Consider the following 57,671-nt stretch of genomic DNA (forward strand, 5'->3'; position numbering starts at 1 on the left):
TGCCCGCTTTTTTAAACGTCTCTTTAAAAGCTTTTGCTCGTTCTCTGAACAGTGCAATGTCGTACACAAGTAACGGGGTACCATATATATTTGCCAAATCGACAGTATCTACCCCACCAATCGTCAAATGCCCTAAATTATTTACAGATTGAGTACCGTAAAGATGCATATTCCATTCCTCCAAGTCATATAGATAAAACTTTATCATACCTGAAAGGTTGGAAGCAATCTTATGAAAGCCTATCCCGGTTCGGCGACTTCGTGATGTATGGTCGAGGTGCGTCGTTCGTCATTGGGTAACGTATTAATACCCGCTTCATTGCCTCCGGGAAAAATGGTACAGCTGGCCATAAATAAGGTGTACCTAACGGCTTTAATGACGCTAAATAGTAAAACAGGACAACTATACTTAAGAAGAAGCCAGCCGCTCCAAAAAGGGCTGTACAAATTAAGATAAACAACCTAAAAATCTTTGTTGTAATACTTAATTCAAACGACGGGATTGCGAATGTGAAAATCGCGCTGACTGCCACGTACAAAATTACTTCAGCCGTAAACAATCCGACATCGATCGCAACTTGTCCAATTACGATCGCTGCAACAAGTCCCATTGCTGTTGACATGGGGGTTGGCGTATGAATAGCCGCCATTCTCAACACTTCAATCCCGACATCCGCTATGAACAATTGAAGAAATAGAGGCACCGATCCCGGATCATTTGGTCCGATGAAACTAATGGAGACCGGTAAATACTGTTGATAAGTAGATAATAAATACCATAAAGGTAGTAGAAATAAACTCAACGAAGCACCAAGTAGCCGAATCCACCTTACAAACGTTCCGATAAAAGGTGCTTGTCGGTATTCTTCAGCGTGTTGCAGGTGGTGAAAGACTGTGGTAGGGACAAGAATGACCGACGGGGACGTATCGACGATGACTGCGATATGGCCCTCCAATAAATGCGCAGCACAAATATCGGGTCGCTCTGTATAACGGACGAAGGGCATTGGATGAAACCTTTGTTTGAATAGGAATTCTTCTAACGATTTATCTGCCATCGTCAAACCATCCGTTTTAATTTCATCCAATCTTTCACGTATATAAGAAAGATGCTCTTCGTTAGCAGCACCTTTCATAAATGTGATCGCTACATCTGTCTTCCCGTTTAGCGAAGTCTGATGCATCTCAAATCGTAAATCCTCTGTCCTTAACCTTCTTCTAACAAGGGCAGTGTTTTGAATGATATTTTCTGTAAATCCGTCTCGCGCACCGCGAATCACTTTTTCAGTATCCGGCTCTTCAGGGGATCTGCCCGGATAGCTTCGAACATCTGCTAAGAACGTATAGCCATCCGGTAAAATGAAACAAACTTGGCCGCTTAACAGATTGTTTAATAACTTTTCCTTGTCATCTACATCCGCTAATGCATGATAAGGGAAATAAGTGAGGAACGCCTCTGGATCATCACGATATTTCGTCTTATCGTTGTACGACTCTTGCATTTCTGTCAAAAGCGTCGTCAGTGTCAAACCGTCAATAAGACCATTGATATACAGTACGACGACCGGCATTCCCCATAAATGTACACTTTTCGCAGTAGCATCAAATGTTTCATTCGTACCGAACTTACTTTGAAACCATTCTTCGCCGTCTTTCATAGATGTAAATAACTTTGACATGTTTTAATCCGTCCTCACTTTACAGTCACTTTCTTCTGGTTGTGCACTCATCCATGTCTTTAACTGGGCTAAAATCTTCTTTTCTAATCGCGACACTTGCACTTGTGATATGCCAATCCGTTCCGCAATATCACTTTGTGTGTAATCTAAGTAATAACGCATATAAATAATCGTTTGATCCCTCTTACTCAGCTTAGATACAACATCGCGCAAAGGGATATGGTCAAAAAACCGCTCCGATCGATCATCTTTTAATTGATCCATCAATGTTAAGCTGTCCCCTTCACTTTCATACAATTGTTCATGAAGAGAAGCAGGATCTCGCAAAGCATCTGAAGCTAGAATGATTTCGTCGACTGTCACATCCAACACTTCTGCAATTTCTGTTACTGAAGGAGAACGGCCATGCTGTTTAATGTAATGATCTGTCGCATGACGGATTTTAAAACTCAACTCTCGAATCGAGCGACTCACTTTCACCATACCATCGTCTCTAAGGAAACGTTGGATTTCTCCGACAATCATCGGCACTGCGTAAGTTGAAAACTTGACATCGTAAGATAAATCAAACTTATCAATGGATTTCATGAGACCGATGCATCCGATTTGGAATAAATCTTCCAAGTCAGCGCCTCTAGATGCGAAACGTTGGACAATTGACCATACTAATCTTGTATTGCCTTCGACCATCATTCGTCTTGCTTCTTTGTCACCTTCCTGGGATTCTTTGATGAGTTCCCTCATCTTGTCTTGAGACAACAACGCATCTTGTCTTTCAACAGATGTATCCATCGGTCACCTCATTCTGCTTGCTTCCGTAACCGGAGAAAACGTTTTCTCAAATCGCACAATTGTCCCACTGCCAACAGTAGATTCAACAGAAAGGTTTTCAGAGAAGCTTTCCATAATTGTAAAGCCCATTCCTGAACGTTCCATTAAAGGCTTTGTTGTAAACATTGGTTCCATTGCTTGTTCTACATCAAATATCCCTTCGCCTTTATCTTCAACTGTCATACGCACTTTTGAACCGTCTATTGTTGCGTGAATTGTGACAATACTTTCGCCGTCACAGTTATAGCCATGGATAATTGCATTTGTGACAGCTTCCGAAACAATCGTTTTGAATTCAGAAATCTCTTCAATTGTCGGATCGAGCGGTGTAATAAAACATGTCATCGCCATCCTAGCCAACGCTTCATTCTCTTCAATTGCGACAAATGATAATGTCATCTCATTTCTCATGTAAAACCCCTCCGATTTCACCAAGTACACTGTCCACCGAGCCATGTCGAATGCTTGAGCCTAAGCCGGAAAAATTAAAGATTTTCTCCATTGTGGAAGATGGATTCAAAATGATCGTCTCACCTTTGTAGGGCGCTAAATCACGCATCCTTCCAAGAATGAGCCCGATTCCCGCGCTATCCATAAAACTGAGATTGCTCAAATCCCATACAATTCCTTTTATTGCTCCGGTAAAAATGGATGATGATATGGTCGATCGAATCCTATTTGCCTCTAAATTGTCCAGTTCTCCCATCAATGTTACGATTACAAACCCATCAATTTGAATAATATCAGCCATGCTGAATCCCTCCTTCTTGCGGAACATTCAACATGTAATCAGCAAAATCCTTCTAGTCGACATAACTAGTCATCCAATTCTTAAAACTACGCATTTTCGACATGATTTTTGTATCGCTATCAGCTTATCCATTTTAAGGACCGTTTACACATGAAAGGATAAAACATTCTCATTAGTTGGCAAAACTACTAAGTGCATTTAGATTGTTACTTAAGTGCTTGCACTCAAAAAACGCCTAGCTCCTATAAGTTTAGGAACTAGGCGTTTGCACGATGAATACTGGATAATTATCCGATTGCTTTTATGATTAATGCAGGTTTAGTTTGAACTTCCTCAGTAATATGAATATGATTTTGTAACATGCTAATCGTTTTCTCTACATTTTCATTGTTTGAATGGATGATTGCTAACGGTTCACCTTCGACAACAGCATCACCTATTTTCTTAGTCAGCACAATACCTACTGCCAAGTCAATTGTATCCTCTTTCGTCGCTCTTCCAGCACCAAGCATCATCGCAGCTACACCAATATCATCCGCATCCATTTGGGAAATCGTGCCTGACTTCAGTGCAGGTACTTCAATTTGAAAGTCCGCTTGAGCTAATAGCGAAGGATCATGGATGATTTTGCTGTCACCGCCTTGCTCCTCAATCATACGACCGAATAATTCGAGTGCAGACCCATCTTGTATGACCGCTTCAAGCATCTGACGTGCTTCTTCCTCAGACTCGGCTTTGCCACCAGCAACAATCATCTTACTCCCTAGCACATAGCAAAGTTCTGTTAAATCTTCAGGCCCTTCACCTTTTAATGTATCAATTGCCTCTTTTACTTCTAAGGCGTTACCGATCGCATAACCTAGGGGTTGACTCATATCCGAAATGACTGCCATTGTATGGCGGCCTACTTGTTCACCAATTGCTACCATGGAGTTTGCTAATGCTTCTGCGTCTTCAATCGTCTTCATGAATGCTCCATCCCCTGTCTTCACATCGAGGACAATTGCATTCGCGCCTGCAGCAATTTTCTTACTCATGATGGAGCTGGCAATTAACGGGATACTATTCACTGTCGCTGTTACATCGCGTAATGCGTACAATTTCTTATCCGCTGGTGTCAGATTGCCACTTTGTCCGATAACCGCAAGCTTTAACTCGTTTACTTGTTTAACGAACTGATCTTCTGTCAACTCAATGTGGAAACCTTCAATTGCTTCTAGTTTGTCGAGCGTACCTCCAGTATGCCCTAGGCCCCTTCCGCTCATCTTTGCGACAGGTACACCACACGCAGCAACGAGTGGCGCTAAAATGAGTGTTGTTGTATCTCCTACACCACCCGTAGAGTGTTTGTCCACTTTAATCCCATTAATTGCTGAGAGATCTATTTGGTCACCGGATTGCACCATCGCTAATGTTAAATGACCTTGTTCTTCTGCTGTCATGCCATTGAAATAGATGGCCATTAGTAACGCACTTACTTGATAATCAGGGATTGTCTCGTTCGTGTATCCATCGATAAAGAATGCAATTTCTTCTTTGGACAGCTCTTCGCCATCCCGCTTTTTCTCGATAATATCTACCATTCTAAACAAAGCAATCACACCTTCTCTTGTAATAAATGTAAGAAGCTTTCGCCATATGCAGGTTTTTTCACATCAAAATTGTCAGCAATCGTTGCTCCAATATCAGCAAACGTTTTGCGCAATGGTAATTCCCCACCTTCTTTGAACAAAGGAGAATAAATGAGTAGCGGAACGAATTCTCTTGTATGATCCGTACCTTCGTGCGTCGGGTCATTTCCATGATCTGCAGTAATAATGAGTAAGTCGTCCTCTTGCAACGCTTCCATTATTTCCGGTAATCTAGCGTCAAATTCTTGTAAGGCAACTCCATATCCGATTGGGTCTCGACGGTGTCCAAATAATGCATCGAAGTCCACGAGATTTGTAAAACTCACCCCGTTAAATTGTTGCTTCATCACATCAAGTAGTTTGTCGACCCCGTCCATATTACTCACTGTTCTCACTGCCGATGTCACACCTTCACCATTAAAAATATCTGCAATTTTACCAACGGCAATGACATCTTTACCGTCATCCTTCAATTCATTCATGACGGTTCTTTCAAAAGGTTTAAGGGCATAATCATGTCGATTCGTCGTTCTTGTAAAGTTGCCAGGTTCACCAACGAATGGTCGAGCTATGATTCGACCGACTAAGTATTCAGGTTGTAATGTGATTTCGCGAGCAATCTCACAAATCCGGTATTGTTCTTCGATGGGAATAATGTCTTCGTGTGCTGCAATTTGAAGAACAGGGTCAGCGGACGTATAGACAATAATTGCTCCCGTTTTCATATGCTCTTCACCGAGTTCGTCAATAATAGCAGTCCCACTCGCCGGTTTATTGCCAATAACTTTTCGTCCCGTTCGGTTTTCTAACTCCTCCACTAACGACTGAGGAAATCCATCTGGGTAAACTTTAAACGGTTTGTCAATGTTAAGACCCATCATCTCCCAGTGGCCAGTCATCGTGTCTTTGCCAACAGAAGCTTCTTGCATTTTGCCATATAAGCCTATCGGATTCGTTTCAATGTTAATCCCTTTTACTTCTTTTATGTTTGATAGCCCTAAACGACCTGCGTTCGGCATATGTAACCCATCCATTTTTTCAGCAATGTGGCCGAGCGTATCTGCACCTTTATCCCCAAACAAATGGGCATCAGGAGCTTCGCCGATACCTACAGAATCTAGTACAATTAAATGAACACGGTTGAATTGTTTTTTTTCCATTTTAAATACCTCCTGATTTTTTCAATGACCTCTACACAATCATGCGCGAGGATGAAATTTCACATACACATCTTTTAGTCTCGTCTTGCTTACGTGTGTATAAATTTGCGTTGTTGAGATATCTGCATGCCCAAGCATCTCTTGTACAGCTCGTATGTCTGCCCCATTTTCAATGAGGTGTGTCGCAAATGAATGACGCAATATATGCGGCGTCAGTCCTTGTTGTATACCCGCTTTTGCAGCATGTCCTTTAAGGATTTTCCAGCATCCTTGTCTTGTCAATCTCGTTCCTCGCATATTTACGAAATAAGCATCCGAATTTTTAGCTTTAGCGATCAATTGGGGTCGAACTTCATTTACATATATTGTACACGCTTTGATCGCACTCCCGCCAAGTGGGACAATCCGCTCTTTCCGTCCTTTACCGAACACACGTACAAACCCCATTGATAGATGAATATCTTCAAGGTTCAAATCAATTAATTCACTAACACGCATTCCTGTACCATATAACATCTCCAACAAAGCAAGGTCTCTTTTCCCTTGTGGTTTACTTGTGTCCGGCATGGAAATCAGCTTGTCTATTTCAGAGACAGACAGCATATTTGGTAGCTTTTGATCGAGTTTTGGCATCTCTAAATGTACTGTCGGATCTTCTGTTGCCACTTTTTCTCTCAATAGAAATTGATGAAAAGAACGGATGGAAGAAATATGACGAGCAATAGTTCTTGAAGATTTCCCTGCATCTTTTAAATGTTGTAAAAAGAGTATGATACTTGGGCGGTCAATACTATCGATTGAAGTGACACCGTTTCTTTCCAATGAATCCATATAGTCTGTTAAATCTCTCTTGTAAGAAGTGATTGTATTTTCAGTTAGTTGACGTTCTACTTTAAGAAAATGAATATAATCCTCTAAAGCGTATCTCCCATCCTTCATAGCAAGCAGGTATTGGTCAGCATACCTTTCCACCCTTTCATGTACAAATGACAAAAGGGACAGCAACAGGCCATCCCTCACTTCACTTTTTGTTGTCATTCCCACTGGTTTTGCAACTTTGACAAATCCCATGAAAAGTTAACCAGTGATCTTTAATATTGAAGCCATAGCGACTTTCGACAATTTTTTCGACATCACCAAGAAGGTCTTCTTGTATTTCCGCAACCTTCCCACACTCTATACAAATGAGGTGATGATGAAAACGCGATGCACCTTCCTGACGAAGATCGTAACGTGAAACGCCATCGCCAAAATTGATTTTATCTACAATTTTCAGCTCTGTTAATAATTCTAACGTACGATACACTGTCGCAAGTCCGATTTCAGGCGCTTTCTCTTTAACGAGTAAAAACACATCTTCAGCACTTAAATGATCTTCTTCGTTTTCAAGTAGAACCATGACCGTAGCTTCACGCTGAGGCGTCAACTTATAGCTGGCCCCGTGCAGTTGCTTCTTAATCCGTTCAATCCGGCTCTCCATATGACGCCCCCCCTCAACACACTACAGACATTATAGCAAAAGGGTCATCAATGTGACAACAGAAAGGAAACATTTGACGTGTATGTCACTTAGCGTACAAAGAAATGATAGATTGTCATCTCTATAAGTATAATGACTAAATAGACACCGACAATGACCGGAATTGCTTGTACATTTCGCTGTTTCTTAGCAATCCGTTGAAAATAAGGCGGGCTTAATACAATACAATAGAGCAAAAACAGCATACAAATAAGCATCTGGAATGGAAACCACCAAATTGTATAAGTGACCAGTTTCATACCAGAGGCAAGTAAATAAGAGGAAGACAAACCGAACAACACACATTTCATCGCCCCGATCAATAAAACAACGTAGCCCGACTTTGCATTCATGGACAAAAGAAAGACGACTAGTAGAAATCCTACTAACGTAAATAGAGGTCTTGCCAAAGCTCCATCTGCTAACGCTACAACTCGAGGATCAAAAAATCCAATTAGTTTCTCTGATGCTGTTACCGGTACTTCACGAAACAATAATGCTCCACCGATATATCCAACTGCTAGTATGATAAATAGATGAATAAAAGATAAAGAACGGACCATAGGCTTCACCTCCGCATCGTTTATACAACGTATGCTTGTCCGTTCTAAAATAGTTCACTGTTTTAAAAGATTTTTTGCGAAAAGTACAGCAAATGCCGTTTTGGCGTCGTAAATACGCTCATCAACTAGCATTTGTTCTGCTTCTTCTATTGTACATTCGATCAAATGAATAAATTCATCCTCATCTCCCTCGGCAGGTTTTTCAACCTTCTCCAACCCTCGCGCAATATATAGATGAATGATTTCATTTGCAAAACCGGGAGATGTGGCAAATGACTGTAAATAGGTGAACTGGTCAGATCGATACCCTGTCTCTTCTTCCAACTCACGTATTGCCGTAATCTCCTTCGATTCCCCAGGCTCTATTTTGCCAGCAGGTATTTCAACGAGTGAACGATTTAGTGCTTTCCGATACTGCTCTACAAACACAATTTTACCGTCATTCGTTATCGGAAGAATGGCAACTGCCCCTGGATGATCGACAAGCTCTCTCTTCGCCCATTTCCCATCCGGCAACTCCACTTCTTCAACACGAAGAGAAATCACCTTCCCTTCATATAAAGTAGTTGACGTTAACGTCTTCTCCTCAAATCTATCCATTACAACCCCTCCAAAACAAGCAAGAATCTTTTACTTCTAACAAACACATTGTACCATGTAACAAAAGCGAAGGGCGCTTGTTCAGCCCCGACAGGCATAAGACGGATTCGCGAAACGGCGTTCTTTGCCGTGCAGCGAAGCTGACTTATGACCCGAGGGGCTAGCGCCCGCAGCTGGATGTAACAAAAGCGGAGGGCGCTTGATCAGGCCTCACTGCATATTAATCAAAAGCGGAGGTGTTCATATGAAGAAAAGAGAATTAGGAAAAAGCGGAATCTATGTGTCCGAGTTAAGCTTAGGGTGCATGTCGCTTCCTCATGATGAGCAAGAAGGAAAAAATATCATTGATGCTGCAATTCATGCCGGTATTAATTTTTTCGACACTGCCGATTTATATAGTAATGGTAGAAACGAGTCGGTTGTCGGCACAGCATTAAAAGGTCGAAGGGACGAGATTATTCTTTCGACAAAAGTAGGAAATCGAAGAATCCCCGGTGAGGAAGGTTGGCGGTGGGATCCTTCAAAGTCTTACATTATGGAAGCAGTAAAAGACAGCCTCTTGCGTTTAGGAACGGATTACATTGATTTGTATCAATTGCATGGTGGGACAATGGAAGATGAGGTCGATGAAACAATTGACGCTTTTGAAACGTTGAAAAAGGAAGGGATCATCAGACAATACGGGATTTCTTCCATTCGTCCAACGGTCATTCAGCGTTTCTTATCCGATAGCTCTGCAGTCGCTGTCATGATGCAATACAGTATGCTTGATCGGCGTCCAGAAGAATACTTTTCACTTATAGCAAACTACGGTGCTTCCCTTCTTACACGTGGCACACTTGCAAAAGGATTATTGACTACCGAAGGACTTCAGCGCCTAAACGAAACAAAAGGTTTTGGAGCGTACGAGCTAGAAGCTTTAAAAGAAACGGTTACCGCTATCCATTCCTTAACCGATGATATACACACAGCAGCCATCAAGTTTAACTTAGCACAACCGATTGTTGCTTCTACAGTAATTGGTGCAAGTACAACTGAACAATTGCTTGATTCCATAAACGCCAATGACAAGGAAATTGACCCGTACACTTACAAATCCATTGAATCTTTACTAAAAGTTCATCAGTATGATCAGCATCGTTTGAACTGACATGCAATCTCTTCGTAACAAAATTGTAATGATTAGAGTATCGCTTAAAGGGTATCTAACTACTAAGCAAGAATAAAAATTACAAATTTTGGAGGAGATTTTAATGAAATTACTTACAGAGGATAAAAAATGGTTGAAACTTGGAGCAGCAGCATTTCTATCTGTCGGATTACTTGCAGCTTGTGGAGATGGCGAAGATGATACGGATGTAGATGTAAATACACCACCAGCAGATGGCGAAGTAGATGATGGTTCAGACACTGATGTTAATTTAGATATGGAAGATGGTACTGACTCAGAAACGGACACTGACACTGGAACGGATACTGAAACAGATACTGATTCAGAGACTGATGATAGTAAATAATGTACAAGCAGTTCATAAAAGAGAACTAATTAAGAAACCGAGTGATGCCTTGGTACATGGCATCACTCGGTTTTATACGTTCTATAAAAAGTTGAACGAATGACTTACACTTCTTGCTCTGTTAATTGTACCGCTTCTTTCCGTTTCTTAGAAGGCAGCATATTAAAAATAATATTCAATGCAATTGCCGTTAAGCTTCCTGCAACAATTCCATTACTCGTTAGAATTTGAAAGTTTACAGGTAAATTTGCAAAAATATCTGGTACAACGGAAACACCTAATCCTAAACCGACAGAACAAGCAATAATCATTGCGTTTTCTTGAGATTCCACGACTACTTTACTCAACATTTTAATCCCTTGCGCTACAACCATTCCAAACATCGCTACCATCGCTCCACCGAGAACTGAAGTAGGAATGACTGTCGCTAATGCCGCAACTTTCGGCATGAATCCAAGTGCGATTAACATAATTGCAGTTACTAAAATAACTTTACGTGATTTCACACCAGACATTTGAGTAAGTCCAACGTTTTGAGAAAATGTCGTATAGGGAAATGCATTAAATAGCCCACCGATGAAAGATGCAAGCCCTTCAGAGCGGTAGCCTCTCTCCAAGTCCTTCTTTTTAATGTCTTTATCACAAATATCTCCTAAGGCAAAATACACACCTGTCGATTCGACGAGCGATACCATTGCCACCAGTGTCATCGTCAATATTGGATAAAAATGAAATGTCGGTGTACCTAGATAGAATGGTGTAACCATATGAAGCGTAGAAGCTTCATGCACAGCACTAAAATCGACGACACCTAACACGATTGCAGTGATTGTTCCTGCTGCCATGCCTAGCAAGATTGAAATCGAGCGAATAAACCCTTCTGAAAACCTGTACAACAAGATAATACAGAACAGCGTGCCGAATCCTAGCAAAATATTTGTGTTAGACCCAAAATCTGCTGCGCCTTGACCGCCACCCATATTTGTCAATGCGACCGGTATTAATGTAATCCCAATGATTGTCACGACAGAACCTGTAACGACAGGTGGAAAGAACTTAATGAGCTTTCCAAAAAATGTACTGATTATAACGATGATTACCCCTGATGCAATAACTGCACCATAAATGGCAGATATCCCAAACTTATCACCAATGGAAATCATTGGCCCTACCGCTGTAAACGTACAACCGAGAACTACCGGTAAACCAATACCGAAAAATCGATTACGCATGATTTGTAAAATTGTTGCAACCCCACACATTAAAATGTCAATTGATACGAGATATGTTAACTGCGTTGGAGTTAAACCAATTGCCTGCCCGACGATTAAAGGGACTAAAACAGCTCCAGCATACATTGCAAGTAAGTGTTGGAAACCTAAGACGACGGTTTTCATTCGTTAGACTCTCCGTTAGCAAATGTCACTTTCCCATCTTCTAGTGATTGGATAATTGCTAGAGACTCAACACGAATTCCTTTTTCACGAATCATTGCGCCACCTGGCTGGAACCCTTTTTCTATGACAATCCCTACACCGACTAACTCTGCTTCAGCTTGTTCTATTATATCTAGAAGACCTAACACTGCTTGTCCGTTCGCAAGAAAGTCATCCATTAACAATACTTTGTCACCTTTTTGAAGGAAATCCTTTGAAACTGATATTTCATTTGTCTCCTTTTTTGTAAAGGAATGAACACTGGATGTAAACAGATGATCACTCATTGTAAGGGACTTCTTTTTTCTAGCAAAAACAACCGGAGTTCCTATTATCAAACCCGTCATCATTGCAGGAGCAATTCCTGAAGATTCAATTGTAAGGATTTTTGTAATACCATCTTCTTTAAACCGTGCAGCAAATTCCTCTCCGATTGCCTGCATTAACGGGGGATCTATTTGATGATTTAAGAAAGCATCCACTTTTAACACATCATTTGATAAAACTTTTCCATCTTGTATAATTTTTTCATGTAATTCCTTCACTGTTACTCCTCCTCTGTTTTCATACATTAAAAACAAAAATAAAAAATCCTCAACAACTTGCATCCAGTCAATTATGAGCGGAGCAATGTCATTCAGGATTAAAACAACGAATGATGAAGTGAAGAATCACTTGCTATGGCAAGTATTCCACTTTCTTTGCTTCTCATAGTCAACCTGTTTACGGTAGGTCGGTAGATACTTGCAAGCCATATCCTTGCGATTATATGAGTATATTGAGTTGATTAGGTACTCATTATATCACGGTTTCGACAGGTTACAACATTTTTTTCAAAATAAAAATAGTGACGGAATTTTCTTAGTCATCCACTTCTTTATCCTTTATATTTCAAACCGATGACATCTATTTCAAGGCAATTAATTTACGTAAATAACTGTTTATAAATGGATTCGAGTGGATATAGAAAGAATGAAACAATTTTATTTATATAGAAAGGAGATTACTTGTTATGGTTAATACATCAAACACGAACGAACGTAAAAAAATGTCTTTAGCTGAAGCAGGTCGCAAAGGAGGTCAAGCAACAGCCAAAAAGCATGATCGCACCTTTTATGAAAATATTGGTCGTAAAGGTGGCGAAGCGACTGCAAGAAAGCATGATAGTGGTTTTTACGAAAAAATTGGTCGCAAAGGCGGCGAAGCAACTGCCAAAAACCACGATAAAAACTTCTATGAAGAAATCGGCCGCAAAGGCGGAGAGGCTCGAGCCCAACAAAGAAACAACGACTGACGACCTCGTTGTAAGGATGATGAATACAAGTTAACAGTCGATATTTATAAAGCGGAGTGAATCTAACTTCACTCCGCTTTTATCTTTCGTATTTAGTTCGTAAACGCAACTGCAATTTGTGCGCCAATGACAGCATTATGTTTGACGAGCGCAATATTAGCATCCAAACTTTTGCCTTCTGTCATCTCTTTTACTTTTCCTAACATGAATGGCGTAACATCTTTTCCTGCGATTTTTAGTTCGTTTGCTTCTTTTAATGCATTTTGAATAATTGCATCAATAAATTCTTTTTGCAATGCATCCTTCTCAGGAATCGGGTTTGCAATAACAGCTCCACCACGAAGACCTAGGTCCCACTTCACACGAAGCATCTCAGCAATCGTTTCAGGATTATCCGCTTTAAAATTGACGCCGAACTCACTCTCGCGCGTATAGAAAGCAGGTAGTACGTCCGTGCCATATCCAACGACTGGAACACCTTTTGTTTCTAAATATTCCAAAGTTAAGCCGATATCGAGAATAGATTTAGCACCTGCACAAATGACAGCGACATCCGTTTGTGCTAACTCTTCCAAATCCGCTGAAATATCCATTGTTGTTTCTGCCCCACGGTGGACACCACCGATTCCGCCCGTCACAAAAATACGGATACCAGCTAAGTCAGCACAAATCATTGTAGCCGCAACTGTTGTTGCTCCTAGTTGTTTCGTCGCGAGCAAATAACCTAAGTCTCTTCTCGAAGCTTTGGCAACCCCTTGACTATTCCCGAACATCTCTAATTCGTCATCTGACAAACCGATTTTAATCTCACCATCAATGAGGGCAATCGTTGCAGGTACTGCACCGTTGTCACGGATGATTTGCTCTACTTCCCTTGCAGTCTTTACATTTTGCGGGTAAGGCATACCGTGTGAAATAATCGTCGATTCCAATGCAACAATCGGCTTCCCTGTCGCCATAGCTTCTTGTACTTCTGCTGAATAAGATAGATAGTTTTTCATTTATACTCCTCCAAGTCTGTTAGTAACTGCTGTTTAGTTAAGTCGGGTCTAACGGTAGTTGGGCATTCAAGTGTTTTTGATGCATTTATTAAACCCATTTGTACACTTTCTTCTAAAGTAGATTCAGTCAAATAGCCATGAATGAGACCAGATACAAATGCATCTCCTGCTCCAGTCACATCTTCTATCTGACTGCTTTCAAACGCTTTGTAATAAACCGGCTCGTCATTTATTGACCCTGCCATAACTCCTGATGAACCGCGTGTTACGACTACATTTTCTGCACCGTATTCAAGCAACTTAATGACAACGTTCCGCCAATCAGTATCACTTTGGATCGTTAAGCCTGTATACGCTTCAGCTTCATCTTTATTGCAAATGAACCAAGTTACACCTGTTAAATCTTCGGGCATACGATTCATCTTTGGCGAAGATACAGGTACGATTGTCAATGGAATCTGATTCATCTGTGCAATGTTTTTCACTGCTTTTACTGTGTCTTTGGGACAATTCAAGTCAATGACGAGCATCGAAGCATTCGCAAATAACTTCATTTTGCTTTCTATATACTCGGGTGTTAGTTGGTCGTAAACGGCCATATTTGCCATCGCAATAACAAGTTCGCCTTCAGGATCGATGACAGCAGAATAGGAACCGGTAGAATGACCATAGAGTAGGCCAACATCTGTTACATCCATAAAATTTCCACACTCTTGCATAATCTTTTCCCAATCATTATCATTACCCGCTACAGATAATAAACGAACTCGATGATCGAGACGACCTAGGTTTTCTGCAACATTCCGAGCAACCCCTCCGACTGACACGGTCATAGAAGCAGGGTTGGATGTCCCAAGTTGTGTCTGTCCGTCTAAATGGAATTTACGGTCAATATTCGCCCCCCCGATGCAAATCACTTCTTTTTCATCCGCAAGCACATAAGCCCTTCCGAAAATTTTACCTTTTCTTGTCAAAGAAGAAATGATATTGGCGATAGTCGGACGCGGAATTTGAAGGATATCAGCCATCTCTTGTTGTGATACATATGGATTTTTACGAATTAGATCGAGCACAGCAAGCTCTTTTTCATTCAATGCCATCACCCTTTAAACATTTGTTTGTAGTATAAACTTTTGTTACAAGAAAAGCAAGTATATTATTTACACGTCCACACCGAACGTCTCCTCTACACGATAATCCGCTAAATCGATAGCCAACTCTTCACCTAAGACGATTTGACTTAACTGTTTGCCGAGAAAAGGGCCAACCGTTAAACCTGAAGCACCTAACCCATTGGCAAATAAGATATTATCGTGCTTCGGTACATATCCGATAACGGGTAGGAAGCCTGGCGTGAAGGGTCTGTAGCCTACACGAACTTCCTCGAAAAACGCATCTCCAATTCCAGGTGCAATCGCCAGCGCTTTATCCATTATTTCATGCATCCCTGAAATTGTCGGACGAACTGAAAAATCGATTGCTTCTTCATGGGTCGAACCGACGACTATCTTACCTCCTTCAAAGGTGAGCATGTATTGATTGTTCGGTGGCATAACAACTGGCCAATTGTTCGTATCAGTTTGTTCTAGCCTCACATGAGCAATTTGTGCCTTTTGGCTTGTCACTTGGAGATTGAAGCCTAAAGGTGCTAAAAAAGTTGAAGCCCAAGCACCTGTCGCAACAATAATTGTTGAAGCTTCAAGACGATCACCATTTACAAGTACTCCAACTGCCTTTCCGTCTTTCAGTATTACGTCTGCATGTCCTTTAACAAAGTGCGCGCCGTGTTTCTGCGCGCCTTTTAACAATGCAAGTCGCAGTGCTCGTCCATCCACACGCGCTGCACCTTCCACATGAACAGATGCAAATGTGTTTGCCAACGGTGGGAACAACTGATTTGTCTCCTCTTTTGTCAATTGGTGAATCGCTCCAATTTCGGGCGCTGCAACCTTGCGATCTCGTGCTCGTTTTTCCATTTTTTCCAGCTTATCCGTATCCGTATGTATACTCAATGCCCCAACTTTTCGGTAGCCCGTTTCAGTTTCACCATCTTCAGTCAATTGTGCAATCAACTCTCCATAATAAGCAGCTCCAGCTTTTGCAAGTGTATACCATGCTTTATTTCTTCGTTGGGATAACCAAGGACAAATGATTCCTGCCGCTGCATCAGTTGCTTGACCTTCATCCTCTCGATCAATTATACGTACGTCCACACCAGCTCTTGCTAAATGATAAGCAGCAGATGCGCCTAAAATACCGCCACCGATAACTAAAACTTCCTTCAATTTAAACACCTAATTCCTATTGTTTTCATCTATTGTACAAGGCATACGTTTCACAAACAAACGCTATCCATGTAAACGTTTTCAAAATGGTAATAATAATAAAATAATTTTATGTCTTTCTTTTTTCTAAAAAAGCAGTATAATTATTCTATTCGATAATATCGTTATACCGATTATTAACTAAGGAGATTTGATCAGTATGAAAAGCTTACCCATCCAGATTAAACTTACAGACAACCGAAAAGAAAAACCGAATCCTGAAACCCTCATCTTTGGTAGAAATTTCACTGATCATATGTTTGTCGCTGACTATGACGAAGGAAAAGGCTGGCATAGCCATCGCATCGTGCCGTATGCTCCCGTTTCCCTAGATCCAGCTTCAATCGTTTTCCACTATGGTCAAACAGTATTTGAAGGTTTAAAAGCGTACAAATCCCCAAATGGGACTGTCCGTTTATTCCGTCCGGAAGAGAACATGAAACGCATGAATCTGTCGTTGGATCGTTTATGTATGCCTCGAATTGATGAAGACTTGGCATTGAATGCATTAACACAACTTATCCAAATTGAGAAAGATTGGATTCCAACAGTAGAAGGAACCTCTTTGTATATCCGGCCATTCGTCATTGCAAACGAAGCTTTCCTTGGTGTTTCCCCCGCTAAGAAATACCAGTTCTACATTATCCTATCTCCAGTGGGCTCTTACTATAAAGAAGGGATACATCCTGTAAAAATCTTAGTTGAAAATGAATTTGTCAGAGCCGTTAAAGGGGGAACAGGCGGAGCAAAAACAGCTGGAAATTATGCAGCTGGTTTGAAAGCGCAAGAAGTTGCCGATCAAAAAGGCTACGCTCAAGTACTATGGTTAGATGGCGTTGAGAAGAAATATGTTGAAGAAGTCGGTAGCATGAACATTTTCTTTAAGATCAACGGTGAAGTCGTAACACCTGCGATTAACGGAAGTATTCTGGAAGGCATTACGCGAAAGTCGATTTTACACCTTCTCCGCCATTGGAACATCCCAGTTGCTGAAAGGCAAATTTCCATGGATGAAATACGAGATGCGTATGATAACGGCACATTGGAAGAAGTGTTTGGTACCGGTACGGCAGCTGTCATATCACCAGTCGGCGAGCTGAATTGGGATGGTTATAAAATGGTCGTCAATCACAATGAAACAGGTCCATTAGCTCGACAACTGTTTAATACGCTGACAAATATCCAGACAGGCAATGAAGAAGATCCGTTTGGATGGATACTTCAACTGAATAACGAATTAGCCAAACTTGCTTAAAACAAACAACATCGAAAAGCATGAAAAAAGACATACCATAACAGGTATGTCTTTTTTCATGCTATATTTTGATATCGATTTAGTAAAGTGTCTAGTTGTTGGCTATATGCGATTGTCTCTGGATGTGTGAATCCTTGATCTTGTGCTTTTTTAATCATCTTGGACCGCTTAATATAAATTTGTAGGGACAACAACTGTTTGCTAACCAATTTCATCTTTACCTATTCCTCCATCAAATTTTTTATCACAAATCTTACGCTTTTTTTCACCTTTCCCTATCTTACTCGTTGTTTCGTGAAAAAAATGTCGTATTTTGGTTCATTTTCACTTTGTTAACTAAATGTCATAACTTTGTCACAAATAAAGAGAATGGGGATACATAATCTTATATACCCCATTCCATCTATTTATAAACCACATCATTTATTAAATAATGTGGGGAACACTATTTTGCATCCGGGAACATTCTTTCAATGCTGTCTGTAAATTCATCAAAGAACCCTTCAACAGGATCACCTGCTCGGACACGATCACCATAGTCGGTCAATTGTTTCGCATAATCTGGATTAAAAGAAATATAGACGTTTTTAAACTCTGCATTGGCACTGCGGGCGGCATCTGCAATTTTCCCCTCTAATGCCTCATTATCTGTTGTACCTTCTTTAAGAACGACACCAATATAAGCATTTTCATTCGTCACTAATACATTAGCCGTATCCACTTCGTCCAACTCTGAAATCTTATCCGCTGCATCATCAGCAACTTCAATTTTTTTGTCTGAAGCGACAGAGTCACCGTTTTCTACGGCAGACTCATCTGTACCGTTTTGGTCATCCATATTGCCGTCCATATTGTCTGTTGTATCTGTTGTGTTTCCGTCATTCGTATTGTCATTGTCCGTTCCCCCACCACAAGCAGCTAAACTGAAAAGCATGAACAATGTAAGTGGCAACATCAGTAATTTTTTCATAAATCCTACACTCCTTATCATTTTTTTCATGAGTAGGATGTGCAGATCATCTTGGTCTATACACTAAAAAAAGTACCAATACAAGGAGGTTTTATAGTATATGCGGAAAAGGAAAATACGCGCAAAAAATCGGATAGGTTTCCCCATCCGATTGATGTAGCCATTTAATATTTAGATCCACTATCGCCATACTCATCCAATAATTCAGCAAAGCTTTTGTTCTTTTCCCGTTCCTTGCGTTCTCTCGTTCGCTGTGCTTGTAGCTCAAGTTCTTTCGCTTCTTGTTCAGCTACGAGTTCTTTTTTCGTAGCTTTTAACCGCTTTACCAATGTCTCATCAAGAGCATCCATCAGAGTTGCTTGGTCTGACTCATGTGGTCGTGCTTTGACTTTTGGAGTTGTTTTTCGTTTCGCCATATCGTTATCCTCTTTCTTTAAGGTTGTCGGACGATTGTCGCAACACCTTGCCCTCCACCTATGCATAATGTTGCTAATCCAGTTTTTGCATTTCGGCGATGCATCTCATGAATCAATGTCACCAAAATTCTTGCTCCACTTGCACCTATTGGATGACCTAATGCAATTGCTCCGCCGTTTACGTTCAACTTAGATTGATCGAACTGTAATTCCTTATCGACAGCAAGTGACTGTGCAGCAAAAGCTTCATTTGCTTCAATTAAATCAATCTCTTGAAGCGACAAGTTCGCTTTTACTAAGACATTTTTGACAGCTTGTACCGGTCCAATGCCCATAACAGACGGATCGACCCCTGCATTTGCATTTGCTGCAATGACAGCAAGTGGTTGTAGCCCTAATTCATCCGCTTTGCTTTTTGACATGATTACGAACGCAGCAGCACCGTCATTAATACCCGAAGCATTCCCGGCTGTTACACTGCCATCTTTTTTAAAGGCAGGACGTAGTTTACCTAATTTTTCGGTTGTCGTATTTCCTTTTACATATTCATCTGTATCAAAAATGATTGGTTCGCCTTTACGTTGGGGAATTTCAACGGGTACGATTTCCTCTTTTAAAATGCCATTTCCAATCGCCGCTGCAGCTTTCTGTTGTGATTGAGCGGCAAACGCATCCTGCTCTTCTCGTGTTAAAGAATATCGGTCACAAAGATTCTCAGCTGTAATCCCCATATGATAATCATTAAATGCACACCACAATCCATCGGAAATCATACTGTCAACAATCTTTTGGTCCCCCATCTTAAATCCTTCACGAGCATGTTGCATTAAAAAGGGTGCTTGGCTCATATTCTCCATACCGCCAGCAACGATAATATCCGCATCACCTGCTAGGATTGCTTGACGAGCTAAATGAACTGCTTTGAGGCCAGACCCACATACTTTATTAATGGTCATTGCCGGAACTGTTTCCGGTAATCCTGCTTGAATGGCTGATTGACGAGCTGGATTTTGTCCGAGCCCAGCTTGTAAAACGTTCCCCATGATCACTTCATCAACATCTTCACCTTGCACACCGGCACGGTTCAGCGCTTCTTTAATCACTATACTCCCTAACTCGACTGCTGATACATTTTTTAATGAGCCTAAAAACGAACCGATCGCTGTTCGTACAGCGCTTACAATTACCACTTCGTTTGACATTTAACTCTCCCCCTTATAATCTTTTTTCATTCTTACTCTACCAATACTTTCTACATTGTTTCCCTTTATCTCTCCCCTTCAGTACAATAGTAGTAGGAGGGGATGACATGTTTATTTTACCAAAGTCCGTGACAATTATCGAGGTAGGACCTCGAGATGGATTGCAAAACAATCATAATCTTGTAGCTGAGAATGATAAAATTGAATTTATCCATTTACTGCAAGAGGCAGGCATTAAAGAAATGGAGATCACATCCTTTGTATCCCCGAAATGGGTGCCACAAATGGCAGATGCCGCTCAAATTGTAGCGAAAACGAGGAAGATAGGTCGTCAATTCGTATTAGCACCGAACGAAAAAGGGGCAAACTTAGCAAGAGAGGCTCATGTAGACAGTATTGCAGTGTTTGTAGGTGTCAGTAATTCATTTAACAAAAAAAATATTAATCGCTCGACGAAAGAAAGTATGGATTCTTTGGAACCGGTCATTGCTAAATTAAAGCGTGAACAAATTTTTGTAAGGGCATGCATTTCAACTGCTTTCTATTGTCCATACGAAGGAAAAATGAAACAGGATGATGTGTTGGCAGTATGTGAGCAATTTGTCAAAATGGGTGTTGATGAGCTGAGCGTAGCAGATACAATCGGCATGGCCAATCCACTTGAGAGCTATACTTTGTTTACTACACTCAAAGAGCAATTCCCCACTACATTGCTGACCGCTCACTTCCATGACACACGAAAAATGGCTTTAGCAAATATTTTTGCTGCATTGCAAGCTGGAATTGACCGATTCGATACTTCAGCCGGCGGACTCGGCGGTTGTCCATTTGCACCTGGAGCAACCGGAAATGTAGCAACTGAAGACGTTGTTAATATGTTGGACAGATTAGGCATCCAAACGGGTGTAGACATTGAGAAAATTTGTGAAGCAGTGGAGTGTATTGAAAAACATGTTTCACAACCAATTGAAACAGGAATGTACAAATTGTACAAGAACAAGAAATGTCAAAGGAGTTGAAGTGGATTGAAACGCCGCTTCCTATATATTACTGGAATCATTGGAAGCATTTATACGGCACTATTGACAATCATTGCATTCATTGCAACGAGCCGCCTCATGTTTATGAAAATTAAAGATCCAGATGTTATTCTCAAAAGAGAAATTGGTGCAAAACGCTTTGATGAACATTGGTATGAAACCGTCCGTAAAGAAGATTTTTGGGTCGATTCGCCAAATGGTTATCCGTTACGTGCCGTCTTTTTACAGCCGCTTGAAACGACTAGAACTGTAATCATATGCCATGGTGTAACGGAAAACAAAATTAACTCCATTAAGTATGCACGGTTGTTTGAAAGACTAGGCTTTAACTCGGTTGTATATGACCATAGGCGACATGGGGACTCAGGAGGAAAGACGACAAGCTTCGGCTTCTATGAAAAAATCGATTTGCATGCTGTCGTCGCAGCAATTCGAGAAAGAATCGGTAAACGTGCATTGCTTGGTATCCACGGGGAATCTATGGGAGCCGCAACGACAATCCTTTATGGTGGAACGTATGGAGACGAAGCTGATTTTTACATCGTCGATTGCCCGTTCTCCGATTTTACTGAGCAGATTCTTCACATTTTACGAACAAGTACCCCACTACGTTCTTCAATGACGTTACGAATAGCAAACTTATTTTTACGAATCAGGGATGGCTATACGACAAGTTTAGTATCCCCTCGAGAAGCGATCGGAAATATCTCAAAACCGATGTTATTCATCCATAGTTTGGAGGATGATTTCATATTACCTGAAATGACGAAGGAATTATACTCGTTGAAAAAAGATAACAAAATGATGAAACTATTTCCAAAAGGCGTTCATGCCAAATCTTTCAATGAGAATCCAGATGAATATGAACTAGAAATTTCACGATTTTTACACAAATTCGGATTTACTTCGACATAATACACGCAAAAAGACCTCTTTTTCAATGAACGGCAAGGAAAAAGGTCTTTTTTGCTTTATTGCTTAGTGTACATAAACGATTCCATTTGAAATCGTCATTCTGTTTACGATTCCATTGTCTTCTAACATCTTCAAATTCCAACAAAAAACCACCTCTCCGGTTTATCTTCACCAGGAAAAGTGGTTAGTTTGTATGCATAAAGAAAGACTAAGCACAAAATGTGATTTTCGGAAGAATGATTGACCTGTACACCATTGTGACAGGAAATAATGTATACGAACAATTAGTGAGCATTTGTTGTAACGCTCACAAACTGCGTTAACTCAACCTTTGCTACTTGTCCAATTACTTCTTTTTATCCGGCTTATCTTGCATTTTGTTCATTTGTGCCATCATTTGGTTAATCTTCTTTTGTGAAGGTTTTTGTCCCATTTGCATCATCATCATACGTAACATTTGCTCATTAATTGGCGGGTTATCTTTCAAATATTTCATCATGTATTGACGTGCGATGAAAAATCCGAGGGCCACACCAGCTATTAATGCGACGACTGCAATAAGGATTACCCAAGTCGTGCTTAACATCCGCTATTACCTCCTTCACTTCCCTAAATCAGGTTTACTCTACCATGATGGATTATACAACAAAGGAGTGGTACATAGCAATGTCTGGCAACAATTTTCTTATTAAAGCTTGAATCTTCTAAAAAAGCAATGCCTTCTCGTTTCCGACATGCTGTTCGTATTTAATTGGCTTGAGCCATCCCCATTCCCCATGCTCGTCCATCACAGCAAAGAATCGATCATCCGTCCCTGATAATGCGACGAACAAATCCAAGTCCAACATTCTCGAACCGTTACAATACGCTTGTAGGGAGTAGGGTGTAAGAGAAATATGGATGGATCCTTTCATTGGATGCGATAGTCGATATTCCCCATCGTCACTTTCAACTGTCGTAAAGCTTTTACCAAGATTCCTGAGGATCGCTTGGTCAATCGCTGCTTCTTCGATTTCATCACACAAGTATTGCACTTCTTGTAGAGGTTCCTTTGGAGCATAATCTTTTAACAAGTCATAAAGAAGACCTTCTCTTCCTAAAATGAATGATTGGTATCTCTTCTTTACTTTATAGATATCATACGTTCTCATGACCGTCCCCTCCTTTTTTACTTAGTGTAACGCAGGATTTGTAAAAAGTTTGTCAGATTACGCTAAAGAATAGCACTATTATTGTCGGAACATTTATAACAATATTTACAATTGTAAAAAGCACGCTGGTTAACGTAAGTAACCAACGTGCTCTACATTTAGTTGAACAAAGCTTTTACTTTTGCGACAACATTTTCTTCTGTGAATCCGTACTCTGCAATGACTTTATTACCCGGTGCACTTGCACCAAATGTGTCGATTGCTAGGACATCGCCTTCATCACCCACGTATTTGTGCCATCCAAGAGAAGCTCCCATCTCAATGGACAACCGTTTTTTAACAGCTTTCGGAAGGACAGCTTCCTTATACGCACTGTCTTGTTGTTCAAACAAGTCCCATGAAGGCATTGAGACGACTGCAACGTCAATTCCTTCAGAACGTAATTGTTGCTGTGCTGCAACCGCTAGATTCACTTCAGAACCAGTTGCAATTAAAATTGCATCCGCTACTGCTTTCTCTGCAGGTGAAACAGTATACGCTCCACGTTTGACGCCTTCCTTAGCTTGCTCCTTTGTCGCAGGGAGAATGTCCAAGTTTTGACGTGATAGCACGAGAACAGTCGGACGGTTTTTCGAAGTCACTGCGTGATGCCAAGCTGCTGACGTTTCATTTCCATCTGCTGGACGAATAACTGTCAACCCTGGCATAGATCGTAACGAAGAAAGGTGCTCAACCGGTTCATGTGTTGGCCCATCTTCTCCTACTGCAACACTATCATGTGTAAATACATACGTTACAGGTAAGCCCATCAATGCAGACAGTCTAATTGCTGGTCTCACGTAATCACTAAATACAAAGAACGTACCGCCGAATACATGTAAACCACCGTGTAACGCCATACCGTTTAGTGCAGTTCCCATTGCAAATTCGCGTACACCGAACCAAATATTACGCCCGCTGTAATCGTTTGCCAAGAAGTCGCCTGCGCCTTTAATCGTTGTCTTGTTAGAGCCAGCCAAGTCCGCACTTCCACCAAAGAATGAAAGAACAACTTTTGCAATTGCATTAATTGCATCTCCTGAAGCAGAACGTGTCGCATGGGATGTTCCTTCTTCATACACAGGCATTGCTTCTAAAAGCGAAGCAGGCATGTCACCGGAAATCGCTGTTTTTAATTGTTCTGCAAGATCCGCATGTTCGCTTTCATATTGCGCAAACAGCTCGTTCCATTGTTGTTCTTTTTTAACACCTAATTCATCTGTCGCTTGTTTAAATGTTTCATAAACGCCTTCAGGAACTGAAAAATCTTCCTCATACGTCCACTTGTAATATTCTTTTGTAAGCTTCATTTCGTCTTCACCAAGTGGCGCACCATGAACATCCGCTTTGCCTGACTTGTTCGGCGAACCGTAGCCAATAACCGTTTTCACTTCAATTAACGTTGGGCCACCTGTATTTCCTTTGGCCGCTTCTATTGCTTTTGAGACGCTGTCGATAGCATTGCCATCTTCTACACGAATATAATTCCAGTCGTAAGATTCAAAGCGCTTTTTAATATTTTCAGTGAAGGACATTTCTAAATCGCCATCAAGCGAAATATCATTACTGTCATATAAGACAATTAGTTTATTCAGTTGGAGGTGACCAGCTAACGAAATTGCTTCAGCAGCTACACCTTCCATTAAATCACCATCGCCACATAGTGCATATGTGTAATGGTCAACAACGTTGAAGCCAGGTCGATTGTAGACAGCTGACAGATGTTTTTCTGCCATTGCCATTCCTACAGCCATTCCAATACCTTGCCCAAGTGGTCCGGTCGTCGCTTCTACACCTACTGTATGGCCATATTCAGGGTGGCCAGGCGTTTTGGAATCCCATTGTCTGAAGTTCTTCAACTCCTCCATTGGCAATCCATATCCGCTTAAATGCAATAAGCTATAAAGCAACATGGAACCATGACCTGCAGATAAGACAAAGCGATCACGGTTGAACCAATCCGGGTTTGAAGGGTTATGGTGCATATGTTTTGTCCATAGCGTGTAAGCCATCGGAGCAGCACCCATCGGTAATCCTGGGTGGCCAGAATTCGCTTTCTCGATTGCATCAATGGAGAGTGTACGAATCGTGTTAATAGCAAGTTGATCGATAGTTTCGGTCATTCAAAAACATCCTTTCCCGTACTGTATCTTTTGTTAGAAGCCTGTTTCTATTTCCTACTATAGTGTAGTCAATTTAGAAGTGAATTACAATCCGTCATCGTCATCTGCTCACTGCAGATATTTAGGATTACGGGCTTCTTTTACTTTTTCAGGTGTAACATCATTACCTTCTGGATCAATTACTTTCACATTTTCGATTGTTTCTCGCATTGAAGTACGAAACGTTTCCAAGTATTCTTTCCGAAGTTGTGTTTGTTCTTTCGCTTCTTCCAATGTCAATCCAACTGTTTTTGACTTTTTGGACAACTCGTTAATTCGTTGAATCTTATCTGGTGATAACATTGAATTCCTCCTATCCTTTATCTTATGTGTACCTACAGCTAATGCAGGTTAACAATGACCATGTTCTTTATTTTTCTCCACCGTTTCTTATTTTAGCACTACTATGCACACTTTTAGAAGCAGAACACTCTTCATTGTTTAGTAATCAAAATAAGCAGGAAGTGCATTTTATCAGCCTTCCTGCTCAACTTCATATTCTTTATATCGTCTATGTACAGTCGCTTTGCTCACGTTGTGGCCAAGTCCTCGTAATACACCAGCAATCTCTTCAAAAGTGAGTCCTTTCTTGCGTAAGGACACAATTTCTGTCAAAGGAACGTCAATTCGCTCTCGCCCTTCTACATTCCCTTTGTTTTTTAAATTATCTTCTGGCCGATAACCATCACGCACAGCACGTTTCATGCCTCTACGTATTTTAGCGTTATGAAGCTTTCGTTGGTATTCTTCAACAATCGCTAAAATCTCAAGCAGCATGTGATCCATCTCATTTATTTTCATTGGACCGCTATCATGGTTTGTAATGACAGTCGTATTCATTTTCATAAGAAGATGTAAAATTGCAACTCTTGCATTTCCCCTACCAAGCCTTGTTTCATCTTGTACTAAAAGCGTATCGATAGCCTCATTTCGGATACAGTCTAGTAAATCCAATAATCCTTCACGATCCATATCAAAACCACTATGCTTTTCTTTAAAAACATGGACTACTTGTAGGTTCATCTTCTTAGCAAGTTGTTGAAGTTCCTCTTCTTGTCTGGCCAATGAAGCTTCTTGTGAATCTTTTTCAGTACTTACTCTGCAATAAAGGACACAAGTCTTCAATTGAGATGTCAACATTATTCACCTGCCAACTCCGTTAGATTGTCGTCCGTAGACTGTATCGTTCCTGGTAATTTTAGCGTATCTCCGCTTTTTATCAAAGTAGAATGCATATTATTTAATTTCATCACTTCTTTAATCCACTTGTCTGGCTTTTCGTTCGGTCTATGTTTTTGTGCCAATCCCCATAGCGTGTCCCCTTGCACAACTTCTACTTCAACAATTGTACTCTCTTGTGTTTCTTTTAAAACAAAGAATAAAGTGAATGTCGAACTTAGTAAGATAATTGAAAGTATGTAGCCGTATTTTTTAACTAGCGTCACATTTAACCCCTCCAAGAATGTTTGTTCGGAATACTTGTTCCCATTATAGGACAGGTTTTTTCGCATGTCAACAAATCTTTCGAACCTTTGTTTGCTAAACATCCGAACACCTGTTATACTTATGATAAGAAATAACATTGGTTACGAATTTCTGTTCGTACAAGAGTACATTCTTTTTTACGTAAAAATGGAGGGGTGGAAAGATGAAAAAAATGTCGAAAAGGCAACAGGATATTTTGGATTTCATTAAAGATGAAGTGAAATCGAAAGGATATCCTCCTTCCGTGCGGGAGATCGGAGAGGCTGTCGGATTAGCTTCTAGTTCAACTGTCCATGGACATTTAGCAAGATTGGAAAGCAAAGGCTATATTCGTAGAGACCCTACAAAACCGCGAGCAATTGAAATATTGGATCCTGAGGGACTTGATTCGATGAAAGGCGGAGTCCTACATGTTCCACTTGTCGGAAAAGTTACTGCCGGTCTTCCCATCACTGCGATTGAAAATATTGAAGAATATTTCCCTTTACCTGATACATATGGTGCCTCTGATGATAATTTGTTCATGCTTGAAATTGTTGGAGACAGTATGATTGAAGCTGGGATCTTAAATGGAGACTACGTTGTTGTAAAACAGCAACATACTGCAACGAATGGTGAAATTGTCGTCGCTATGACAGAAGAAGATGAAGCGACAGTCAAACGGTTTTTTAAAGAAAAGGATTACTTCCGCTTACAGCCTGAAAATGAATCGATGGAACCAATCATCGTCAATCACGTTTCCATACTCGGAAAAGTTGTGGGCGTCTATCGTCAAATTCATTAATAAAAAGAGGATGTCCGAGTCGCTACCGACAGTGGACATCCTCTTTTCTATTATTTTGGTTGAATCATCTGATCGAGTAGTAATTTTTGCATGGAAGACATAACTGCCGCTTTTACATGTTCATATGTTAAACCACCTTGAATATAAGCTGTATAAGGCGGTCGAATCGGGCCATCAGCCGTCAGTTCGATGCTGGATCCTTGTATAAACGTCCCAGCAGCCATAATGACATCATCTCTATAGCCAGGCATGTATGAAGGTTCTGGCGAATAATGCGCATTGATCGGCGAGTTTTCTTGAATCGTTTTACAAAAAGCGATCATTTGTTCAGCGGTTGCGAAATTGACAGATTGAATGAGGTCTGTTCGCGGATTGGAGACATGTGGCGTCGTATCAAATCCATAACTTTCTAGAAAAGCTGCTGTAAATAACGCACCTTTCACCGACTGACTCACGACATGAGGTGCTAAGAAGAAACCTTGATACATTTCTAATAAAGTATCAAGTGACGCCCCCGCTTCCGCACCAATTCCAGGAGAAGTCATCCGGTACGCACATTTCTTCACTAAGTCTGCCCGACCTGCAATATAACCACCAGTTCTCGCAAGCCCTCCGCCAGGGTTTTTTATCAGTGAACCAGCCATCAAATCGGCTCCTACTTCAACCGGTTCCTGCTTCTCCACAAATTCTCCATAACAATTATCGACGAAAATGATTAAATCTTCGCGAATTCCTTTCACAAAAGCAATCATTTCCTTAATTTCAGCAATGCTGAACGATGGACGGTCTGCATAGCCTTTTGATCGTTGAATGCCAATCATTTTTGTAGCTGCATGAATCGCTTTTTTCACTTCTTCAAAATTAACGGAACCATTTTCAGTCAATGGTACATGTTGATAAGTAATGCCATAATCGGAAAGAGAACCTGTATCTTCATCTCCCCCTGACACGATAGAGTCTAATGTGTCATAAGGCTTGCCTGTGATATAGAGCAATTCATCACCTGGGCGAAGTACTCCGAATAGGCTTAATGAAATTGCATGTGTACCAGAAATAATTTGATTTCGAACAAGGCATGCCTCTGCGCCAAAGACATCTGCATACACCTGTTCCAGCACATCCCGTCCATCGTCATCATACCCGTATCCGGTCGAACCCGTTAAATGAAAGTCACTGACGCGATTTTTTCTAAATGCCGCTAACACTTTACGTTGGTTATGGAAAGCCACTTTCTCGGCAGCTTTAAAATAGATTTGGATGTTCTCTTCAGTCTTCTCCGCTCGGTCTTCGATTTCTTCAGTAAATTGCTCAATTAACATAATTGATTTCCTCTTTCCTACGTGTAGTCCCCTCATTATCTTATCAGTCTGAGGAAATAGTTCAAGAATGAATCGCCATTAGAAAATTACGTAGGAATCGTATATACTATGAGAGGTTTTAGTTTAGGGAGGGAATTCATTGGCTTGGGAAGTATTTAGCTTTATTGGTACGGTTGCTTTTGCGATTTCAGGAGCATTCGTTGCGTTAGAAGAAGATTACGATATTTTTGGTGTTTACATATTAGGGATGGTCACCGCTTTTGGTGGTGGTGCATTACGGAATGTCGTAATAGGTGTTCCCGTATCTGTGTTATGGGATCAGAATTTCCTTTTCGGCGTCGCAACGTTATCCATTTTGTTAATTTTTTATTTCTCCAAATCTGTCATTAGCCATTGGAATCGATGGGGCACTTATTTCGATGCAATTGGTTTAGCTGCCTTTGCGATTCAAGGAGCGATGCTCGCTGTAAAGATGGACCTTTCTATTGCAGCTGTAATGGTTGCAGCAGTTTTGACGGGAGCAGGAGGCGGTGTCATCCGAGATGTTCTTGCGGGGCGTAAACCATTAATCTTTAAAGATGATATTTACGCAGTGTGGGCTGCAGCTGCTGGTTTCATTGTTGCAATCGGGTTTTACAAAAATGATCTTGCCTTGTATGCTTTGCTTGTAGCAACCGCCACGTTACGTATCCTCTCTTTTTTATTCCATTGGAAGCTTCCACATGGAAAGGTTACGAATGAACAATAACAAACATCTTGAAGATCCACATAAGTGTATAGTTCTTCAAACTCAGTGGCGAGCAAATACCAGCTCAATATAATATATAGTTGCTTACTGATTCTATAAAAAGAACGAGGAAAAGTGGAATTGAGAACACTCAATTTCACTTTTCCTCGTGTCAGATGTTGATTATTCCTGGTCTTTTAGTTGAACAGGTTTAATTGGAACATATGTTGAGATCGCATGTTTGTAAATTAATTGCTGTTTTCCCTCAGATTCTAGCAGAACGGTATAATTATCATACGATTTGATGAGTCCTTTTAATTGAAAACCGTTCAAAAGAAAAACCGTTACAAACGTATTGTTTTTCCGTAAAGCATTCAAAAATGTTTCTTGCATGTTTCCTTGTGCCATACACCCCAGCCTCCAGTACATTCTATATTTCTAGTGCTTACTCTCACTATTCGATTTTGAGTGTTCAAAATCCTTCATAATCGCTAAAATTTCATCTATACATTTTTGCTGATCGGCTAATGCATCAAACCAATGAATGGTCATTTTGTTTCTAAAATAGGTCATTTGCCGTTTTGCATAGTTTCGTGTATGTTTTTTTATGGCATCGATCGATTCTTCAAGTGTCATCTTGCCTTCGAAGTAATCGTACAACTCCTTGTAACCAATTGCTTGGACAGACTGCACATTACGGACGTTCCTATTCCATAATCCCCTTGCTTCATCTACTAAACCTTGTCGTATCATTTCATCGACACGGTCATCGATTCGCTCGTACAACGTTTCCCGTTCAATGTCCAAACCGATGAGAAGATGATTGTAAACAACCAATTGTCCTTTACCTTGCTCTTGTGACTCTTTCGTTTTGCCGGTCACCTCGATTATCTCTAACGCTCGTATGATTCGGCGGTGATTGTTCGGATGAATCTTTTTTGCACTTACTGGGTCTAGTTTGACGAGGCGTTCATAAAGTAGTGCTGCCCCACCATCCTTCTCCAGTTCTTTTTCTAACTTCTCCCGTACAACAGGATCAGACCCTTCCTCCGTAAAACGAAAGTCGAAAAGCACAGATTGGATGTACAGGCCCGTACCTCCTACAATGATCGGTTGCTTCCCTCGACCTTGGATGTCATCAATACAATTGCGTACAACAGACTGATATTCAGCGACTGAAAATGATTGAGTCGGATCTTTCAGATTAAATAAATGATGAGGGATTCCTTCCATTTCCTCTGGACGGATTTTCGCCGTACCAATGTCCAAACCTTTATAAACTTGCATCGCATCTCCGTTGATGATTTCCCCATCAAGCGACTTCGCCAGTTTTACACTTAAAGAAGTTTTGCCTGATGCAGTGGGCCCAACGATTGCAATGACCAACGATGATTCATTCATGTTCTTGTAATCCATTCCTTTATGAAGTTAAATACATCCAAACGATTGTCTTCTTGCAAAATTTCATGTCTCTTTCCTTCGTATAGCATGACGGTTACATTGGTTACACCCTGTTGTACGAATTGCTGGCCAACTTGTAACACGGCTTTGCTGTTCGAACCTACAGGATCATCTGAACCGGATACTAATAAGATTGGTAAGTCAGAAGGAACCTGTTTTACAAATTCAGGTTGATGTATTTTCTTTAATCCATCAAATAGACAGTTGAAAAATCCAGTAGTCGGTACAAATCCACAATATGGATCATTAATGTAAGATTCGACATTTTGTTCATTTGCTGAAAGCCAATCGAAGGAAGTTTTCGGATTTTTGATCAATTGATTGTATCGACCAAATACTAATCGATTAATGACGTAATCTGTTTGAGCGAATGATCTTAGGCGACCTCTCATTTTTGCAAGAGCAACGCCCGCAATACGACTTACACCAGGGTCTCCAGCCGTCCCAACGCAAATCAATTTGTCAAGATGACTTCCATGCAGTTGAGCATACCTTCTTGCAATAAATGAACCCATGCTATGTCCGAGTAAACTGAAAGGCAGATCAGAAAATTTTAATCGATACAACTGAATGACTTCGAATGCATCTTTCACAATTCGATCAAAGTCCACTTGGTCCCCGAAGTGGCCAAGTTTACCGTTTAAGTCAGCTGTCTTACCATGTCCTCGATGATCGTGGCCCGTTACAACATAACCACTGGATACGAGATCAGCGATAAAGCCTTCATATCTACCTATATGCTCTGCCATACCATGCAAAATATGGATGTGCCCAATTGGTGTTTTGTTCGGACGGCTTTCAATTGTATGGAGCTTAACGTTATCAGACGTTGAAATTGTCATTTCATTCAACTATTTCTCCACCTTTGCCTACAGCTTCTATAATGCGTTCATCAAGGTCAGTGAGCAGTTTTTCATATACTTCTGCTTCATACGTTAACAATTCGGCCATATAAGAAGCGACCTCTTCACGATACTGTTTCACTTGCCTGATATTAAAATACAGATCACCTGTACGACGAACAAAAAAGTCAGCTGGGGTCATCGCCATTTCATAATGAATCGCGTAAAGGATTTCGGCTTTCCAACGTGCCGGTAATTGATGAGGATCATTTTTCGTTGCGGTGACGTAATTGAAAACGACATCGACATTCGTTCCATACAATGATGCGAGCTGCCTTCCTTCTTCTTTCGTTAATCCATACAATTGTGCTTCATTCGATTTACTTTCAATAAAAGATTGATAGTGCTCTTCGTTATCAAATTCACCTCCTGATAGAGGTAGATATTCTGTCACGCATGGACCGAAAGATGTGTTTGGAAATCGTTTGACGACTTGATCCACAACGGTTTCCGCCATTTTCCGGTAGCCTGTCAGCTTGCCGCCTGCGATCGTCAATAAACCTGTAGAAGCCTCCCAAATTTCATCTTTTCGAGAAATTTCAGTTGCATCTTTGCCATCTTCATAAATAAGTGGTCGAACACCAGCCCACGTGGATTCCACATCTTCTCTCTTCACTCCTACAGATGGGAACATGTACAGCAGGGCTTCTAGCAAATAATTAATTTCTTCTTCTGTCGCAGAAGGATTTGCCCGGTCACCATCAAAAAATGTGTCTGTCGTACCCACATATACTTTATTTCCACGAGGAATTGCAAAAATCATTCGTTCGTCAGGTGAATCAAAATAGACGGCTTGCCGTAACGGAAAGATGGATTGATCGAGGACGATATGGATTCCTTTTGACAATTTAAGCCGTTTGCGATTTGAAACTTCATCCTTCGCCCGCACTTCATCCACCCATGGACCCGTAGCATTAACGACAACAGATGCATGTACATCCATTGATTCGCCTGTTAACGTATCAACGATTTCAGCACCCATCACTTTGCCTTTATGATAGAGGAACCGTTGCACTTTCATATAATTCAGGCACAATGCACCTTTTTGAGACGCTTTTTTCAACACTTCGATTGTTAGTCTTGCATCATCCGTCCGATACTCCACATAATGCCCTCCACCTAGGAGGCCATCTTCCCTTATTAACGGTTCCATTTCAAGTGCCTGCTCTGCCGTTAACATTTCACGGCGTTCGTCTTTTTTTACACCCGCTAACTTGTCATATACGAGCAAACCTGCCGATGTCGTCAGTTTGCCGAATGTGCCTCCTTTATGAAAAGGAAGAAGCATGCGTTGAGGGGTAGTGACATGGAGTGCATTGCGGTACACCGTTTCACGTTCCCGCCCTGTTTCAGCAACGATTTTTAATTCCATTTGCTTTAAATACCGTAACCCACCATGCACTAGTTTTGTAGATCGACTGGACGTACCTGCAGCAAAATCCTGCATATCCACAAGAGCGACTGATAACCCTCTTGTCACAGCGTCTAGTGCGATTCCTGCACCGGTTATTCCTCCTCCGATGACGAGTAAATCAAATTGATAGTTGCCCATGAATTGTTTCACTTTAGGTCTTGTAATCGCTGATAACATTTTTGTTCTCCTCCTCTTCAAAGCTTGAACAAACGTGTCGCTTCTACTGCTTTCTTCCAACCTTCATAATACTCGTCACGTGTAGATGTATCCATTTTTGGTGAATAGGTCTTCTCTTTTTCCCACAATGCCTCAACCTTTTCACTCGATTCAAAAAATCCAGTCGCTAATCCGGCGAGATAGGCAGCGCCTAAAGCCGTAGTTTCCAAATATGCCGATCGCTCTACGTCAATTTGTAATAGATCGCTTTGAAATTGCATGAGAAACTCGTTCGCCACAGCCCCTCCGTCTACACGCAAAATGTCAATGGATCGTTGTGCATCTTTTTCCATCGTCAGTAGCACATCTTTTGTTTGGTAAGCCAATGCTTCAACGGTTGCACGTATGAAATGCTCTTTTTCTGTCCCTCGTGTTAACCCAAATATTGCACCTCTCGCATCCGAATCCCAATACGGCGTACCGAGTCCAACAAAAGCAGGGACGACATATACACCATCTGTAGATGCCACTTTGTTTGCATACCGCTCTGAATCCTCTGCTTTTTGAATCATTCGCAAACCATCCCGTAGCCACTGGATGGCTGAACCTGCAACAAACACGCTCCCTTCAAGTGCATACGTCACGTTGCCATCGATTCCCCATGCGATCGTTGTCAGCAAGCCGTTATCCGATTGAACAGGTTCAGCACCAGTGTTCAGAAGCATGAAACAACCTGTTCCATATGTGTTTTTTGCCATCCCTTCATGAAAGCACGCTTGCCCAAACAGCGCACATTGTTGATCGCCTGCTGCACCTGCAATTGGCACTTCAGCACCGAAAAAAATGGATGCATCTGTGTGTGCATAAATTTCCGAAGACATCCGTACTTCAGGAAGCATAGCCATTGGTATATCCAGCATTTCACAAAGCTCCTGATCCCATTGTAGTTCGTGAATATTGAAGAGCATCGTTCGTGAAGCATTGGAGTAATCTGTTACATGAGCTTTGCCATTAGATAATTTCCAAATAAGAAATGAATCGATTGTTCCGAAAAGCAATTCGCCTTTATCAGCTTGCGCTCTCGCTCCGTCCACATGGTCGAGAATCCATTTTACTTTCGTTCCAGAAAAATAAGGATCGAGTTGCAAACCTGTCTTACGTCGAATTAGATCTTCACAGTCGTCATTGCGTAATTGATCTACAATCTGTTGGGTTTGCCTTGATTGCCAAACAATTGCATTGTAAATCGGCTGCCCGGTATGTTTGTTCCATATGACTGTCGTTTCGCGTTGGTTGGTAATACCGATCCCGTCAATTGATTCGGGTTGGTTACCACTCTCTGTTAAGACAGATGCGATGACCGATAATACAGAGCCCCATATTTCACTTGCATTATGTTCCACCCAGCCAGGATGTGGAAAAATTTGCTTGAACTCTCGCTGTGCAGTATGAACAATTTTGCCTTGCCGATCAAATAATATCGCTCGTGTACTCGTTGTCCCTTGGTCAATCGATAAGATGAACTCTCCCATTTTACCTTCACTCCTCTTCAATCAATGATGGAACGTATACGCCTTACATTACCCGTTTAAACATCTTCTCAATTTCATAAGTTGTAAAGTGGATCAGTACAGGTCTTCCGTGCGGACATGTATAGGGATTTTCGGCTAATGAAAGATCATGTAATAGCCTCTCCATATCTGCAAACGTCAAATAATGATTTGCTTTAATTGATTTTTTGCAACTCATCATAATTGCTGTCTCTTCTCGCAACTTACCGATGTCTGTTCGTTGCGTTTCAAGTACTTGTTCAATCAACTCTTCGATAAGGGTCGTCGCTTCGTTCGCAGGGAACCAAGCAGGATATTCTTTTACGGTATAAGATGAAGGGCCAAACTCTTCAAGAAAGACGCCTACATCATGTAATGCTTGGATATTTTCTTCTATTTTCACACGCTCATCCCCAGAATAATGAAAAATGAGCGGCATTAATAACATTTGACGTTCGTCTTCTTGCGGTCTACTTAATTTATCCCTAAAAAACTCATATTTAATGCGCTCTTGGGCAGCATGTTGGTCAATTAAATAAAAACCATCTTCGTTTTGTGCGACGATATACGTTCCATGAACTTGCCCTACCGGAACAAGAGATGGAAATCGTTTGTCCATCTTTACATCCGTTTGTTGAGGTGGCTCGATTTGCTCTTCCAACTGTATAGTATGAATCGTTTCTTCAACTGTAGACTCTTTCATTGGTAATGGTTGCTCAAATATTGTCTGAGCTTGCTTCACTGAATCAGCTTGTTCAATCTCTTGTTTACTGTGTACGTCTTTTTCAAAATGTACCTCTAGGTTATCGGGAACTGTCAAACTTTCCTTCTTCTCTTCTCTGTCGACTTGATGATGCATTTCTTTCATAGTTGTTTGAGTAGGCTTCATGTCGTTCCACATCGTCACTTGTTCTGAAGGAGGTTGTTGAATGACCTGTCGTTTAATTGCTTCAGGGACGATGATTGCTTTTTTCACTGCTTCATGGACAGCAGTTTTAATGAGAGCAAACAAGTCTGCTTCTTTACTCAATCGAATATGTTGCTTGGATGGATGTACATTGACGTCGGTCAGAAAAGGATCCGTTTCAACATTTACAACACTGATTGGAAACCGTCCAATTGGTAAATACGTATGTAAACCGTCCAATACCGCTTGGTTTGCTGCGTAACTTTTGACCCATCGACCATTCACAATGAGCGTCATATAATTTTTCGAAGCCCTCGTCATTTCGGGAAGTGTGACGAATCCACTTACTTTAAAATCGGCATTTTCCCCGTGGAAAGGGACCATCTTTTTAGCTACCGCAGTTCCGTAAATATCATGGAGCACTCTTCTTTGATCGCCTTTGCCGGCTGTTTGTAGTAGAACTTGGCTATGATGCATTAACTTAAAAGATATATGCGGATGGCTAATGGCAAGTCGGTTCACAAGATCGATTGTATGACCAAGTTCTGTTTGTATTGTTTTCATATATTTAAGACGTGCAGGCGTATTATAAAACAGTTGGGCAACCGTCATATCGGTCCCTTTCCGGTAGGCGGCATTGGATTGTTTAACGACCATCCCCCCTTCTATTTGCACTTCCGTCCCTTCCGTTTCGCCATCAGACGTCCATAAACTCACTTTTGAGACGGATGCGATACTGGCGAGTGCTTCTCCTCTAAAACCGAGTGTCCGAATTCTGAACAAATCATGCTCATTTGAAATTTTGCTCGTTGCATGGCGTTCAAAAGCGACCACAGCATCCCGTGCAGACATACCCTTACCATTGTCTGTTACACGGATTGATGTAAGTCCTGCTTCTTCTAAAGCAATTTCGATGACAGTACTCTCAGCGTCAATTGAATTCTCCACAAGTTCTTTGACAATGGAGGCAGGACGTTCGACTACTTCACCTGCAGCAATTTTATTGGACAACGTATCGTCCATCACTGATATGACATCCACTTTACCCCTCCTTTTCAATTTGATCGTTTACTCCTATGACTGTAGGAGGCTTGCACTTAGTAAATTTATTTATCAATCGACATTTATCACTGGCTGTTATTTTCGGCCAATGCTCAAGCTTATCTTATTTCATTTTTAATTTCTGTTGCCAATCTAGAATCATTTGCATCGCCTGCATCGGCGTCAGATTCATCAAATCAGCTTGTTTCACTTCTTCGAGGACTGAGTGCGTCTCTTTTGTCGATTCAGCCAATGGGGACGTTTCTTCCTTCAAATCAAAAAATGACAGTTGAGCTGAATCATCGTTTTCAACTTTTGGCTGCTCTATACTCTCAAATACTGTTAACAGTTTTTTCGCACGGTCAATGATTGAATCCGGTAAACCTGCTAGTTGTGCAACATGAATTCCGTAACTTTTATCTGCCGCTCCTGCCATCACTTTATGCAAGAATACGACACGACCTTCTTGTTCCATTGCCGCCACATGTACATTTACTAGTCGATTTAATTCTGCATCCAACTTCGTCAATTCATGATAGTGTGTCGAAAAGAGCATATTTGCACCAATTTCATGGTGGATGTATTCCATCATCGCTTGCGCCAGCGACATGCCATCATATGTGGATGTACCCCTACCAATTTCGTCAAACAACAATAAACTCTGTTCTGTTGCATTTGCGATGGCATATCTCGATTCCATCATTTCCATCATAAACGTACTTTGACCTGAAGCAAGATCATCCGCTGCTCCAATTCTCGTAAAGATTTGATCGGTAATTGGCAGCTTGGCAGATTCACACGGAACAAAGCAACCAATCTGTGCCATGATGACGGTCAATGCAACTTGTCGCATAAATGTACTTTTCCCCGACATGTTTGGACCGGTAATGAGTAGCATGTTCTCCGTCTCCGTCAACATGCAGTTATTCGGCACGTATAATGACTGATCCATCATTTTTTCTACGACAGGATGACGACCATTTTTTATTTCCAATGCGCGACCGCTATGAAATTGTGGTTTAACAAATCGGTATTTTTCAGATACTGTCGCGAATGCTACTAACACATCCAATTCGGACAATACGCTTGCGAGCAATTGCACTCTTCGGATGTGTGTTTTCATTTCTTCTCGTACTTCACAAAATAATGTGTATTCCAACTCTTGGCCATCTGCTTCAGCATTCAGAATTAGCTCTTCTTTTTCTTTTAACTCTGCTGTAATATATCGTTCAGCGTTGGCAAGCGTTTGTTTACGTTCATAGCGACTCAAGTCTGCCAAATGAATATTAGACTTGGTAATTTCAATAAAATAGCCGAATATTCGATTGTACCCGATTTTCAAGTTTTTGATGCCTGTCCGATCTCTTTCCTCTCTTTCCAACCGAGCGAGCCATTCTTTACCATTTTTTGATGCATCACGATATTTGTCTAACTGTGCATGAAAGCCATCTTTAATCATTCCGCCTTCCTTCACAGAGAGTGGAGGGTTTTCTGCAATTGAAGCTTCCAAGATCGTAAGAACTTCTTCGCATACATCAATTTGTTGCGCATATTGCTGAAGATTTGTTTCATTTGCATGAGCTAGTACTTGCTTGAGCAACGGAATTTTACGTAAAGAATTTCTCAATTGAGCAAGATCTCTTCCGCTAGCATTCCCCATAGCAATTCGTCCTGCCAATCGTTCGAGGTCATATACTTCTTTTAAGGCAGTCTTTAACTCATCTCTTAAAAAATAATCTTCTAGCAAGCTACTGACAAGGGACAACCTGTTTTCAATAAGTTCCTTGTCTGCTAGTGGCTGATGAATCCAACTTCGCAATTTCCTAGCACCCATTGCAGTGGATGTATCGTCCAACAACCAGAATAGCGTCCCCTCTTTTGTCCCGTTTCGAATAGATTGAACAAGTTCTAAGTTACGCATTGAGTTTGCATCGATGGATAGTTTTGCTGACTTTTGTATGTATGCAAAAGGTCGTAAATGTTCCAAAGCGGATTTTTGCGTACGCTGTAAATACGAAATGAGCGTTTCACACGCTTCCGTTAAATTACTTGGAATCGATTGAAACAAATGTTTTACATCCGTATCCGTTTCACCGTTATCCATGGAAAGGACAATATTCCGCTTGGAGATGTGTTCATTTAACGATAAATGAAGCCGTTCTCTCACGACAATCTCTTTCATTCCAAGTGCTTCAATTTCGCTAATCAATGTTCTTTCATCGCCTGTTATGAGTTCAACGTTCCCTTCTCCCGTTGCCAAATCCAAGTAGGCAAGAGAAAATTGGTTTTCGGCCAATTGATCGGCTGCTCCGATATAGTGATTTGAATTTGCATCGATTGACTTTCCTTCGATGATTGTTCCAGGTGTGATGACTTTCACGACTTCCCTTTTTACAATTCCTTTAACCGCTTTAGGATCTTCTGTCTGTTCACATATAGCGACCTTATGACCTTTCTGTACCAGTGTTTCAATGTATCCTTGGGCAGAGTGGAAAGGCACCCCGCACATCGGTATTTTATCTTTACTACCCCCGTCTCGGCTCGTTAACGTAATTTCGAGGATGGTAGATGCTTCAAGTGCATCATTAAAGAACATTTCATAAAAGTCGCCTAGACGGAAAAACAGAAATGCATCTTCGTATTCCGCTTTCACTTGTAAATATTGTTGGATCATTGGTGTATATGTTGTCATTCTGTAACCTCACTGCTCTTGTATTTCCTCTTATTATAACAAAACATGTTCCTACACAGAAACAAAGCGGATAATTTCATGCTGGCAATGCTTCCTAATAAAGAATTCTTCGGAAGCGTATCGTTGAACGAATAAATATCTTATATAATCCACTTCCCGCAAATTTCGTTTACGTGCTTTGCTCAATAAAAAAAAGCCGGATTAATCCCCCGGCTTAAAATGGTGAGTCTTTGCCCTTTTTCTCTTGCTGAATGTTTTCTGGCTCATGCGAAGAGGATTCTTCTTTAAATGACCACTCTTCTTCAAACTGATGAGGATGTACCGTGATGCAAACTTTTGTTTCCCCGACAATTTCAGCAACCAATTCTCTTTCGACTTTAATAATGAACTTCTCGCCACATTCTGAGATGAGTGCTTCTGTACAATTCGGATGCTGCACAACACTCACGATAATCTCTTCTTGCCCTGACGTCGGCTCGTCACGATAGTGCAGTTTAATACGGTCCTTATACGGCACGGATTCCGAGTAGACGGAAGTCTTTGAGTGGTCATGATGTGAGTACCAGACGTTGACATCAAACTTACCGTTGATTTCAATGTAGCCGCCTACTTTTTTCGCTTGATGCGTGTGGTTGATGACCCAACACCCTAAAATACTGGAAGGGTTGTTAGGCGGCTTTAATGAAACATTCGATTCCGTCCGTTTCTTCCCTTTTGCGATAACTGCCTTCGTTACAATCTGTCGTAAATTCTTCAGTTCATTTCCTCCTTCATTGACTTCTATTTATCCTATGCAACAAGAGCCCAGAAAGTGAAAAAAATCGGCAAGGAATTTATCCTCACCGATTTTTCAGCTTTATGCTAATGGTTTATGTTGTTTACTTTTTACGTAAGAACCTGTTTCTCCTTTTAAAACATCTCCGCCTGTAGATTCAATAATTTCATTTGTGACATTGTTGGCAATCGTATTTGTCACCAACTGAAGAAGTCCGTTCACTTCCACTTGTGACTGTTTAAATTCCTGCACAATTGGAACACCATCAATTTCTTCTTGAATCTTTTCAATTTTACTCTCTATGATGCCGAGCGCTCTTTCTTTTTCATACATTTGGAAATTGACTGCTTGTGTTTGCAATGATTTTAAACTAGCAATTTTTTCACGGATCTTTTGGTTTTCATTAATTTGTTCTTCTGCTCTCTTGAAAAACTCAACTTCTTCCGTGTTGGCAATCATATGTGCAATTTCTTTTGCTTTTTCAATAATCTCTTCTTTTGTATACATCTTTTCCATTATGACATCACCTTATCCTCTTCTACGACACCAATGAATTCGCCGTCTAGCGACCACGTTTTGGCTTCCGTAATTTTTACATTGACAATTTGTCCAATCACATCGCGGGGAGCTTTAAAATTAACGAGTTTATTTTTTTCAGTATAACCAGCCAATACGTCCGGATTCTTTTTACTTTCCCCTTCGACGAGCACTTTGACGACTTTACCTGCATATGATTTCATCGCTTCTGCAGACATTTCATTCACGAGTTTATTTAATCGCTGTAAACGTTCCTTCTTCACTTCCATTGGAATGTTGTCAACCATCTTGGCTGCAGGTGTCCCTTCGCGAGGCGAGTAAATGTATGTGTACGCCATTTCAAAGCCGACTTCTTTATATAAAGAAAGCGTTTCTTCAAATTGTTCTTCTGTTTCGTTCGGGAAACCTACAATAATATCGGTTGTTAGTGTTACAGTTGGAATAGCAGCTTTGATTTTCTTAACGAGCTCTAAGAAATGTTCGCGCGAATATTTACGTGCCATAATTTTCAGGATATCACTCGAACCGGATTGTACCGGCAAATGGATATGATCTAGTAAGTTACCGCCTTTTGCGAGCACTTCAATGAGATGATCATCAAAATCTCTTGGGTGACTTGTTGTAAATCGAATCCGCGGAATATCAATGGTTCGTAAATCGTCCATTAGATCACCAAGTCGATAGTCAATATCTTCGAAGTCTTTTCCATAAGCATTGACATTTTGGCCAAGGAGCATGATTTCTTTGTATCCTTGCGCAGCAAGGTGTCGTACTTCCTGGATAATGTCTTGAGGGCGTCTGCTTCGTTCTTTTCCACGTGTATAAGGGACGATGCAATACGTACAGAATTTATCACAGCCATACATAATATTGACCCACGCTTTAATATTTCCGTGTCGTACTTTTGGAAGGTTTTCAATGATGTCCCCTTCCTTCGACCATACTTCGATGACCATTTCTTTGGACATATACGCTTCGTGTAAAATATTCGGCAGTCGATGGATGTTATGCGTCCCAAAAATCATATCTACTTGGTCATAGGTTTTAAGAATTTTATTCACAACAGATTCTTCTTGGGACATACAACCACACACACCGATGAGTAAGTCAGGTCTTTCCAATTTCAAAGGCTTCAGATGCCCTAATTCACCGAACACTTTATTCTCGGCATTTTCACGGATTGCACAAGTATTCAATAAAATAACGTCTGCATCTTGTACGGTATTTGTCGGTTCGTATCCTAAACTTGTAAAAATACCTGCCATTACTTCCGTGTCGTGTTCATTCATCTGACAGCCGTATGTACGGATGTAAAATTTACGTCCTTTCCCCATACCGGCAAAGCGTTCATCAATTTTAAAATCGTCATGGTATTTGATTTCCTCTTTACCACGTTTCTTTGCTTCTTTTAAGGACGGTGGGGTATAAACCGTTTCAAAGTATTTACTATAATCTTTTTCTCCAGTCTCCTGTGTAGATCCTGTAAGTGGTTTTAGTTTGCCTGATTGTAGGCGTTGTTCTTCATTCATGACTTCCTTCCCCTTTCTTCAAACCTCGTGGGAATTGAACAGACTTGACTTCCATTATACATGAACTTCTGCACACTTTGTAGTGAAGGCGTTCATTCGTTTAAATTGATTACGACAACTATGTGACAGTTCAATCAATCTTTTACAGACAACTGTTTTCTCAATAAAAACCACGGACTTGTTGCGTCCGTGGTCAGTACAAATTGTATTCGCATTTCGGTCAATTGCTCGCTCAATCAAACTGTTTAACGGTTCTTCCGTTTTTCGACTAACAGTTTCAAAGCTGTCCGTCCCTCGCCATTAATTTCAATATCTGTGAATGCAGGAGCACATACAAGATCGCTTCCGCTTGGTGCAACAAACCCCCTTGCAATTGCTACTGCTTTAATCGCTTGGTTCAATGCACCAGCACCGACCGCTTGCATTTCTGCATACCCTTGATCTCGAATAACCGCTACAAGTGCTCCTGCGACGGAATTGGGATTAGAGCGGGATGATACTTTTAATGGACTCACCATGTTTCCTCCTTGTTTTCACGATGTCTATGGAATGTATTAATCCATACATCATCTTATGAACGCAAGGAGATAATTAGACGCAACTTCCTCATTCGAATGGATGGTCTTCGTTAATCATAATTCGTTCGACCGATAACGCCTTACCGGATTGATTGTCAATTTCAACATACAAGCCATTTAATTGGCCGCGACCTTTTTTCGGCACTTCAAAACGAACTGGAAGATTCGTTTTAAAACGGTAAATGACATCCTCTTTTTTCATGCCAAGAATTTCATCGTAAGGTCCCGTCATGCCTGCATCTGTCAAATAAGCTGTTCCTCCGGGTAAAATGCGTTCATCTGCAGTTTGTACGTGTGTATGTGTCCCAACAACTACAGATGCCTTGCCGTCCAAGTGCCAACCCATTGCAATCTTTTCACTCGTCGCTTCTGCATGAAAATCGACAAATACTAAAGGAGAAATAGCATGTGCTTCTTCCAATAGCTTTTCGGCTTTCTCAAACGGATCAGCATGAGGCGGCAGGAAAGTACGTCCGTGTAGATTAATAACGGATAGCGTTACGCCATTTTTCGATATCGTAGTCATTCCTTTTCCTGGCGCTTCGTCAGAGAAATTCGCAGGACGTATTAAATAATCCGTGTCGTCAATAAAGTCATAAATCTCTTTTTGATCCCACGTATGATTGCCCATTGTCACAACATCTACACCCGCTCGGAGTAGATCATCAAAAATCGCTTTTGTGATGCCTCTTCCAGAAGCAGCATTTTCCCCATTCGCAATAACGACATCTGCATTGTATTTTCTGCGAAGACGTGCAATATGATCAAAAACCATGTCTCTTCCAATCGATCCTACTATATCACCAATAAACACTACTTTCATTTTACTACCTCTTCCTATTTGTCTTTAAATTGACAGATTCACACAAAAAGAAAAGACTCCTGCACCGTGCTGGACAGGAGTCATTGGATCATTTTGCATATTCGACTGCGCGAGTTTCCCGAATGACAGTCACTTTTATGTGTCCTGGATAATCGAGTTCTTCCTCAATCCGCTTTCGAATATCACGTGCCAAACGATGCGCTGTAATATCATCAATTTGGTCTGGGCGAACAATAATGCGAACTTCGCGCCCTGCTTGGATGGCAAATGATTTCTCTACGCCATCATAAGACTCGGAAATTTCTTCGAGTTTCTGCAATCGACGAATGTAGTTCTCAAGCGTTTCACTTCTCGCACCTGGTCTAGCTGCTGATAGCGCATCTGCAGCTGCTACCAATACTGCAATGACAGAAGTCGCTTCTTCATCTCCATGATGTGACGCGATGCTATTGATCACGACAGGGTGTTCTTTGTACTTCATGGCCAATTCGACACCAATTTGTACGTGACTCCCTTCCACTTCATGGTCAATCGCCTTACCAATGTCATGTAACAATCCTGCACGTCTTGCAAGGGTTACATCTTCTCCAAGCTCAGCTGCTAGGAGACCTGACAAATAGGCGACTTCGACTGAATGTTTCAAGACGTTTTGACCGTAGCTTGTCCGGAAATGAAGTCTACCGAGTATCTTGATAAGGTCTGGATGGAGATTATGCACACCGACATCGAATGTCGTTTGCTCTCCTTTTTCACGTATCAATTCATCGACTTCCCGACGCGCTTTATCGACCATTTCCTCAATCCGAGCCGGATGGATTCTTCCGTCTTGAACGAGCTTCTCTAGTGCAAGTCTCGCTGTTTCCCGACGGACAGGGTCAAAGCCTGAAAGAATGACTGCTTCTGGCGTATCATCAATGATTAAGTCGATACCCGTTAAGGTTTCCAACGTTCTGATGTTCCGACCTTCTCTACCGATAATACGACCTTTCATTTCATCGTTCGGTAAATTCACCACAGACACGGTTGTCTCTGCAACATGATCCGCCGCAAAACGTTGTAATGCAAGGGAAAGGATTTCTCGAGCTTTCTTTTCGGATTCCTCTTTTGCACGTTGCTCTGATTCTTTCGTCATGACCGCAATGTCTGTAGAAAGTTCGTTTTCAACTTCGTCCAAGATGACGCGCTTCGCCTCTTCTCTTGTCAAAGCTGAAATTCTTTCAAGTTCGGTCTGTTGTGTAGCAACAAGTTCTTCCGCCTTGCGTTCCATCTGTTCAATATGCTGTTGTCTACTGGTAAGCGCATCATCTTTGCGCTCCAGTCCCGCTTCTCGTTTATTGAGAGCATCATCCTTGCGGTCAAGATTTTCTTCCCGTTGCAAAAGACGGTTTTCCTGTTTTTGCAGTTCCGCCCTTCTTTCACGGATTTCCGATTCCGCTTCAATTCTCAGTTTGTGATTTTCATCTTTCGCTTCAAGCAATGCCTCTTTTTTCATCGCATCCGCTTCACGTTTCGCCTCTTCAACGATTTGTTCAGCTGAATTTTTGGCACCCGTCACTTTTGATTCATTCACCTTTTTGATAACTAAATAGATAACAACTGCACCGACGAACAGACCAAACAAGGCGGAGATGATGTTCATGATGAGATCTGGCATCAGCTCACCTCCTCCTGCTTTTCTTATTCGTTTTCAGTCGGCCCGTATATCAACAATCAACATACTGCCATAATGATTTCAATGATGTGAAATAGTACAATTCTAATTGTATCTATGAAAAATTGCCATGTCAAGGATTCGAAAGCGTATTCGGAGTTTCCCGCTCTTTTTGACGAACAAGTCCGATAAATCACATTAATCATGCTGGACGTTGTATTATCGTCTTGACGGAATCGCTTTTTGTTAGGATTAAAAAACAGGGACATAACATTAAACAGTCCGTTTCTCTGCGCTTCAAAAGACTCGCTTTCCGCAGGGCGCGTTTGAGCCAATCGAACAACGAATAGTTCGGTCCACTCATGAATATGAAAATATAAATTGTAAAAGCAAAAAAATGCATGACGTCAAATCCATCATGCATTTTTCTCTGGTTCTGTCCCAGTCACATTGATTAAATTATTTATCTTCAGCAAATAACTCTAATTCTTCTTCGTCGTCTTCATCATGACCAGCAATTACGTAATTTGCACTTGCTAAACCATAAGAACTTCTGATTTTATCGGCAATTTCTGCACGAATATCTTTATTTTCTTTTAAGAACTGTTTCGCATTTTCACGACCTTGGCCAAGTCGTTCACCTTCGTACGAATACCATGCTCCACTTTTTTGGACAATTTCTAACTCTGCACCGAGGTCGACGATTTCCCCTTCTTTAGAAATCCCTTCTCCATACATAATATCCACTTCAGCCGTACGGAACGGAGGAGCAACTTTGTTTTTCACTACACGAATCCGGGTCTTGTTCCCCATAATGTCGTTGCCTTGTTTAATCGCTTCGCCGCGACGTACTTCCAAACGGACAGAAGAGTAGAATTTAAGTGCTCGTCCACCAGGCGTGACTTCTGGGTTTCCGAACATGACGCCTACTTTTTCACGGATTTGATTAATGAAAACAGCGATTGTTTTCGATTTGTTGATTGCACCGGAAAGTTTACGAAGTGCTTGGGACATTAGACGCGCTTGTAAACCTACGTGTGAATCTCCCATCTCCCCTTCAATTTCAGCTTTTGGAACAAGTGCAGCGACAGAGTCAATAATTACAATATCAATCGCTCCACTACGGACGAGCGCTTCTGCTATTTCCAATGCTTGCTCTCCTGTATCCGGTTGAGATAAGAGCAATTCATCAATATTAACGCCTAGTTTTTGTGCATATACGGGATCCAACGCGTGTTCAGCATCGATGAAAGCAGCTTGTCCTCCTGCTGCTTGTACTTCTGCGATCGCATGTAATGCCACCGTTGTTTTACCTGAACTTTCAGGACCATAAATTTCGATGACACGACCTCGTGGGTAACCACCCACACCTAATGCCGCATCCAGTGCAAGTGAACCAGATGATGAAGTGGCGATTTCACGATCTGTCTGTTCCCCTAACTTCATGATGGAGCCTTTTCCAAATTGTTTTTCTATTTGTTTTAACGCTTGATCCAAAGCTGCTTTACGATCGCTCAACAACAATTCCTCCCTTAACAGGTGTTTTCTTTTAATACCTGTCTCTACTATACTCCTTTTCTGAGAAATACACAAACAAAAAACGAACGCTTATTCGATATTTTTTCGCAAAATCCAAATTTAATTGAGAAAACCCTCGTTATTTCACGTTTTAATTGAGAATAGTGCCCAAAATTACATTTTGGCATTTTTACTTTGTAAGTACTTGATGAGGTAATAAAGCGCAAATCGTGCCGTTCGTAATCGATTTGTATTCCGGGACCCTGATAATTGTAATCGGTACGTTTCAACCTTTTCATCGGGCAACGCTAATCCTATCCAAACTGTCCCCGCTTCCTCCCCGCCGTGTGCACCTGGACCGGCAACTCCTGTTAATCCGACACCGATTGAAGACTTGAATTTTTGTTTCACATGTACTGCAAGCGCAGTCGCACATTCAGCACTCACGACACCGTATTGTTGTAACAATGAAGCAGGAATAGCAAGCTGTTCAATTTTCGCCTTTTCATCATAGACGATGACGCCCCCTTTTAGAGCTGTACTAATGCCCGGCTCACTTGCCAATTCTGAAGTGAAAAGGCCAGCAGTAAGACTTTCTGCAGCAGCAATTGTGAGGTTCTGTTCGTGTAACAGCTTAGCGGTTTTTGAAGACAACGTATCGTCATTAATTCCAAAAAGGTATTCCCCTACGTACGCTCGAATTTCTGCTTCCACTGGAACGATAAGTCGTTCTGCTTCTTCTCGCGTTTCTGCTTTTGCTGTTAAACGAAGAGTGACTGCATCAGCGGATGCTAATGGGGCAATCGTCGGGTTGGATTGTTGTTCGATTATTGATTGGAGCCTAAACTCTAAGTCGGCTTCGCCAATTCCGTAAAAATTTAATATGCGAGAGACAATCACTTCCTTTTTACCTAACATGCGTAAAAGGTACGGAAGCGCCTCATGCTCAAACATTGGTTGCATTTCATGTGGAGGGCCTGGTAATAGGATATAGTGACGACCTGACTTCTCAAGCGCCATTCCTGGTGCCATACCATGATGATTTTCTAAAACGGTTGAATTATGTAAGACGAGCGCTTGTTTTTTATTGTTTTCTGTCATTTTCCTACCTGTTCGAGTGAAATAGGCTTCTATGGAAACTAAAGCTGCATCATGGCTAACAAGCGGCGTATCTAGCAAATTAGCGATTGTCTCTTTCGTCAAATCATCTTTTGTTGGACCTAGACCACCTGTGAAGATGATCATATCTGCACGTTCGTTTGCAATTTCAATTGTTTGCTTTAACCGATGTGGATTATCTCCGACAACCGTTTGATAGTGTACATCAATGCCAATATCGGCAAGTCGTGCGGAGATGAATTTAGCATTTGTGTTTGTAATTTGACCTAATAATAATTCAGATCCTACAGCGATAATCTCTGCCTTCACGCCTACATCCCCTTACATTGAATCGAGTAGCACTCGTCGATTTTTATAGAAATAATCAGCACCAGACCAGATTGTAAAAATCAAAGCAATATAAAGCATGATTGTCGCAAACGGAAAATGGATAGCTTCGAAAAAGATATTATTTAATAAGAGGAAAGAAATCGCAACGAGTTGAGTAGCTGTCTTAATTTTCCCTAGTTGGTTGGCCGCAACGACTTCTCCACCTCCTGCAAGCACAAGTCGTAAACCGGTAACCGCAAACTCACGGCTAATGATAATAATAACGATCCATGAAGCTGCAGATCCAAGTTCAACAAGAATGACCAATGCGGCGGAAACTAGTAGTTTGTCTGCTAACGGGTCAAGAAACTTCCCCATATTTGTCACTAAGTTATATTTTCTTGCTAAATGCCCATCAAACCAATCGGTCGTAGCAGCAATAATAAATAGCAATGCCCCAATAATATGTTCAAATGAAAGCTCAGTCCCACCAATGTATATAGTACCCATCCCAAAATCAACAACCATGAACAAAATAAATATGGGGATAAGAACAATTCGAGCGACTGTAATTTTGTTTGGTAAATTCAACAAACTCACCTATCCTTTTTAATTTTTCAACTAACAATTATGTATGAGCAAGAAAATAGTCATCCTGTAGATGACTATTCTCCTTTTTTGTATTCAATAATGATATTTTGTGTTATTTTGTCAGAGCCATACGTCAACTTTTCATCATTTACATAGATCTCTGCATTTGATGTTCTGCCGACTCGAATTCTAATGTAGTCTTTATCGGACACGTCCAATTCCACCGTCTCACCAGCGTTCATGACTCTAGCCCTGTCTGTAAGCTCTTCTTTGTTTTTATCTCTTACACCAATCCATGTTTCACCAGTAACAACAATTTTCAGCTTGAATGTATCCGTATCCGTCAACGTATACGTAGAATCCTCACCGACTGTACTTTGATACGTGAGGACTTGCTCCTTCACTTCTTCAACAGGCTCAGGATCTTCTTTTTGTTCCTCTTTTTCAGGCTGCTCCGTTGCAGGATCTTTCGTGCCGACTGGTGGTGGATTTTTATCCAATGTTACCGGTTGCTCGGTTTCATGGTTCTCTTCAGGTTTATTGGATGAACCGCTTTGCCATAAAACCCAAACAACAACGATGATCACGATAATAAAGAGCGCAACAATAATTTTAGGTATCGTCTCATTTAGTTTACTGCTGCTACTGATGCCTCGTTTCCTCGACATCGGTTGTGCAATTTGTGGTGTTTCTTTTTCAATTACATCCTTTGGTGCTGAATCCTTGTATAAGGACAACATTTCATCTGCATCAAGTCCAACCGCTTCCGCATATTGCTTAATGAATGCTCGAACGTAAAAAGATCCAGGCATCATACTGTAATCTTCGTTCTCAATACCGGAAAGGTACCTTTTTTGTATTTTTGTTATGGATTGCAAGTCATCCAATGAATAGCCTTTACTTGTTCTCGCCTCTCGCAGACGATCACCTAATCCGGTCATATTTCATCACCTACCTCTTTCTATTTCGCCTCGACATTTTAGTTTGTATTCCCTTTACCGTAAACACTTACACTTCACAATAGCGTTACCTTACCAAATGAAAGTGAGCGTATTCGTTAAAAAGAAAAGCCAAAACCACCCATTTGTCCAGAATCGGACATCATATGGTTTTTTTCCATCATTTCATATGTAATTTCTTGGTCTGGATCCGTCCGAAGCTCAATGATATAATCAAAATCCTCCATATCATATTCCGAATGTTGAACGAACATATCCGGATGCTCAACAACTTTAATGGTTGGCATACGCATCATTTCCCTTACTAACTGCATGTGACGTTCGTCTCCTGATTTCCTTGTGACAATGCCATCTAAGATGAAAATATTGTCGGATGAAAACTCGTCACCGGCAAGATTACTTCTTACTGTCTGTTTAATCATTGTCGAGGAGAGAAATATCCATTTTTTGTTCGCACAGACACTTGCCGCTACAACCGATTCGGTTTTACCAACACGCGGCATCCCACGGATTCCAATCAACTTATGGCCATCTTGTTTGAATAACTCTGCCATGAAATCGACAAGAACACCTAAATCACTTCGAAGGAATCTAAATGTCTTCCGATCATCGACATCCCTTTGGATATATCGACCATGTCGAACAGCTAGAATATCGCGTAATTTCGGTTCTCTGATTTTTTTCACTTGAATCGTTTCCATCGTGGAAGCAATCAGTTCAAAGCGTTTAATTTGATCATCGTTTTCCGTTCGAACAAGCATGCCGCGATGGCCACCATCAACACCATTAATTGTTACAATGTTGACACGCAACATGCCTAAGAGAGAGGCGATATCCCCTAGCAATCCAGGTCGGTTGATTTGCACCTCATATTCGACATACCATTCACCCATTCGACACCCTCCGATCCATTATCCAAGCAATGTACAATAGAAAAAAGAATGTTCAGCGACAATGAGCAAGCATGTTGTCTACATTCTTTTTCTACTTTGGAAATGCTTATACGTATAGGACGTACAAAACGTAACTTAGTTCTATCATAGCGGATTCAACTGTCGATGAAAAGGAAAAAAGGTGAAGGGAGAAAATTGTCTCCCTTTTTGCATTTAGATATACCATCCGCCATTCAACTTGACAACTTCTCCTGTCATATAATCGGCTTTTCCACTCACTAGAAAACTTGTTAGTGCACCCACTTGACTTGGGTTCCCCGTAGATTGTAATGGAATTTCTTCCATGACAAGTTGTTTATCTTCTACTGTCAATTGTTCAGTCATTTCCGTATCAATCCAGCCTGGTGCAATTGCGTTTACACGAATTCCTGAGTACGCCGCCTCTTTCGCATAAGCTTTGACGAAAGCATGCTGAGCGCCTTTGACAGCGGAGTACATCACTTCTCCCGCTGCGCCAGTGTCCCCCCAAATCGACCCGATAAATACGACATACGAAACAGGAAAGCTGCGCAGTTGGGGAGAGATATCACGAATAAAGGCAGCAGGATTTCGCACATGAACATGCCACAATTCGTCCATCTGTTCGGCTGTCGTATCCGACACTAATTGGTAAAGGGATTGACCTAATGCAACGATGACTGCTTGAACATGACCGACGTTAGCAGTTACATGATCGGCAGCATTTCCTGTGGAAAAATCCGCATGAACGATGTTGAATTCCCCTGCTTCATATTGTTGCGCAAGTTCTTGTTGCAATTGAAGGATCTTTTGTTCATGACGGTTGTAGTGCATGTATAACGACCAACCATCCTTAGCAAGTTCTCGGCAAATGGCTTGCCCGATTCCTCCCGATGCTCCGAGAACAACTGCATATCGTCTCATTCGTTACTTCCCTTTCGATCCTGGCACGATCGTCATTACTGAATGACCTGCTTCATCGTTAATCGTGGCAAATGCATCTTGCAAATCTTGTAACGTCATCTTTTCTAAAGCTGGAACAACATCAAACAAATTCATCTGATTAAAGTTGTATTGCGTAAATTGATTAGCGATAAACTCGATTGAATTCAACGAGCGCATAAATTGGCCAATTCTCCGTTTACGAGAGCGATGTAAGTCTTCTTCAGTAATCGACCATTCATCTTTTTGCGCGCGTAATGTCGAGCGGATTAATGCTTCCAACGCTTCAGGATGTTCAGTATCAGAATCGACCATAGCAAACCCGAAACCTTTTTCAAACGTAAAATCATAACTATATGTTTCATCAATCAAGTTCTCTGCATACGCTTTAGTGTAAAAGTCAGATGTTCGTCCGAAAAGAATATCCAATACTACGTTAATTGCTAAATCTTGGCGCAACATTTCGTCGCCTTCAATGGCAGTGTTACTACATTTCATCCCGAAATTGAATTTTGGTCTTTGTACATCCATCTCAAGCACAGTTTTCGGCGCTTTTACTTCCATCGGCTCTTCAGGGTACTTCCGTTCAATTTCTAAAGGCTCTGAAAAACGCTTGCTCTTTTGGTCTTCTCGAATAAACGTCATCATCTCTTCTGGATCGACTGCCCCTATTACGAAAACTGCCATGTTGGAAGGGTGGTAAAAGGTTTCATAACACATATACAAATGTTCAGCCGTAATCTCTTGGATCGTATCAACCGTTCCAGCAATATCAATGTTGATAGGATAGTTTTGATACATACTTTGAATTGTACCAAAATAGCTACGCCAATCTGGATTGTCATCATACATCGTAATTTCTTGTGCAATGATTCCCTTTTCCTTGTCTGTCTTTTCTTTTGTAAAATACGGTTCTTGCACAAAATCCAATAAAACTTTCGTGCTTTCATACAAATTCTCAGTCGTTGAGAACAAATAAGAAGTGCGGGTAAAAGAAGTAAATGCATTTGCCGAAGCACCTAATACACCAAACTTCTGAAAGACATCACCATCTTCTTTATCAAACATCTTATGCTCCAAAAAATGCGCAATCCCATCAGGAACCGTAACGAACTCATTTTTCCCTCGAGGAATAAATGTCCTGTCAATCGAACCGTATTTCGTTGTAAATGTAACATACGTCTTCGAGAAGCCACGTTTTGGTAATATATATACATGTAGGCCATTTTCTAACTGTTCGTGATATAACGTTTCCTGCAAATGATCAAAATAGAGTTTTTCCATTCGTTACGCCTCTCTTCCTGATAGCAAGTAAATAAGTTCTAATTGAATGTTGGATGCCATATCCTGGATATCTTGTACGGTCACCGCTTGCCATTTTTGAATTAATTTATCCGCGGTGAAATGCTCATCAACTTGTTTGTATTGATCGTACACTTCAATTTGACCTCGGGCTGAATCGAACGCGCTCCGAATGCTATTTGACAGCAATGCGACCGTTTGTTCTAATTCAAGGGACGTCACATCACCTTTCTTTAAGGCTGCTAGCTGCTCTTCAATCATTGTAACCGCTTTTTCCTCCAAGTTCGCATCAATACCGGCCATTACGTACAAAATGCCATAGTATGCTCCGTATATACTATTGATCGTGTAAGCCATACTTTCCTTCTCACGAACATTCATAAATAATTTACTATGTGCAAAGCCCCCTAACACACCATTGGTTACTTGCATCTTCGGATAATCATCATGATGGAACAACACAGGAGTATGATATCCAACTTGGAGTTTACCTTGCTTCATGTCTTGTTTTTCAAATACTTTTTGAGGCTCTTTCTCTTCAATGGTCACTTCGAACGGTTTGCGAACATCCTCTCTTGCGGTAAAGGAGAACATGTTTTTAATTTTTTCAACAAGTGCCTGCTCATCCACATCACCGACAACATAGATGTCTATTACATCTTCATTAATCATTTTGTCATAAGCCTCTACGAGGGAAGCACTTGTGATTTGCGAAACGTGTTGCTCAGTGCCGCTTGAAGAAATACTGGCAGGATGATTAGGTCGCATAATCTCTAACATTCTCTTTTGTGCATATCGAGTTTTATCATCATAAACGGATTTAATTCGTTCGATTACAGACCGTTTTTCACGATTTACAATGGACTCATCAAATTGCCCATTCGATAAATTCGGTTTAAAAATAACCGCATGTACCATTTCGAGTACGTCATCGAATAACCCAGTCGTCGATAGATATTCATCGTTTACGCACTCCATATTTAATGAGACGATATGTGCACTTCCTCGTTTACCCGCATCCATATAGAAGACTGATCCATACAATTCATCCATCGCTTTTCGTAAATCACTTTGCTTTGGATACATTGCATTTGAATCTTGCATAACGTTCGATAATACAGCTCGATGAGCAGCCTGTTTTTCCTCTAATGTACTTGTCCATTTAAAGGACATTGTAATTGTTTTAAATTGGTTTGTCTTACGAATGTATAAGTGTACACCTTGTTGCAATTCAAATTTCGTAAACATATGAAAGCACCTCGTTTTTCCTTATTATACGAATACCTTACTTCACTATACATTTCGGAACAGATACATGGCAAAATAAACGCATTTTACCATCTGTCTAAACAATAAAAACCACTTAGACGCAACAATGACATCTAAGTGGTTTTTCAGAAACTTATCTGCTCCCTTTAATATAAGGTTGCCCATTCGCTTTTGGCGCGTTTGCTTTTCCGATAAATCCTGCAAGTGCAAGAATTGTCAATGCGTACGGTAAAATGTGGAAGTAAACGGTTGGTATTTTTTGAATGAAATCAATATCAATTGATCCGGCACTGATTGCCAGTGTCTGTGCAAATCCAAAAAATAATGCTGCACCCATCGCACCTATTGGATGCCACTTACCAAAAATCATAGCAGCTAGCGCCATGAAACCTTGTCCGTTTATCGTTGCATGACCGAAATCCCCCGTCATTGTTTGGGAATAGATCGCTCCACCGATTCCGGCTAAGCCACCGGAAATGATGACTGCCGTATAACGGACTTTCGTTACATTGATACCCATTGTATCGGCTGCCATCGGATGTTCCCCAACAGAACGAAGCCTCAATCCGAATGGCGTTTTATAAATGACGAACCAAGCAATTATTGCAACAGTAATGGCTAAAACAGACGTCCCATAAACCGACTTAAAGAACATTGGACCAATAATCGGAAGATCTTGTAAGATCGGGATGTTCACCCGCGGTATTTTATGTTGGATAAAATCTGTTTGACCTTTATCAAACATCATTTTCACTGAGAATAGTGCAATCGCAATTCCTAGCATATTGATCGCTACACCAGATACAACTTGGTCGGCCCTGAAAGAGACTGAAGCGACAGCATGCATTAAAGAGAAGATAGCAGATACAAGCATTGCTACGAGTAATGCAATCCATGGCGTCCAACTACCGAAAACGTCAGCATACGCCAAATTGAAAACGATACCGACAAACGCCCCCATAACCATCAAGCCTTCAAGTCCGATATTGACGACACCAGATCGTTCCGAGAAAACGCCGCCAATTGCGGTAAGGATTAGAGGGGCTGCATAAGCGATTGAAGTAGGGATGATAAAATAGAGAACTTCCAAAAAGCTCATGTCACTTCGCCTCCTTTTTCTTATTCAGCCGTTGCAAACCTACACGGATGATGTATCCTGAGGCAACAAAGAAAATAATAAGAGCAATTACGATGGAGACAATTTCCAAAGGAATATTTGCAGCATTTGGCATATTGTTCGCACCATATTTTAAAGAACCGAACAATGATGCACCGAAAATAACACCTAATGGAGAGTTCGCACCTAATAGGGCAACGGCAATTCCGTCAAAACCGATGCCTGTGAATCCACCACGAGAAGACATATTACCAAAAGTCCCTAAAGCTTCCATCGCTCCACCAAGTCCAGCAAATGCTCCTGAGATGAGCATTGCTAAAACGATATTTTTATTCACATTCATACCGGCATATTGCGAAGCGTTTTCGTTGAAACCGACAGATTTCAATTCAAAACCTGTTTTCGTTTTTTCTAATATGAACCACATGACGATTACCATCGCCAGCGCAACGAATATCCCATAATGCAACGTGGAATAATCCGTTAAATTAGATAGAAATTCCGAACGAAGCGAAGCGGTTGGTTGAATTTTTTCTGTTTTGAAGCCGCCGTCAGAAACCGTTTTGATGAGCGCATTTACAACATGTAGGGCAATGTAGTTCATCATAATGGTTACGATTACTTCATGCACTCTAAGTGTTGCTTTTAGCAAGCCTGGGATAAGCCCCCAAAACGCTCCTGCCAACGCTGCCGCCAATAGGGCAAACGGCAAATGAATGTACATAGGCAATTCAAATGCATAGCCTACATATGCTGCTGCAAACCAACCGACCATCAATTGCCCTTCCACACCGATGTTGAAAAGACCGGTCCTAAATGCAAAAGCTACTGCAAGACCTGCTAATATATATGGACTGATTTGACGAATTGTTTCACCAATAGCATACGAATCTCCAAAAATCCCGTTCCATAGTGCAATATACCCTTGAACAGGGTCATACCCACTGAATAACATGACAAGTGCTCCAACCAATAAACCAAGAATGATTGAAACAACAGGTACAAGTACATTAATGAGTCGATTAGACATCGTGACCACCACCTATTTCATTACCCTCAATGTGATTACTTGCTTGGTCACTTTTAGAATGACCAGCCATTAAAAGGCCGAGTTCCTGTTCAGACGTTTCAGCAGGAATGACCGTATCAACAATTTTACCATCATGGATAACGGCAATTCGATCTGAAACATTCATAATTTCATCCAGTTCGAAAGAAATTAGAAAAACCGCTTTTCCATTATCTCTTTGTTCAATTAGTCGCTTATGAATAAACTCAATCGCTCCTACATCCAATCCGCGGGTTGGAAGTGCAGCAATCAGTAAATCCGGATCACGTGAAACTTCGCGACCTATGATGAGCTTTTGTTGATTTCCTCCCGACAATGCACGTACAGGTTCGGATTCACCTTGCGTTCGCACATCATATTCCGCAATGATTTTTTTTGCATATTCGGAAATAGAACTATAGTTCATAACACCATTTTTAGAAAACGGTTCATGATAATATTCTTGCAAAGCCGCATTGTAACCAACAGAGAACTCCAATACAAGACCGTGCTTGTGACGATCTTGAGGGATATGGCCAAGACCTGCTTCGGTAATTTTTCGAGGTTTCATTCCCGTAATGTTTTGATCGTTAATCGAGATATGTCCGCTTTTTGTTTTACGCAATCCTGTAATCGCTTCTATCAATTCTGATTGGCCATTGCCATCAATTCCTGCTAATCCGACAATTTCACCTTTACGAACTGAAAGATTCAAACCTTTTACTCGCTCAATTCCACGATTATCTGTCACTACAAGATTTTCAACTTTTAAAACTTCTCCCTGAGGATTTGGAGGGAT

At 41.0% G+C, this 57,671-nt stretch carries 59 protein-coding genes and 1 riboswitch (2 of these 60 running past the window's edge); of the genes, 8 read left to right on the plus strand and 51 right to left on the minus strand.

The genetic code is table 11. From position 1 onward, the window contains the following. The 11 genes from lysA to QT711_RS00675 all read right to left on the minus strand — a co-directional run. A protein-coding gene (gene lysA / locus QT711_RS00625; RefSeq protein WP_398295257.1) for a diaminopimelate decarboxylase crosses the window boundary here: on the minus strand, positions 1–208 show its beginning. Its footprint begins 1,160 nt before the window's first position; only the first 208 of its 1,368 coding nucleotides appear in the window; the start codon lies at positions 206–208; its stop codon lies off the left edge, out of view. Positions 209–230: 22 nt separating this feature from the next. Beyond that, complete coding sequence (locus QT711_RS00630; protein ID WP_317941555.1) at positions 231–1,679, minus strand: spore germination protein; 1,449 nt, start codon at positions 1,677–1,679, stop codon at positions 231–233. Between the two features lie 3 nt (positions 1,680–1,682). Beyond that, complete coding sequence (locus QT711_RS00635; RefSeq protein WP_317941556.1) at positions 1,683–2,471, minus strand: SigF/SigG family RNA polymerase sporulation sigma factor; 789 nt, start codon at positions 2,469–2,471, stop codon at positions 1,683–1,685. Between the two features lie 3 nt (positions 2,472–2,474). Next, complete coding sequence (gene spoIIAB / locus QT711_RS00640; protein WP_317941557.1) at positions 2,475–2,921, minus strand: anti-sigma F factor; 447 nt, start codon at positions 2,919–2,921, stop codon at positions 2,475–2,477. Continuing rightward, entirely contained in the window at positions 2,911–3,261 is a 351-nt protein-coding gene (locus QT711_RS00645; RefSeq protein WP_317941558.1) for an anti-sigma factor antagonist, read from the minus strand. Before QT711_RS00645 ends, spoIIAB begins: the two co-directional genes overlap by 11 nt. Positions 3,262–3,548: 287 nt before the next feature. Next, positions 3,549–4,844 (minus strand): pyrimidine-nucleoside phosphorylase, encoded by a 1,296-nt coding sequence (locus tag QT711_RS00650; protein WP_317941934.1) that lies wholly within the window; start codon positions 4,842–4,844, stop codon positions 3,549–3,551. Positions 4,845–4,858: 14 nt separating this feature from the next. After that, a complete protein-coding gene (gene deoB, locus QT711_RS00655; protein ID WP_317941559.1) occupies positions 4,859–6,052 on the minus strand; it encodes a phosphopentomutase in 1,194 nt (397 codons plus the stop codon). Between the two features lie 39 nt (positions 6,053–6,091). Then, complete coding sequence (gene xerD / locus QT711_RS00660; protein WP_317941935.1) at positions 6,092–6,991, minus strand: site-specific tyrosine recombinase XerD; 900 nt, start codon at positions 6,989–6,991, stop codon at positions 6,092–6,094. 82 nt (positions 6,992–7,073) lie between these two features. Then, positions 7,074–7,532 carry a ferric iron uptake transcriptional regulator gene (gene fur / locus QT711_RS00665; RefSeq protein ID WP_317941560.1) on the minus strand — a complete coding sequence of 153 codons (459 nt, stop codon included), beginning with the start codon at positions 7,530–7,532 and terminating at the stop codon, positions 7,074–7,076. An 89-nt stretch (positions 7,533–7,621) separates the two neighbouring features. Then, entirely contained in the window at positions 7,622–8,134 is a 513-nt protein-coding gene (locus QT711_RS00670; protein ID WP_317941561.1) for a hypothetical protein, read from the minus strand. Between the two features lie 54 nt (positions 8,135–8,188). Next, a complete protein-coding gene (locus tag QT711_RS00675; protein WP_317941562.1) occupies positions 8,189–8,734 on the minus strand; it encodes an NUDIX hydrolase in 546 nt (181 codons plus the stop codon). Positions 8,735–8,978: 244 nt separating this feature from the next. On the opposite strand from QT711_RS00675, the gene QT711_RS00680 reads away from it, so the two are divergent. Together QT711_RS00680 and QT711_RS00685 are read left to right on the plus strand one after the other, a co-directional pair. After that, positions 8,979–9,884, plus strand: a complete 906-nt coding sequence (locus QT711_RS00680) for an aldo/keto reductase (RefSeq protein WP_317941563.1) — start codon at positions 8,979–8,981, stop codon at positions 9,882–9,884. Positions 9,885–9,987: 103 nt separating this feature from the next. Next, positions 9,988–10,251: a hypothetical protein gene (locus tag QT711_RS00685; protein ID WP_317941564.1), complete on the plus strand. Its 264-nt coding sequence runs from the start codon at positions 9,988–9,990 to the stop codon at positions 10,249–10,251. A gap of 104 nt (positions 10,252–10,355) precedes the next feature. Here the strand turns inward: QT711_RS00685 and QT711_RS00690 are convergent, their stop codons facing one another. Together QT711_RS00690 and QT711_RS00695 are read right to left on the minus strand one after the other, a co-directional pair. Then, positions 10,356–11,648 carry a nucleobase:cation symporter-2 family protein gene (locus QT711_RS00690; RefSeq protein WP_317941565.1) on the minus strand — a complete coding sequence of 431 codons (1,293 nt, stop codon included), beginning with the start codon at positions 11,646–11,648 and terminating at the stop codon, positions 10,356–10,358. Beyond that, on the minus strand, positions 11,645–12,232 hold the full coding sequence (locus tag QT711_RS00695) for a xanthine phosphoribosyltransferase (RefSeq protein ID WP_317941566.1): 588 nt from the start codon (positions 12,230–12,232) through the stop codon (positions 11,645–11,647). Before QT711_RS00695 ends, QT711_RS00690 begins: the two co-directional genes overlap by 4 nt. Positions 12,233–12,378: 146 nt before the next feature. Then, a riboswitch (purine riboswitch) is annotated at positions 12,379–12,480 on the minus strand. 219 nt (positions 12,481–12,699) lie between these two features. Here QT711_RS00695 and QT711_RS00700 point away from each other — a divergent pair. Next, positions 12,700–12,981 carry a general stress protein gene (locus QT711_RS00700; RefSeq protein WP_317941567.1) on the plus strand — a complete coding sequence of 94 codons (282 nt, stop codon included), beginning with the start codon at positions 12,700–12,702 and terminating at the stop codon, positions 12,979–12,981. Positions 12,982–13,073: 92 nt separating this feature from the next. Here the strand turns inward: QT711_RS00700 and QT711_RS00705 are convergent, their stop codons facing one another. From QT711_RS00705 to QT711_RS00715, 3 genes are all read right to left on the minus strand, one after another. After that, on the minus strand, positions 13,074–13,982 hold the full coding sequence (locus QT711_RS00705; protein WP_317941568.1) for a pseudouridine-5'-phosphate glycosidase: 909 nt from the start codon (positions 13,980–13,982) through the stop codon (positions 13,074–13,076). After that, positions 13,979–15,076 carry a carbohydrate kinase gene (locus QT711_RS00710; protein WP_317941569.1) on the minus strand — a complete coding sequence of 366 codons (1,098 nt, stop codon included), beginning with the start codon at positions 15,074–15,076 and terminating at the stop codon, positions 13,979–13,981. The genes QT711_RS00705 and QT711_RS00710 overlap by 4 nt, the downstream gene beginning before the upstream one ends. A 66-nt stretch (positions 15,077–15,142) precedes the next feature. Then, positions 15,143–16,267, minus strand: a complete 1,125-nt coding sequence (locus tag QT711_RS00715; protein WP_317941570.1) for an NAD(P)/FAD-dependent oxidoreductase — start codon at positions 16,265–16,267, stop codon at positions 15,143–15,145. A gap of 199 nt (positions 16,268–16,466) precedes the next feature. On the opposite strand from QT711_RS00715, the gene QT711_RS00720 reads away from it, so the two are divergent. Beyond that, positions 16,467–17,561, plus strand: coding sequence for a branched-chain amino acid aminotransferase (locus QT711_RS00720; protein ID WP_317941571.1), 1,095 nt, complete (start codon positions 16,467–16,469; stop codon positions 17,559–17,561). A gap of 56 nt (positions 17,562–17,617) precedes the next feature. Here QT711_RS00720 and QT711_RS00725 read toward each other — a convergent pair whose 3' ends face one another. The 4 genes from QT711_RS00725 to QT711_RS00740 all read right to left on the minus strand — a co-directional run bounded on the left by QT711_RS00725 (position 17,618) and on the right by QT711_RS00740 (position 20,149). Beyond that, entirely contained in the window at positions 17,618–17,776 is a 159-nt protein-coding gene (locus QT711_RS00725; RefSeq protein ID WP_317941572.1) for an aspartyl-phosphate phosphatase Spo0E family protein, read from the minus strand. Positions 17,777–18,006: 230 nt separating this feature from the next. Next, on the minus strand, positions 18,007–18,531 hold the full coding sequence (locus QT711_RS00730; protein WP_317941573.1) for a YhcN/YlaJ family sporulation lipoprotein: 525 nt from the start codon (positions 18,529–18,531) through the stop codon (positions 18,007–18,009). Between the two features lie 164 nt (positions 18,532–18,695). Beyond that, positions 18,696–18,947, minus strand: coding sequence for a YqkE family protein (locus QT711_RS00735; protein ID WP_317941574.1), 252 nt, complete (start codon positions 18,945–18,947; stop codon positions 18,696–18,698). A gap of 17 nt (positions 18,948–18,964) precedes the next feature. Then, positions 18,965–20,149 (minus strand): acetyl-CoA C-acetyltransferase, encoded by a 1,185-nt coding sequence (locus tag QT711_RS00740; RefSeq protein WP_317941575.1) that lies wholly within the window; start codon positions 20,147–20,149, stop codon positions 18,965–18,967. 107 nt (positions 20,150–20,256) lie between these two features. Here QT711_RS00740 and QT711_RS00745 point away from each other — a divergent pair, with 107 nt between their 5' ends. Beyond that, complete coding sequence (locus QT711_RS00745; protein WP_317941576.1) at positions 20,257–21,168, plus strand: hydroxymethylglutaryl-CoA lyase; 912 nt, start codon at positions 20,257–20,259, stop codon at positions 21,166–21,168. 6 nt (positions 21,169–21,174) lie between these two features. Continuing rightward, the gene (locus QT711_RS00750; protein ID WP_317941577.1) at positions 21,175–22,104 is read left to right on the plus strand and encodes an alpha/beta hydrolase; all 930 of its coding nucleotides are present in this window, start codon (positions 21,175–21,177) and stop codon (positions 22,102–22,104) included. A gap of 346 nt (positions 22,105–22,450) precedes the next feature. On the opposite strand, the gene QT711_RS00755 is transcribed toward QT711_RS00750, so the two are convergent. The 6 genes from QT711_RS00755 to yneA form a co-directional block, all read right to left on the minus strand. Then, complete coding sequence (locus tag QT711_RS00755) at positions 22,451–22,690, minus strand: YneF family protein (protein WP_317941578.1); 240 nt, start codon at positions 22,688–22,690, stop codon at positions 22,451–22,453. Between the two features lie 118 nt (positions 22,691–22,808). Continuing rightward, positions 22,809–23,255: a sporulation inhibitor of replication protein SirA gene (gene sirA, locus QT711_RS00760; RefSeq protein ID WP_317941579.1), complete on the minus strand. Its 447-nt coding sequence runs from the start codon at positions 23,253–23,255 to the stop codon at positions 22,809–22,811. A gap of 158 nt (positions 23,256–23,413) precedes the next feature. Further along, positions 23,414–25,417 carry a transketolase gene (gene tkt, locus QT711_RS00765; protein WP_317941580.1) on the minus strand — a complete coding sequence of 668 codons (2,004 nt, stop codon included), beginning with the start codon at positions 25,415–25,417 and terminating at the stop codon, positions 23,414–23,416. Between the two features lie 108 nt (positions 25,418–25,525). Continuing rightward, complete coding sequence (locus tag QT711_RS00770; RefSeq protein WP_317941581.1) at positions 25,526–25,759, minus strand: DUF896 domain-containing protein; 234 nt, start codon at positions 25,757–25,759, stop codon at positions 25,526–25,528. 171 nt (positions 25,760–25,930) lie between these two features. Beyond that, positions 25,931–26,596: a YneB family resolvase-like protein gene (locus tag QT711_RS00775; RefSeq protein WP_317941582.1), complete on the minus strand. Its 666-nt coding sequence runs from the start codon at positions 26,594–26,596 to the stop codon at positions 25,931–25,933. Beyond that, positions 26,596–26,901: a cell division suppressor protein YneA gene (gene yneA, locus QT711_RS00780; RefSeq protein WP_317941583.1), complete on the minus strand. Its 306-nt coding sequence runs from the start codon at positions 26,899–26,901 to the stop codon at positions 26,596–26,598. Before yneA ends, QT711_RS00775 begins: the two co-directional genes overlap by 1 nt. Before the next feature lie 203 nt (positions 26,902–27,104). Between yneA and lexA the strand changes: the two genes are divergently transcribed. After that, complete coding sequence (gene lexA / locus QT711_RS00785; protein ID WP_317941584.1) at positions 27,105–27,725, plus strand: transcriptional repressor LexA; 621 nt, start codon at positions 27,105–27,107, stop codon at positions 27,723–27,725. A gap of 50 nt (positions 27,726–27,775) precedes the next feature. Here the strand turns inward: lexA and QT711_RS00790 are convergent, their stop codons facing one another. After that, complete coding sequence (locus tag QT711_RS00790) at positions 27,776–29,044, minus strand: methionine gamma-lyase family protein (protein ID WP_317941585.1); 1,269 nt, start codon at positions 29,042–29,044, stop codon at positions 27,776–27,778. A 139-nt stretch (positions 29,045–29,183) separates the two neighbouring features. Here QT711_RS00790 and QT711_RS00795 point away from each other — a divergent pair, with 139 nt between their 5' ends. Continuing rightward, a complete protein-coding gene (locus tag QT711_RS00795) occupies positions 29,184–29,792 on the plus strand; it encodes a trimeric intracellular cation channel family protein (RefSeq protein WP_317941586.1) in 609 nt (202 codons plus the stop codon). A 162-nt stretch (positions 29,793–29,954) separates the two neighbouring features. Here QT711_RS00795 and hfq read toward each other — a convergent pair whose 3' ends face one another. From hfq to QT711_RS00915, 24 genes are all read right to left on the minus strand, one after another. Next, positions 29,955–30,179 (minus strand): RNA chaperone Hfq, encoded by a 225-nt coding sequence (hfq, locus tag QT711_RS00800; protein WP_317941587.1) that lies wholly within the window; start codon positions 30,177–30,179, stop codon positions 29,955–29,957. A gap of 30 nt (positions 30,180–30,209) precedes the next feature. Next, the gene (gene miaA / locus QT711_RS00805) at positions 30,210–31,187 is read right to left on the minus strand and encodes a tRNA (adenosine(37)-N6)-dimethylallyltransferase MiaA (protein WP_450097594.1); all 978 of its coding nucleotides are present in this window, start codon (positions 31,185–31,187) and stop codon (positions 30,210–30,212) included. Beyond that, on the minus strand, positions 31,169–32,074 hold the full coding sequence (locus tag QT711_RS00810) for an alpha/beta fold hydrolase (RefSeq protein ID WP_317941937.1): 906 nt from the start codon (positions 32,072–32,074) through the stop codon (positions 31,169–31,171). The genes miaA and QT711_RS00810 overlap by 19 nt, the downstream gene beginning before the upstream one ends. Before the next feature lies 1 nt (position 32,075). Beyond that, positions 32,076–33,725 (minus strand): glycerol-3-phosphate dehydrogenase/oxidase, encoded by a 1,650-nt coding sequence (locus QT711_RS00815; protein ID WP_317941588.1) that lies wholly within the window; start codon positions 33,723–33,725, stop codon positions 32,076–32,078. 17 nt (positions 33,726–33,742) lie between these two features. After that, complete coding sequence (gene glpK / locus QT711_RS00820) at positions 33,743–35,236, minus strand: glycerol kinase GlpK (protein ID WP_317941589.1); 1,494 nt, start codon at positions 35,234–35,236, stop codon at positions 33,743–33,745. A 43-nt stretch (positions 35,237–35,279) separates the two neighbouring features. Further along, positions 35,280–37,202 carry a DNA mismatch repair endonuclease MutL gene (mutL, locus tag QT711_RS00825; protein ID WP_317941590.1) on the minus strand — a complete coding sequence of 641 codons (1,923 nt, stop codon included), beginning with the start codon at positions 37,200–37,202 and terminating at the stop codon, positions 35,280–35,282. A 124-nt stretch (positions 37,203–37,326) separates the two neighbouring features. Further along, on the minus strand, positions 37,327–39,894 hold the full coding sequence (gene mutS / locus QT711_RS00830) for a DNA mismatch repair protein MutS (RefSeq protein WP_317941591.1): 2,568 nt from the start codon (positions 39,892–39,894) through the stop codon (positions 37,327–37,329). A gap of 214 nt (positions 39,895–40,108) precedes the next feature. Continuing rightward, positions 40,109–40,678, minus strand: coding sequence for an outer spore coat protein CotE (cotE, locus tag QT711_RS00835; protein ID WP_317941938.1), 570 nt, complete (start codon positions 40,676–40,678; stop codon positions 40,109–40,111). A gap of 72 nt (positions 40,679–40,750) precedes the next feature. Continuing rightward, entirely contained in the window at positions 40,751–41,185 is a 435-nt protein-coding gene (locus QT711_RS00840; protein WP_317941592.1) for a RicAFT regulatory complex protein RicA family protein, read from the minus strand. Continuing rightward, positions 41,185–42,735, minus strand: coding sequence for a tRNA (N6-isopentenyl adenosine(37)-C2)-methylthiotransferase MiaB (gene miaB, locus QT711_RS00845; protein ID WP_317941593.1), 1,551 nt, complete (start codon positions 42,733–42,735; stop codon positions 41,185–41,187). Before miaB ends, QT711_RS00840 begins: the two co-directional genes overlap by 1 nt. Positions 42,736–42,980: 245 nt before the next feature. Next, positions 42,981–43,250: a stage V sporulation protein S gene (locus QT711_RS00850; RefSeq protein ID WP_317941594.1), complete on the minus strand. Its 270-nt coding sequence runs from the start codon at positions 43,248–43,250 to the stop codon at positions 42,981–42,983. A 91-nt stretch (positions 43,251–43,341) separates the two neighbouring features. Further along, a complete protein-coding gene (locus QT711_RS00855) occupies positions 43,342–44,136 on the minus strand; it encodes a TIGR00282 family metallophosphoesterase (protein ID WP_317941595.1) in 795 nt (264 codons plus the stop codon). 88 nt (positions 44,137–44,224) lie between these two features. Next, positions 44,225–45,790, minus strand: a complete 1,566-nt coding sequence (rny, locus tag QT711_RS00860; RefSeq protein ID WP_371389947.1) for a ribonuclease Y — start codon at positions 45,788–45,790, stop codon at positions 44,225–44,227. Positions 45,791–46,246: 456 nt separating this feature from the next. Further along, positions 46,247–47,305 carry a recombinase RecA gene (recA, locus tag QT711_RS00865; RefSeq protein WP_317941596.1) on the minus strand — a complete coding sequence of 353 codons (1,059 nt, stop codon included), beginning with the start codon at positions 47,303–47,305 and terminating at the stop codon, positions 46,247–46,249. A 174-nt stretch (positions 47,306–47,479) separates the two neighbouring features. Next, positions 47,480–48,733 (minus strand): competence/damage-inducible protein A, encoded by a 1,254-nt coding sequence (locus QT711_RS00870; RefSeq protein ID WP_317941597.1) that lies wholly within the window; start codon positions 48,731–48,733, stop codon positions 47,480–47,482. Positions 48,734–48,745: 12 nt separating this feature from the next. After that, the gene (pgsA, locus tag QT711_RS00875; protein ID WP_317941940.1) at positions 48,746–49,324 is read right to left on the minus strand and encodes a CDP-diacylglycerol--glycerol-3-phosphate 3-phosphatidyltransferase; all 579 of its coding nucleotides are present in this window, start codon (positions 49,322–49,324) and stop codon (positions 48,746–48,748) included. A gap of 74 nt (positions 49,325–49,398) precedes the next feature. After that, the gene (locus QT711_RS00880; RefSeq protein ID WP_317941598.1) at positions 49,399–50,265 is read right to left on the minus strand and encodes a helix-turn-helix domain-containing protein; all 867 of its coding nucleotides are present in this window, start codon (positions 50,263–50,265) and stop codon (positions 49,399–49,401) included. A 116-nt stretch (positions 50,266–50,381) separates the two neighbouring features. Then, on the minus strand, positions 50,382–51,176 hold the full coding sequence (locus QT711_RS00885) for a YmfK family protein (protein WP_317941599.1): 795 nt from the start codon (positions 51,174–51,176) through the stop codon (positions 50,382–50,384). Positions 51,177–51,389: 213 nt separating this feature from the next. Then, entirely contained in the window at positions 51,390–52,118 is a 729-nt protein-coding gene (ymfI, locus tag QT711_RS00890) for an elongation factor P 5-aminopentanone reductase (RefSeq protein ID WP_317941600.1), read from the minus strand. Positions 52,119–52,121: 3 nt separating this feature from the next. After that, complete coding sequence (gene yfmH, locus QT711_RS00895; protein ID WP_317941601.1) at positions 52,122–53,420, minus strand: EF-P 5-aminopentanol modification-associated protein YfmH; 1,299 nt, start codon at positions 53,418–53,420, stop codon at positions 52,122–52,124. Positions 53,421–53,423: 3 nt separating this feature from the next. Beyond that, positions 53,424–54,686 (minus strand): EF-P 5-aminopentanol modification-associated protein YfmF, encoded by a 1,263-nt coding sequence (yfmF, locus tag QT711_RS00900; protein ID WP_317941602.1) that lies wholly within the window; start codon positions 54,684–54,686, stop codon positions 53,424–53,426. Positions 54,687–54,840: 154 nt separating this feature from the next. Continuing rightward, on the minus strand, positions 54,841–55,806 hold the full coding sequence (locus tag QT711_RS00905; protein ID WP_317941603.1) for an ABC transporter permease: 966 nt from the start codon (positions 55,804–55,806) through the stop codon (positions 54,841–54,843). Position 55,807: 1 nt separating this feature from the next. Next, a complete protein-coding gene (locus tag QT711_RS00910; RefSeq protein ID WP_317941604.1) occupies positions 55,808–56,854 on the minus strand; it encodes an ABC transporter permease in 1,047 nt (348 codons plus the stop codon). Beyond that, positions 56,847–57,671, minus strand: the 3' portion of a protein-coding gene (locus QT711_RS00915) for an ABC transporter ATP-binding protein (RefSeq protein WP_317941605.1). The gene runs 741 nt beyond the window's last position; 825 of the gene's 1,566 nt are visible here — the last part of the coding sequence; its start codon lies beyond the right edge, outside the window — the gene reads right to left on this strand; it ends in the stop codon at positions 56,847–56,849. Before QT711_RS00915 ends, QT711_RS00910 begins: the two co-directional genes overlap by 8 nt.

Source organism: Sporosarcina saromensis, from assembly GCF_033253735.1.
GTDB classification, from domain to species: Bacteria; Bacillota; Bacilli; order Bacillales_A; family Planococcaceae; genus Sporosarcina; species Sporosarcina saromensis.

What these genes read in the sequence shown, in the direction of transcription:
- QT711_RS00630 (WP_317941555.1), bottom strand. Translation starts at nt 1,679, where the DNA reads ATGTCAAAGTTATTTACATCTATGAAAGACGGCGAAGAATGGTTTCAA.
- QT711_RS00635 (WP_317941556.1), bottom strand. Translation starts at nt 2,471, where the DNA reads ATGGATACATCTGTTGAAAGACAAGATGCGTTGTTGTCTCAAGACAAG.
- spoIIAB (WP_317941557.1), bottom strand. Translation starts at nt 2,921, where the DNA reads ATGAGAAATGAGATGACATTATCATTTGTCGCAATTGAAGAGAATGAA.
- QT711_RS00645 (WP_317941558.1), bottom strand. Translation starts at nt 3,261, where the DNA reads ATGGCTGATATTATTCAAATTGATGGGTTTGTAATCGTAACATTGATG.
- QT711_RS00650 (WP_317941934.1), bottom strand. Translation starts at nt 4,844, where the DNA reads ATGGTAGATATTATCGAGAAAAAGCGGGATGGCGAAGAGCTGTCCAAA.
- deoB (WP_317941559.1), bottom strand. Translation starts at nt 6,052, where the DNA reads ATGGAAAAAAAACAATTCAACCGTGTTCATTTAATTGTACTAGATTCT.
- xerD (WP_317941935.1), bottom strand. Translation starts at nt 6,991, where the DNA reads ATGAAGGATGGGAGATACGCTTTAGAGGATTATATTCATTTTCTTAAA.
- fur (WP_317941560.1), bottom strand. Translation starts at nt 7,532, where the DNA reads ATGGAGAGCCGGATTGAACGGATTAAGAAGCAACTGCACGGGGCCAGC.
- QT711_RS00670 (WP_317941561.1), bottom strand. Translation starts at nt 8,134, where the DNA reads ATGGTCCGTTCTTTATCTTTTATTCATCTATTTATCATACTAGCAGTT.
- QT711_RS00675 (WP_317941562.1), bottom strand. Translation starts at nt 8,734, where the DNA reads ATGGATAGATTTGAGGAGAAGACGTTAACGTCAACTACTTTATATGAA.
- QT711_RS00680 (WP_317941563.1), top strand. Translation starts at nt 8,979, where the DNA reads ATGAAGAAAAGAGAATTAGGAAAAAGCGGAATCTATGTGTCCGAGTTA.
- QT711_RS00685 (WP_317941564.1), top strand. Translation starts at nt 9,988, where the DNA reads ATGAAATTACTTACAGAGGATAAAAAATGGTTGAAACTTGGAGCAGCA.
- QT711_RS00690 (WP_317941565.1), bottom strand. Translation starts at nt 11,648, where the DNA reads ATGAAAACCGTCGTCTTAGGTTTCCAACACTTACTTGCAATGTATGCT.
- QT711_RS00700 (WP_317941567.1), top strand. Translation starts at nt 12,700, where the DNA reads ATGGTTAATACATCAAACACGAACGAACGTAAAAAAATGTCTTTAGCT.
- QT711_RS00705 (WP_317941568.1), bottom strand. Translation starts at nt 13,982, where the DNA reads ATGAAAAACTATCTATCTTATTCAGCAGAAGTACAAGAAGCTATGGCG.
- QT711_RS00720 (WP_317941571.1), top strand. Translation starts at nt 16,467, where the DNA reads ATGAAAAGCTTACCCATCCAGATTAAACTTACAGACAACCGAAAAGAA.
- QT711_RS00725 (WP_317941572.1), bottom strand. Translation starts at nt 17,776, where the DNA reads ATGAAATTGGTTAGCAAACAGTTGTTGTCCCTACAAATTTATATTAAG.
- QT711_RS00730 (WP_317941573.1), bottom strand. Translation starts at nt 18,531, where the DNA reads ATGAAAAAATTACTGATGTTGCCACTTACATTGTTCATGCTTTTCAGT.
- QT711_RS00735 (WP_317941574.1), bottom strand. Translation starts at nt 18,947, where the DNA reads ATGGCGAAACGAAAAACAACTCCAAAAGTCAAAGCACGACCACATGAG.
- QT711_RS00740 (WP_317941575.1), bottom strand. Translation starts at nt 20,149, where the DNA reads ATGTCAAACGAAGTGGTAATTGTAAGCGCTGTACGAACAGCGATCGGT.
- QT711_RS00745 (WP_317941576.1), top strand. Translation starts at nt 20,257, where the DNA reads ATGTTTATTTTACCAAAGTCCGTGACAATTATCGAGGTAGGACCTCGA.
- QT711_RS00755 (WP_317941578.1), bottom strand. Translation starts at nt 22,690, where the DNA reads ATGTTAAGCACGACTTGGGTAATCCTTATTGCAGTCGTCGCATTAATA.
- sirA (WP_317941579.1), bottom strand. Translation starts at nt 23,255, where the DNA reads ATGAGAACGTATGATATCTATAAAGTAAAGAAGAGATACCAATCATTC.
- tkt (WP_317941580.1), bottom strand. Translation starts at nt 25,417, where the DNA reads ATGACCGAAACTATCGATCAACTTGCTATTAACACGATTCGTACACTC.
- QT711_RS00770 (WP_317941581.1), bottom strand. Translation starts at nt 25,759, where the DNA reads ATGTTATCACCAGATAAGATTCAACGAATTAACGAGTTGTCCAAAAAG.
- QT711_RS00775 (WP_317941582.1), bottom strand. Translation starts at nt 26,596, where the DNA reads ATGTTGACATCTCAATTGAAGACTTGTGTCCTTTATTGCAGAGTAAGT.
- lexA (WP_317941584.1), top strand. Translation starts at nt 27,105, where the DNA reads ATGAAAAAAATGTCGAAAAGGCAACAGGATATTTTGGATTTCATTAAA.
- QT711_RS00790 (WP_317941585.1), bottom strand. Translation starts at nt 29,044, where the DNA reads ATGTTAATTGAGCAATTTACTGAAGAAATCGAAGACCGAGCGGAGAAG.
- hfq (WP_317941587.1), bottom strand. Translation starts at nt 30,179, where the DNA reads ATGGCACAAGGAAACATGCAAGAAACATTTTTGAATGCTTTACGGAAA.
- miaA (WP_450097594.1), bottom strand. Translation starts at nt 31,187, where the DNA reads ATGGATTACAAGAACATGAATGAATCATCGTTGGTCATTGCAATCGTT.
- QT711_RS00810 (WP_317941937.1), bottom strand. Translation starts at nt 32,074, where the DNA reads ATGACAATTTCAACGTCTGATAACGTTAAGCTCCATACAATTGAAAGC.
- QT711_RS00815 (WP_317941588.1), bottom strand. Translation starts at nt 33,725, where the DNA reads ATGTTATCAGCGATTACAAGACCTAAAGTGAAACAATTCATGGGCAAC.
- glpK (WP_317941589.1), bottom strand. Translation starts at nt 35,236, where the DNA reads ATGGGAGAGTTCATCTTATCGATTGACCAAGGGACAACGAGTACACGA.
- mutS (WP_317941591.1), bottom strand. Translation starts at nt 39,894, where the DNA reads ATGACAACATATACACCAATGATCCAACAATATTTACAAGTGAAAGCG.
- QT711_RS00840 (WP_317941592.1), bottom strand. Translation starts at nt 41,185, where the DNA reads ATGGAAAAGATGTATACAAAAGAAGAGATTATTGAAAAAGCAAAAGAA.
- miaB (WP_317941593.1), bottom strand. Translation starts at nt 42,735, where the DNA reads ATGAATGAAGAACAACGCCTACAATCAGGCAAACTAAAACCACTTACA.
- QT711_RS00855 (WP_317941595.1), bottom strand. Translation starts at nt 44,136, where the DNA reads ATGAAAGTAGTGTTTATTGGTGATATAGTAGGATCGATTGGAAGAGAC.
- rny (WP_371389947.1), bottom strand. Translation starts at nt 45,790, where the DNA reads ATGCCAGATCTCATCATGAACATCATCTCCGCCTTGTTTGGTCTGTTC.
- QT711_RS00880 (WP_317941598.1), bottom strand. Translation starts at nt 50,265, where the DNA reads ATGACCGGATTAGGTGATCGTCTGCGAGAGGCGAGAACAAGTAAAGGC.
- QT711_RS00885 (WP_317941599.1), bottom strand. Translation starts at nt 51,176, where the DNA reads ATGGGTGAATGGTATGTCGAATATGAGGTGCAAATCAACCGACCTGGA.
- ymfI (WP_317941600.1), bottom strand. Translation starts at nt 52,118, where the DNA reads ATGAGACGATATGCAGTTGTTCTCGGAGCATCGGGAGGAATCGGGCAA.
- yfmH (WP_317941601.1), bottom strand. Translation starts at nt 53,420, where the DNA reads ATGGAAAAACTCTATTTTGATCATTTGCAGGAAACGTTATATCACGAA.
- yfmF (WP_317941602.1), bottom strand. Translation starts at nt 54,686, where the DNA reads ATGTTTACGAAATTTGAATTGCAACAAGGTGTACACTTATACATTCGT.
- QT711_RS00905 (WP_317941603.1), bottom strand. Translation starts at nt 55,806, where the DNA reads ATGAGCTTTTTGGAAGTTCTCTATTTTATCATCCCTACTTCAATCGCT.
- QT711_RS00910 (WP_317941604.1), bottom strand. Translation starts at nt 56,854, where the DNA reads ATGTCTAATCGACTCATTAATGTACTTGTACCTGTTGTTTCAATCATT.